At 58.0% G+C, this 57671-nt stretch carries 47 protein-coding genes and 3 pseudogenes (2 of these 50 cut by a window edge); 23 read left to right on the top strand and 27 right to left on the bottom strand.

What is annotated here, in order from left to right; genetic code table 11:
* The 3 genes in view from thrC to ABH944_RS05665 are tightly spaced (at most 26 nt apart) and all read right to left on the bottom strand, a layout consistent with a single transcriptional unit that may run on beyond the window.
* Positions 1-976, bottom strand: the 5' portion of a protein-coding gene (thrC, locus tag ABH944_RS05675; protein ID WP_404605226.1) for a threonine synthase. Its footprint begins 470 nt before the window's first position; 976 of the gene's 1446 nt are visible here — the first part of the coding sequence; the start codon lies at positions 974-976; its stop codon lies beyond the left edge, outside the window.
* 9 nt (positions 977-985) lie between these two features.
* Positions 986-2302 (bottom strand): homoserine dehydrogenase, encoded by a 1317-nt coding sequence (locus ABH944_RS05670; protein ID WP_404605227.1) that lies wholly within the window; start codon positions 2300-2302, stop codon positions 986-988.
* 26 nt (positions 2303-2328) lie between these two features.
* Positions 2329-3567 carry a pyridoxal phosphate-dependent aminotransferase gene (locus ABH944_RS05665; protein WP_197500393.1) on the bottom strand — a complete coding sequence of 413 codons (1239 nt, stop codon included), beginning with the start codon at positions 3565-3567 and terminating at the stop codon, positions 2329-2331.
* A 563-nt stretch (positions 3568-4130) separates the two neighbouring features.
* Between ABH944_RS05665 and ABH944_RS05660 the strand changes: the two genes are divergently transcribed.
* The 12 genes from ABH944_RS05660 to ABH944_RS05605 all read left to right on the top strand — a co-directional run bounded on the left by ABH944_RS05660 (position 4131) and on the right by ABH944_RS05605 (position 17994).
* Positions 4131-4505: an Mth938-like domain-containing protein gene (locus ABH944_RS05660; RefSeq protein ID WP_404605230.1), complete on the top strand. Its 375-nt coding sequence runs from the start codon at positions 4131-4133 to the stop codon at positions 4503-4505.
* Between the two features lie 407 nt (positions 4506-4912).
* Positions 4913-6586 (top strand): glycosyltransferase family 39 protein, encoded by a 1674-nt coding sequence (locus ABH944_RS05655; protein WP_404605376.1) that lies wholly within the window; start codon positions 4913-4915, stop codon positions 6584-6586.
* A gap of 117 nt (positions 6587-6703) precedes the next feature.
* Positions 6704-7075 carry an SMR family transporter gene (locus ABH944_RS05650; RefSeq protein WP_404605232.1) on the top strand — a complete coding sequence of 124 codons (372 nt, stop codon included), beginning with the start codon at positions 6704-6706 and terminating at the stop codon, positions 7073-7075.
* A 119-nt stretch (positions 7076-7194) separates the two neighbouring features.
* The gene (locus ABH944_RS05645; RefSeq protein WP_404605234.1) at positions 7195-8358 is read left to right on the top strand and encodes a DegT/DnrJ/EryC1/StrS family aminotransferase; all 1164 of its coding nucleotides are present in this window, start codon (positions 7195-7197) and stop codon (positions 8356-8358) included.
* A gap of 133 nt (positions 8359-8491) precedes the next feature.
* Positions 8492-9520: a glycosyltransferase gene (locus tag ABH944_RS05640; RefSeq protein WP_404605236.1), complete on the top strand. Its 1029-nt coding sequence runs from the start codon at positions 8492-8494 to the stop codon at positions 9518-9520.
* A 7-nt stretch (positions 9521-9527) separates the two neighbouring features.
* Complete coding sequence (locus ABH944_RS05635; protein ID WP_404605238.1) at positions 9528-10568, top strand: formyltransferase; 1041 nt, start codon at positions 9528-9530, stop codon at positions 10566-10568.
* Positions 10565-11614: a bifunctional UDP-4-keto-pentose/UDP-xylose synthase gene (locus ABH944_RS05630; protein WP_404605240.1), complete on the top strand. Its 1050-nt coding sequence runs from the start codon at positions 10565-10567 to the stop codon at positions 11612-11614. Before ABH944_RS05635 ends, ABH944_RS05630 begins: the two co-directional genes overlap by 4 nt.
* Positions 11615-11623: 9 nt before the next feature.
* Positions 11624-12520, top strand: coding sequence for a polysaccharide deacetylase family protein (locus tag ABH944_RS05625; RefSeq protein ID WP_404605241.1), 897 nt, complete (start codon positions 11624-11626; stop codon positions 12518-12520).
* A 296-nt stretch (positions 12521-12816) separates the two neighbouring features.
* A complete protein-coding gene (locus tag ABH944_RS05620) occupies positions 12817-13278 on the top strand; it encodes a peroxiredoxin (protein ID WP_404605242.1) in 462 nt (153 codons plus the stop codon).
* A gap of 473 nt (positions 13279-13751) precedes the next feature.
* Positions 13752-15623 (top strand): PhoH family protein, encoded by a 1872-nt coding sequence (locus ABH944_RS05615; RefSeq protein ID WP_404605244.1) that lies wholly within the window; start codon positions 13752-13754, stop codon positions 15621-15623.
* 212 nt (positions 15624-15835) lie between these two features.
* Positions 15836-17059 carry an NlpC/P60 family protein gene (locus ABH944_RS05610; RefSeq protein ID WP_404605245.1) on the top strand — a complete coding sequence of 408 codons (1224 nt, stop codon included), beginning with the start codon at positions 15836-15838 and terminating at the stop codon, positions 17057-17059.
* A 128-nt stretch (positions 17060-17187) separates the two neighbouring features.
* Entirely contained in the window at positions 17188-17994 is an 807-nt protein-coding gene (locus ABH944_RS05605) for an SDR family oxidoreductase (protein WP_404605247.1), read from the top strand.
* A 54-nt stretch (positions 17995-18048) separates the two neighbouring features.
* On the opposite strand, the gene ABH944_RS05600 is transcribed toward ABH944_RS05605, so the two are convergent.
* The 4 genes from ABH944_RS05600 to ABH944_RS05585 all read right to left on the bottom strand — a co-directional run bounded on the left by ABH944_RS05600 (position 18049) and on the right by ABH944_RS05585 (position 21683).
* Complete coding sequence (locus ABH944_RS05600) at positions 18049-19062, bottom strand: inorganic phosphate transporter (protein WP_404605249.1); 1014 nt, start codon at positions 19060-19062, stop codon at positions 18049-18051.
* 29 nt (positions 19063-19091) lie between these two features.
* Positions 19092-19718, bottom strand: coding sequence for a DUF47 domain-containing protein (locus ABH944_RS05595; protein WP_089159053.1), 627 nt, complete (start codon positions 19716-19718; stop codon positions 19092-19094).
* 424 nt (positions 19719-20142) lie between these two features.
* On the bottom strand, positions 20143-20775 hold the full coding sequence (locus ABH944_RS05590; protein WP_404605251.1) for an NAD-dependent epimerase/dehydratase family protein: 633 nt from the start codon (positions 20773-20775) through the stop codon (positions 20143-20145).
* A 77-nt stretch (positions 20776-20852) separates the two neighbouring features.
* Positions 20853-21683 carry an SDR family NAD(P)-dependent oxidoreductase gene (locus ABH944_RS05585; RefSeq protein WP_404605253.1) on the bottom strand — a complete coding sequence of 277 codons (831 nt, stop codon included), beginning with the start codon at positions 21681-21683 and terminating at the stop codon, positions 20853-20855.
* A gap of 90 nt (positions 21684-21773) precedes the next feature.
* On the opposite strand from ABH944_RS05585, the gene ABH944_RS05580 reads away from it, so the two are divergent.
* The 3 genes from ABH944_RS05580 (at position 21774) to ABH944_RS05570 (ending at position 24627) form a co-directional block, all read left to right on the top strand.
* Positions 21774-22406 (top strand): TetR/AcrR family transcriptional regulator, encoded by a 633-nt coding sequence (locus tag ABH944_RS05580; RefSeq protein WP_404605255.1) that lies wholly within the window; start codon positions 21774-21776, stop codon positions 22404-22406.
* A gap of 584 nt (positions 22407-22990) precedes the next feature.
* The gene (locus ABH944_RS05575; RefSeq protein ID WP_404605257.1) at positions 22991-23362 is read left to right on the top strand and encodes a YciI family protein; all 372 of its coding nucleotides are present in this window, start codon (positions 22991-22993) and stop codon (positions 23360-23362) included.
* Positions 23359-24627, top strand: a complete 1269-nt coding sequence (locus ABH944_RS05570; RefSeq protein WP_404605259.1) for an RNA polymerase sigma factor — start codon at positions 23359-23361, stop codon at positions 24625-24627. Before ABH944_RS05575 ends, ABH944_RS05570 begins: the two co-directional genes overlap by 4 nt.
* A 472-nt stretch (positions 24628-25099) precedes the next feature.
* Here ABH944_RS05570 and ABH944_RS05565 read toward each other — a convergent pair whose 3' ends face one another.
* Complete coding sequence (locus ABH944_RS05565) at positions 25100-26011, bottom strand: LysR family transcriptional regulator (RefSeq protein WP_404605260.1); 912 nt, start codon at positions 26009-26011, stop codon at positions 25100-25102.
* 128 nt (positions 26012-26139) lie between these two features.
* On the opposite strand from ABH944_RS05565, the gene ABH944_RS05560 reads away from it, so the two are divergent.
* Together ABH944_RS05560 and ABH944_RS05555 are read left to right on the top strand one after the other, a co-directional pair.
* Positions 26140-27456: an amidase gene (locus ABH944_RS05560; protein WP_404605261.1), complete on the top strand. Its 1317-nt coding sequence runs from the start codon at positions 26140-26142 to the stop codon at positions 27454-27456.
* 130 nt (positions 27457-27586) lie between these two features.
* Positions 27587-29020 carry an MFS transporter gene (locus tag ABH944_RS05555; protein WP_404605263.1) on the top strand — a complete coding sequence of 478 codons (1434 nt, stop codon included), beginning with the start codon at positions 27587-27589 and terminating at the stop codon, positions 29018-29020.
* Between the two features lie 786 nt (positions 29021-29806).
* On the opposite strand, the gene ABH944_RS05550 is transcribed toward ABH944_RS05555, so the two are convergent.
* From ABH944_RS05550 to ABH944_RS05515, 8 genes and pseudogenes are all read right to left on the bottom strand, one after another.
* A complete protein-coding gene (locus ABH944_RS05550; protein ID WP_404659314.1) occupies positions 29807-30520 on the bottom strand; it encodes a nuclear transport factor 2 family protein in 714 nt (237 codons plus the stop codon).
* Positions 30521-31752: 1232 nt separating this feature from the next.
* A pseudogene (locus ABH944_RS05545) lies at positions 31753-32771 on the bottom strand (chorismate-binding protein).
* 186 nt (positions 32772-32957) lie between these two features.
* Complete coding sequence (locus ABH944_RS05540; RefSeq protein WP_404605267.1) at positions 32958-34469, bottom strand: sodium:solute symporter family transporter; 1512 nt, start codon at positions 34467-34469, stop codon at positions 32958-32960.
* Positions 34470-34532: 63 nt separating this feature from the next.
* Entirely contained in the window at positions 34533-35915 is a 1383-nt protein-coding gene (locus tag ABH944_RS05535) for a chorismate-binding protein (RefSeq protein WP_404605269.1), read from the bottom strand.
* 254 nt (positions 35916-36169) lie between these two features.
* The gene (locus ABH944_RS05530; protein ID WP_404605271.1) at positions 36170-36940 is read right to left on the bottom strand and encodes an IclR family transcriptional regulator; all 771 of its coding nucleotides are present in this window, start codon (positions 36938-36940) and stop codon (positions 36170-36172) included.
* 128 nt (positions 36941-37068) lie between these two features.
* Entirely contained in the window at positions 37069-37791 is a 723-nt protein-coding gene (locus ABH944_RS05525; RefSeq protein WP_404605273.1) for a hypothetical protein, read from the bottom strand.
* A gap of 54 nt (positions 37792-37845) precedes the next feature.
* Entirely contained in the window at positions 37846-38805 is a 960-nt protein-coding gene (locus ABH944_RS05520; protein ID WP_404605274.1) for an aldo/keto reductase, read from the bottom strand.
* A 335-nt stretch (positions 38806-39140) separates the two neighbouring features.
* Positions 39141-39431, bottom strand: coding sequence for a hypothetical protein (locus ABH944_RS05515; protein WP_404605276.1), 291 nt, complete (start codon positions 39429-39431; stop codon positions 39141-39143).
* Positions 39432-40191: 760 nt separating this feature from the next.
* Between ABH944_RS05515 and ABH944_RS05510 the strand changes: the two genes are divergently transcribed.
* A complete protein-coding gene (locus tag ABH944_RS05510) occupies positions 40192-41130 on the top strand; it encodes an SMP-30/gluconolactonase/LRE family protein (RefSeq protein ID WP_404605277.1) in 939 nt (312 codons plus the stop codon).
* 41 nt (positions 41131-41171) lie between these two features.
* On the opposite strand, the gene ABH944_RS05505 is transcribed toward ABH944_RS05510, so the two are convergent.
* Positions 41172-42125 (bottom strand): SMP-30/gluconolactonase/LRE family protein, encoded by a 954-nt coding sequence (locus ABH944_RS05505; protein ID WP_404605279.1) that lies wholly within the window; start codon positions 42123-42125, stop codon positions 41172-41174.
* A gap of 205 nt (positions 42126-42330) precedes the next feature.
* Between ABH944_RS05505 and ABH944_RS05500 the strand changes: the two genes are divergently transcribed.
* Positions 42331-43221, top strand: coding sequence for an alpha/beta fold hydrolase (locus ABH944_RS05500; protein ID WP_404605281.1), 891 nt, complete (start codon positions 42331-42333; stop codon positions 43219-43221).
* A gap of 57 nt (positions 43222-43278) precedes the next feature.
* Here ABH944_RS05500 and ABH944_RS05495 read toward each other — a convergent pair whose 3' ends face one another.
* The 3 genes and pseudogenes from ABH944_RS05495 to ABH944_RS44625 all read right to left on the bottom strand — a co-directional run bounded on the left by ABH944_RS05495 (position 43279) and on the right by ABH944_RS44625 (position 46661).
* On the bottom strand, positions 43279-44415 hold the full coding sequence (locus ABH944_RS05495; protein ID WP_404605282.1) for a porin: 1137 nt from the start codon (positions 44413-44415) through the stop codon (positions 43279-43281).
* A gap of 152 nt (positions 44416-44567) precedes the next feature.
* Complete coding sequence (locus ABH944_RS05490) at positions 44568-45851, bottom strand: MFS transporter (protein ID WP_404605284.1); 1284 nt, start codon at positions 45849-45851, stop codon at positions 44568-44570.
* Positions 45852-45950: 99 nt separating this feature from the next.
* Positions 45951-46661: pseudogene (locus ABH944_RS44625) on the bottom strand (IS6 family transposase).
* Positions 46662-47116: 455 nt separating this feature from the next.
* On the opposite strand from ABH944_RS44625, the gene ABH944_RS05480 reads away from it, so the two are divergent.
* A complete protein-coding gene (locus ABH944_RS05480; protein ID WP_404605285.1) occupies positions 47117-48124 on the top strand; it encodes an alpha/beta fold hydrolase in 1008 nt (335 codons plus the stop codon).
* A gap of 174 nt (positions 48125-48298) precedes the next feature.
* Here ABH944_RS05480 and ABH944_RS05475 read toward each other — a convergent pair.
* Positions 48299-49045: pseudogene (locus tag ABH944_RS05475) on the bottom strand (transposase); the annotation flags it as partial.
* A gap of 316 nt (positions 49046-49361) precedes the next feature.
* On the opposite strand from ABH944_RS05475, the gene ABH944_RS05470 reads away from it, so the two are divergent.
* Both ABH944_RS05470 and ABH944_RS05465 read left to right on the top strand, forming a co-directional pair.
* Positions 49362-50867, top strand: a complete 1506-nt coding sequence (locus ABH944_RS05470) for a GGDEF domain-containing protein (protein WP_404605286.1) — start codon at positions 49362-49364, stop codon at positions 50865-50867.
* Between the two features lie 688 nt (positions 50868-51555).
* Positions 51556-51894, top strand: coding sequence for a hypothetical protein (locus ABH944_RS05465; RefSeq protein WP_404605288.1), 339 nt, complete (start codon positions 51556-51558; stop codon positions 51892-51894).
* A 942-nt stretch (positions 51895-52836) separates the two neighbouring features.
* Here ABH944_RS05465 and ABH944_RS05460 read toward each other — a convergent pair.
* The 6 genes from ABH944_RS05460 to ABH944_RS05435 all read right to left on the bottom strand — a co-directional run bounded on the left by ABH944_RS05460 (position 52837) and on the right by ABH944_RS05435 (position 56949).
* Complete coding sequence (locus ABH944_RS05460) at positions 52837-54225, bottom strand: replicative DNA helicase (protein WP_404605289.1); 1389 nt, start codon at positions 54223-54225, stop codon at positions 52837-52839.
* 142 nt (positions 54226-54367) lie between these two features.
* The gene (gene rplI / locus ABH944_RS05455) at positions 54368-54823 is read right to left on the bottom strand and encodes a 50S ribosomal protein L9 (protein WP_062090234.1); all 456 of its coding nucleotides are present in this window, start codon (positions 54821-54823) and stop codon (positions 54368-54370) included.
* A 28-nt stretch (positions 54824-54851) separates the two neighbouring features.
* Positions 54852-55127: a 30S ribosomal protein S18 gene (gene rpsR, locus ABH944_RS05450; RefSeq protein WP_047896822.1), complete on the bottom strand. Its 276-nt coding sequence runs from the start codon at positions 55125-55127 to the stop codon at positions 54852-54854.
* A 2-nt stretch (positions 55128-55129) separates the two neighbouring features.
* Complete coding sequence (priB, locus tag ABH944_RS05445) at positions 55130-55429, bottom strand: primosomal replication protein N (protein WP_062090233.1); 300 nt, start codon at positions 55427-55429, stop codon at positions 55130-55132.
* Between the two features lie 46 nt (positions 55430-55475).
* Positions 55476-55853 (bottom strand): 30S ribosomal protein S6, encoded by a 378-nt coding sequence (gene rpsF, locus ABH944_RS05440; RefSeq protein ID WP_404605290.1) that lies wholly within the window; start codon positions 55851-55853, stop codon positions 55476-55478.
* A gap of 184 nt (positions 55854-56037) precedes the next feature.
* On the bottom strand, positions 56038-56949 hold the full coding sequence (locus ABH944_RS05435; protein WP_404605291.1) for a LysR family transcriptional regulator: 912 nt from the start codon (positions 56947-56949) through the stop codon (positions 56038-56040).
* A 153-nt stretch (positions 56950-57102) separates the two neighbouring features.
* On the opposite strand from ABH944_RS05435, the gene gcl reads away from it, so the two are divergent.
* A protein-coding gene (gene gcl, locus ABH944_RS05430; RefSeq protein ID WP_062090230.1) for a glyoxylate carboligase crosses the window boundary here: on the top strand, positions 57103-57671 show its beginning. The gene runs 1207 nt beyond the window's last position; the window shows 569 of its 1776 coding nt (coding positions 1-569); it begins with the start codon at positions 57103-57105; its stop codon lies beyond the right edge, outside the window.

Below are 57671 nucleotides of genomic sequence, written 5' to 3'. Positions count from 1 at the left end.
TGCTCGGGCTGGTCGTGTGGTACGTCTCGGCGGCAGTGCGCACGCGATACACCCCGGTGCGGAAAAACTCGTCGAGCACGTCGTTTTCATTCGTGGCCACGACCAGTTGCTCGATCGGCAAACCCATCATCCGAGCGATATGCCCGGCGCAGACGTTGCCGAAATTTCCCGACGGCACCGTGAACGACACCCGCTCGGCGTTCGACTTGGTCGCAGCGAAATAGCCCTTGAAGTAATAGACGACCTGCGCCACCACGCGCGCCCAGTTGATCGAATTGACCGTGCCGATCTTGTTGGCCGCCTTGAACGCATGATCGTTCGACACCGCTTTGACGATGTCCTGGCAATTGTCGAAGTTGCCGATCACCGCCAGGTTGAAGATGTTCGGGTCCTGCAGCGAAAACATCTGCGCCGTCTGGAATGCGCTCATCTTCTGATGCGGGGACAGCATGAAAACACGCACGCCCTGCTTGCCGCGCATCGCGTATTCCGCCGCGCTGCCCGTGTCGCCTGAGGTTGCGCCAAGAATGTTCAGCGTCTGCCCCTGCTTGGCGAGCGTGTACTCGAACAGGTTGCCGAGCAACTGCATGGCCATGTCCTTGAAGGCGAGCGTCGGTCCGTTCGACAACTCCAGCAATGACACGGTCGTGCCGCCCTCTTCGCCCAGCGTTTTCAGCGGGGTGATCTGCACCGCGCTTTCGGAATCCCGAACATTGCTGTAGACGCCGGCCGTATAAGTGCGCCGTGTGAGCGAGAGCAGGTCTTCGGCGGGAATGTCGTCACTGAATTTGCGCAGGATTTCGTAGGCCAGATCCGCATAGGAAAGCGTACGCCAGGCGGTCAGTTCATCCGCCGTGACGCGCGGATATTCCGTGGGCAAATACAGGCCGCCGTCCTTCGCAAGACCGCCGAGCAGGATGTCGGAGAAAGTATGGCGCTCGCCGACACCGGCGCCGCGCGTGGAGATGTAGTTCATTTCAGAGCCCTAGTTCAACGCTTCCATGCGCAGCTTCGTTACCTTCGACACGACCGTGGAAAGCGCTTCGATCTCCTCGATCGCCGCGTTGACCTGTTTTTCCACCGTCACATGCGTGATGAGGATGATGTCAGTCTCGCCCTTGTCCTCGCCGTCGACGTGCTCCGATTCCTTCTGCAACAACGCGTCGATGGAAATGGCCTTGTCGGCGAGAATCCGCGTGATGTTGGCCAGCACGCCGGTCACATCCGCCACGCGCAGGCGCAGGTAATAACCGCTCGTCACTTCTTCGATCGGCAGGATCGGCGTGTTCGCGAGGCTGTCCGGCTGGAATGCCAGATGCGGCACGCGGTGCTCGGGGTCGGCCGTATGCAGGCGCGTGACGTCCACGAGATCGGCGACCACGGCCGACGCGGTCGGCTCGGCGCCCGCGCCCTTGCCGTAATAGAGCGTGGTGCCCACGGCGTCGCCATGCACGACCACCGCGTTCATCGCGCCCTCCACGTTCGCCAGCAAGCGTTTTTCCGGGATCAGCGTGGGATGCGTGCGCAATTCGATGCCCTTCTCCGTGCGGCGCGCAATGCCCAGCAGCTTGATCCGGTAGCCGAGATCTTCCGCATAGCGGATGTCGATGGCGTCGAGCTTGCTGATCCCTTCCACGTAAGCCCGGTCGAATTGCACAGGCACGCCGAACGCGATCGCGCTCATGATCGTGACCTTGTGCGCAGCGTCCACGCCTTCAATGTCGAAGGTCGGATCGGCTTCGGCATAACCCAGTTCCTGGGCCGCTTTCAGCGCGGTCGCGAAGTCGAGCCCGCGGTCGCGCATCTCCGAAAGAATGTAGTTCGTCGTGCCGTTGATAATGCCCGCGATGTACTGGATCCGGTTCGCCGTCAGTCCTTCACGCAGCGCCTTGATGATGGGAATGCCGCCCGCGACCGCCGCTTCGAACGCCACCATCACGCCCTTCTTGCTGGCCGCTTCGAAAATCTCGCTGCCGTGGACGGCCAGGAGCGCCTTGTTCGCCGTCACTACGTGCTTGCCGTTGGCGATGGCGCGCAGCACCAGTTCGCGCGCGACGCCCGTGCCGCCAATCATCTCGGCCACGATGTCGATGGAAGGATCGTCGACGACCGCGTTGAAGTCGGTCGTGACGTCAATGCCCGCCGCACCCTGCACCTTCGACGGCGTGCGCACCGCAATGCGCGTAATTTCGATGCCCCGTCCGGCGCGCCGTTTGATTTCTTCCTGATTACGGCGCAGCACCGTGAAGGTGCCGCTGCCGACGGTGCCGAAGCCCAGCAGGCCAACTTTGATCGGTTCCATTGCAGCGTGAGTCTTATAAGAGAGGTTTAGACAGAGTGACGTTTTCGATAACCATCGAGAAAACGCGCGATACGGTTGATCGAGTCGGCGAGATCATCCACGTTCGGCAGGAACACCACGCGGAAATGATCGGGTGTCGGCCAGTTGAAGCCGGTGCCCTGCACAAGCAGCGTGCGTTCTTCGAGCAACAGATCCGTAATGAACTGCTGGTCGTCGACGATCGGATACATCTTCGGGTCGAGCTTCGGGAACATGTACAGCGCCGCCTGCGGCTTCACGCAACTCACGCCGGGAATGGCGGTCAGCATGTCGTAAGCGAGTTCACGCTGCTTGAACAGGCGACCGCCTGGCACGATCAGGTCGTTGATGCTCTGGTAACCGCCGAGCGCCGTCTGGATGGCATATTGGCCCGGCACGTTCGCGCACAGGCGCATGGAGGCCAGGATGCCGAGCCCTTCCATATAGTCATGGGCGATGCGGCGGTTTTCACCCGTCAGCCCCGAGATGAACATCCAGCCCGCGCGATACCCGCAGGCCCGGTAACTTTTCGACAAGCTGTTGAACGTGACCGTCAGCACGTCTTCGGACAATGCCGCGACCGCCGTGTGCTTGCGGCCGTCGTAGACGATCTTGTCGTAGACCTCGTCGGCGAAAATGATCAGGCCGTGCTTGCGCGCGATCTCGATCATGTCCTTGAGCAACTCGTCCGAATACAGCGCGCCGGTCGGGTTGTTCGGGTTGATGATGACCAGCGCCTTCGTATTCGACGTGATCTTCGAGCGCAAGTCGTCCAGATCGGGCATCCAGCCGGCGGATTCGTCGCAAAGATAATGCACCGGCGTACCGGCCGACAAGCTTACCGCGGCAGTCCACAGCGGGTAGTCCGGCGCTGGCAGCAGCACTTCGTCGCCGTCGTTGAGCAGGCCCTGCATGGCCATCACGATCAGCTCGGACGCGCCGTTGCCAATATAGATGTCGTCCAGTTCCACGCCTGCCACGCCCTTTTGCTGGCTGTAATGCATGATCGCCTTGCGTGCGGCGAACACGCCCTTCGAGTCCGAATACCCCGACGACGTGGGCAGGTTGCGGATCATGTCCTGGATGATCTCGTCCGGCGCGTCAAAGCCGAACGACGCCAGATTGCCGATATTGAGCTTGATGATCCGGTGGCCCTCGTCCTCCAGCCGCTTCGCGTGCTCGAGCACGGGTCCGCGAATGTCATAACAGACATTCTGCAATTTATTGGATTTTAGAATCGGTTTCACGGCGGGAAAGCTCACTGGGTTACTGGAAATCAGGCTCTGGACCAGGAAAAATCGGTAAATAAAGTTGACACGTCAGATCCTCTGACTCGGCGCACCGCGGGCCACGCCGGTGTTTTCGCCCGGCGTTTAAGACGCAGAGCGCAAAACGAGTCGAACCGAGACGTCAAACGGACCGGACACCGCGCAGAAACCCTAAGTAGCGACGCGGAACAGGCAGTCTAGCGAAAATGCGCCGGATAGAGGCGGGTTTGGGCGGAATCGTGTGAGCTTATGGCCATCAGGCCAAGGCAAAACGCCGCGTTTTGCGTGTCGAGAAGCAGCTTGTGGCGGCACGCGATGCAATGCGCCACCCCGGGCTCGCAACCCGCTGGCGGCTGAAAAGTTATAATTTAGCGGATTATCCGTGACTTTCGCAATGCGCCACCGGTAGCCGCGTGCACATTGGCTTCATTCAGGTGCTCGCGCGAGCCCGTGAAAGCTGCATTGCGCGCCAGGGCGTCCCGTTGTTGCCGGCCCCTCGCGCAGTCACCTCTTGCCATCAACCCGCCTGTCGGAATATCGATTTGAAATTACATCAGGAAGCCAGCGGCGCGCTCAACACCATCACGAGTTACGGCGCCGATTACGTCGCGATCAATCTGCAACGCCACGAAGGCAGCATCATCGTGATGCCGGAAACGCCGGTGATCGCGTGGCCCGTGTCGTCGTTCGAGGCGCTGACGCCGGAAGATTTTGACGCGCTCATCGCGATCGCACCTGAAGTCGTCGTGTTCGGCAGCGGTACGCGCCTGCGTTTTCCGCACCCGCGACTCATCGCGAAGCTCTCCCAGCAGCGCATTGGGGTGGAAACAATGGATTTCGGCGCCGCATGCCGTACTTACAACATTCTCATGTCGGAAGGCCGCCGGGTGGCGGCTGCGCTGCTGATCGAGGCGTAATGAAGACGTAGCCAGGGCTTAGCGGCGAAAGTCGAGCGCATGCCGACACCAACGCCGCGCCAACGCGCGAGAACGGATTCGGCGCGCCAGTGCGATAAACTGCCGCCCGGCGTCGATGTCGGTACGGATATCGGCACTGGTAACGCCTGTTTTCTGCGCACCGACGGACGACGCACCGGCTCGCAATCGCCCGCCGTACCGGCGAAGCGCACAATGACTGGCCGTTTGGCTGGCTTGCGCGCCCGGTTATTGCAGAGGAACCTGCATGGGCTGGCCGGACACCGGGTACGCGGCGAGCTTGCCGCAAGCGTGCCTGTTAAGCCGCCCTTAAGCCCTGATGCGCCAAACTCGAGCCCCCCATGGATTTTGCTAGCGCCGCGAAAGCGGCATCGGACAGGTCGACACTCATGAACGATACGCCTTACCGGCTACCGCTCACCCGCCTCTCGCTTTTATTGCTGATCGCGGCACTCGCCGTGATCTGGTTCGCACCGCTGGGCTTGCGCCATCTCGTCCCAAGCGACGAAGGCCGTTACGCCGAAATGGCGCGCGAAATGTTCGTCACCGGCGACTGGATCACGCCGCGTTACAACGGCTACAAGTATTTCGAAAAACCCCCGCTGCAAACCTGGGCGAACGCGCTGACGTTCGCGTGGTTCGGTATCGGCGAGTGGCAAGCGCGCCTTTATACGGCGCTGACCGGCTTTGCCGGCGTGCTGCTGGTCGGCTACACCGGGGCGCGGGTGTTCAATGGCGTGACAGGGTTCTGCGCGGCCGTCGTGCTCGCGACTTCGCCATACTGGAACCTCATGGCCCATTTCGACACGCTCGACATGGGCTTGTCGTTCTGGATGCAACTTACGCTCTGCAGCTTGCTGCTCGCACAGCGTCCGAACCTGCCGGCGCGCGAGGTCAGGATCTGGATGTGGCTGTGCTGGGCCGGGATGGCGCTCGCGCTCTTGTCGAAGGGACTGATCGGCCTGATCCTGCCAGGTGCGGTGCTGGTGCTCTATACCCTGATCGCGCGTGACTGGGCGCTCTGGCGGCGCCTGTACATTGGCAGCGGGCTGATCCTGTTCCTCGTGATCGCCACACCGTGGTTCGTGCTGGTCCAGATGAAAAATCCGGAGTTCCTGAACTTCTTTTTCATCGTGCAGCAATTCCAGCGCTACCTGACCCCCGAACAGAACCGTCCGGGTGCGTTTTATTACTTCGTGCCCGTGCTGATTGTCGGATTCCTGCCTTGGCTCTCCGTGGTGTTCCAGAGCGTGCGGCATGCGCTGAAGGTACCGCGCCAGCCGAACGGCTTTGCACCGGTCACACTGCTCCTGGTCTGGTCGGTGTTCATCTTCCTGTTCTTCAGCGCGTCGCATTCGAAGCTGCTGTCGTACACCTTGCCAATCGCTCCCGCCATTGCATTACTGATTGCGATCTACCTGCCCTTGCTCACGCGCGCGCAGTGGCACCGGCATTTAACCGGATACGCTGTATTTCTCGTGGTGGCGGCATTTGGCGCGATCTTCCTCGGCCGGATGGGCGGCGGTCACACGCCCAACGAGCTCTACAGGGAGTTCCAGGTCTGGGTGTACGCCGCGCTCGCCGTGGCCTTTGTGGTGACGCTTGCCGCCATCTGGCTCAACCGGCGCAGTTCGATCGGCGGCGTGGTGCTGCTGGGAACGGCCTGGCTGCTGATGGGCACGATCGCCGGCACCGGCCACGAGGTGTTTGGCCGCGAAAGTTCGGGCGTGCAACTCGTGCCTGCGGTAAAGGCCGCCATGGCCAGATTGCCGGCTGACACGCCGTTCTATTCGGTCGCCAAGCTCGATCACACCATGCCGTTCTATCTCGGCCACACCATGATCATGGTCCAGGAACCCGACGAGCTGAAATTCGGGGTCACAACGGAACCCCAGAAATGGGTGCCGACCATTGATGAGTGGATTCAGCACTGGGATGCGCAACCGTACGGCCTTGCGCTGATACCGCCCGGCCGGTATGACGAATTGCTGGCGAAGCACGTGCCCATGCAGGTGATTGCTCGGGACGACCGAAGGGTGATTGTCGAGAAGCCGCAGCCTTGAAACAATGGCGCCGCGGGTTGACCGGAGCACCGCGCGCCAGCGGATATGGAAGCCGGAGACGCTGCGAAGCCCTACCGCTTCGCCGCTCCGCCCCAAAAAACCCTATTACGGCTCACGATGAACCCGATATCCTTCATTTGCATCATCACCGGCGTCATGCTGAACGCCGGTGCGCAGTTGCTGCTCAAAGCAGGCGTGAACGCCGTGGGTCATTTCGAGTTCACGCCGGCAAACATCGTACCGATCGGTTTCAAGATCGCGACGCAGTGGCCGATCATCGGTGGACTGACCTGCTACGTATTCAGCGTGGTGGTATGGATTGTGGGGTTGTCGCGGGTCGACGTCTCCATCGCCTATCCCATGCTCTCGCTTGGATACGTGGTGAACGCGTTCGCGGCGTGGTATTTATTCGGCGAAGTCCTGACATTGCAGCGACTGGTCGGCATCGGCATTATCCTGATCGGCGTCGTGGTTCTGACGCGCGGTTGAGGGCCCGCAAGCACTTGAGCGTCCCTGGGCGCGCCTGAACGAGGCTGGACCCGGCTGACACTGTGCTTCAAAGACTGTGTTTCAAAGATCTCACCGTTCCTTTCCTTCGCAGAGCTTCCATGACCCAGAACGTGCCTTCTAAAACGCTTCCCTTTCTGCCTTTCGTACGCGCCGAGATCGACGAAGAGACGATTCAGGGCGTCGTCGACGTTCTGCGTTCTGGCTGGATCACGACCGGCCCGCAAAACCAGCAGTTCGAGGCCGAACTGTCCGCCTACTGCGGCGGCCGCCCGGTGCGCACGTTCAACTCCGGCACGGCGACCATGGAAATCGGCTTGCGCATAGCCGGCGTGGGCGAAGGCGACGAAGTCATCACCACACCCATGACCTGGGTCTCGACCAGCAATGTGATCATTGAAACAGGTGCTACACCGGTGTTCGCGGATATTGACCCGGTCACGCACAATATCGACCTGGACCTGCTCGAAAAGGCCATTACGCCGCGTACCAAGGCAATCCTGCCGGTGTATCTGTCCGGCCTGCCTGTGGACATGGACCGGCTGTACGGCATTGCGCGCGAGCATGGCCTGCGCGTGATCGAAGACGCGGCACAGGCGTTCGGAGCATCGTGGCGCGGTCAGAAGATCGGCGCATTCGGCGACATTGTCTCGTTCAGCTTTCACGCGAACAAGAACGTCACGACGATCGAAGGCGGCGCGCTCGTCCTGAATAACGAGGAAGAAGCCGTGCTTGCGCAGAAGTACCGGCTGCAAGGCGTTACGCGCATCGGCTTTGACGGCATGGATTGCGATCTCCTCGGCGGCAAATACAATCTCACCGACGTCGCCGCCCGCGTTGGCCTGGGTCAGCTCAAGCACGTGGAGCGTTTCACGGAACAACGCCGGGAACTGGCGCGCGCATACTTTGAGAGTTTCGCGAACGGCGCAGCCGTGCGCATGGGCGTGCAATTGCCGGTGCCGAATTTCACCGACAGCAACTGGCACATGTTCCAGATCGCGCTGCCGCTCGAGCGCCTGTCGCTTACGCGCTCGGCGTTCATGGGACTGATGAAGGAACGCGGCATCGGTACGGGTGTGCATTACCCGGCGCTGCACCTGTTCACGCTGTATCGCGGACGCGGATTTCACGAAGGCATGTTCCCGCACGCCGAAAAATACGGCGCGTCAACGGTCACGCTGCCGCTCTTCACCCAGATGAACCAGGACGACGTGAAGCGCGTCGTGCATGCAGTCGATGAAATCTGCGCGGCGCACGCCATTTGAGGCGTGCGAGTCACGTAGGCAATACGGCACGTTCAGCACGCTAAAGTACATAAGTCATGCAACGTACGCGGATCGCACGGCAAAACAAGAACCACATTTTTCACCACGGACACCTAGCGGAACCATCGTCAACATGAGTCAAACGGATTTTCTGCCGACCGGCCCGGAATTAACGGTCGTGGTCCCGGTGTACAACGAAGAAGAAGGCCTCGCGGCACTCTTCTCCCGCCTGTATCCGGCGCTTGATGCACTCGGCGCGACGTATGAAGTGATCTTCATCAACGACGGCAGCCGCGACAAGTCGGCGGCATTGCTCGCCCAGCAGTTTCGCGCGCGGCCGGATACGACCCGCGTGATCCTGCTAAACGGCAACTATGGCCAGCACATGGCCATTCTCGCGGGCTTTGAACAGTCGCGCGGGGAATGCGTCATTACACTCGACGCCGACCTGCAGAATCCTCCCGAGGAAATCGCCAAGCTGCTCGAGAAGATGCGCGAGGGTTACGACTACGTCGGCACGATTCGCCAGCAACGCCAGGACAGCTTCTGGCGCAAGAAGGCCTCACGCCTCATGAACCGGCTGCGCGAACGCATCACGCGCATCAGGATGACCGACCAGGGCTGCATGCTGCGTGGTTACAGCCGGCACATCATTGACACCATCAACCGCTGCGGTGAGATCAACACCTTCATTCCGGCGCTGGCCTACACCTTCGCGCAGAACCCGATTGAAATCGACGTTGCGCACGAAGAGCGCTTCGCCGGGGAATCCAAGTACTCGCTGTACAGCCTGATCCGCCTCAACTTTGATCTGGTGACCGGTTTCTCCGTCGTGCCCCTACAGTGGTTGTCGTTCATCGGCGTGATTCTGTCCGTGGGGTCCGCGGGCCTGTTCCTGCTGCTGTTGGTTCGACGCTTCATGTTCGGCGCGGAAGTCGAAGGGGTGTTCACCCTGTTCGCTATCACCTTCTTCATGCTCGGCGTGATCATCTTCGCGCTTGGGCTGCTCGGCGAATATATCGGCCGGATCTATCAGCAAGTGCGTGCGCGGCCGCGTTACCTGGTGCAGACCATCCTGGAAGAGCGCGACGGCAAGCCGGCGCGGACCATGCCACGTCAGGAAGCGGTAGCCGCAATCAGCCGCGAGGTCGATCCTCTATGAGGTCGCTATGAAACCGGCGGTTAATTCCACAAGCGCGGCAAGCCCTGCAAACGCTCCACGCGCGAAACCTCGCGCGGTGGTGTTCGCGTATCACAACGTTGGCGTGCGATGCCTGCAGGTCCTGCTCGCGCGCGGCGTGGAGGTCGCGCTGGTTGTCACGCACGAAGACAATCCTGACGAGAACATCTGGTTCGGCAGCGTGAAGTCGGTGGCGGCGGATCATGGCATCGCGGTTATCACGCCGGCCGATCCCAAGTCGCCCGAACTGCATGAGGCAATCAGCGAACTCGCGCCGGATTTCATCTTCTCGTTCTACTATCGGCACATGCTGCCGGTCGGGCTGCTCGCGCTTGCGGCGCGCGGCGCGTACAACATGCACGGTTCACTGTTGCCGAAGTATCGCGGGCGCGTGCCCACCAATTGGGCCGTGCTGAACGGAGAAACGGAAACGGGTGCGACGCTGCACGAGATGGCAGCCAAACCGGACGCCGGAGCCATCCTCGGCCAGACACCCGTGCCCATTCTCCCCGACGACACCGCCGCGCAAGTCTTCGACAAAACCACCGTCGCCGCCGAGCAAACCTTGTGGCGCGTCTTGCCGGCCTTGATCGCAGGCGAAGCGCCGCATTTGCCGAACGACCTCGCCAAAGGAAGCTACTACGGCGGCCGGAAGCCGGAAGATGGCCGCATCGACTGGTCGCAAACGGCGCAGCGGGTCTACAACCTGATTCGCGCCGTCGCGCCGCCGTATCCGGGTGCTTTTACGGACATCGGACAGCAGCGGTTTATTGTCGCGCGTGCCCGTCTCGCGCCCGAAAACGGCCTGCCGGACGTCGCTGCCGAAACCCTGCGTGAGGTCTCGAATTTGCCCCCTGGCCTGCACGTGAAGGATAATGCGCTGTTTGGCGTATGCGGCGACGGCCGCGTCGTCGCCATCCGTGAATTACGGCAACCATTCGTGGACGAAAGCCAGACTCCCGCCGGCGGCGAACGCGTCGTCAGTCCCGCCGAATTCGGCCGACTCACTCAATCACTTCCTCATTCATGAAAAAAGTCCTGATCCTGGGTGTCAACGGCTTCATTGGCCACCACCTCTCCAAGCGCATTCTCGAGACGACCGACTGGGAAGTCTTCGGCATGGACATGCAACGCGACCGTCTCGGCGACCTAGCGAATCACGAGCGCATGCATTTCTTCGAAGGCGACATCACGATCAACAAGGAGTGGGTCGAATATCACATCAAGAAGTGCGATGTGATCCTGCCGCTGGTCGCTATCGCCACGCCGGCCACCTACGTGAAGCAGCCGCTGCGCGTGTTCGAACTCGACTTCGAGGCGAACCTGCCCATCGTTCGTTCGGCCGTGAAATACGGCAAGCACCTGGTGTTTCCGTCCACGTCCGAGGTGTACGGCATGTGCACCGACGAGCAATTCGATCCGGAAGAATCGCAACTGAGCTACGGCCCGATCAACAAACCGCGCTGGATCTACGCATGCTCGAAGCAGTTGATGGACCGCGTGATCTGGGGTTACGGCATGGAAGGCCTGAACTTCACGCTGTTCCGTCCGTTCAACTGGATCGGCCCGGGCCTCGACTCGATCTACACGCCGAAGGAAGGCAGCTCGCGCGTGGTCACGCAATTCCTGGGTCACATCGTGCGCGGTGAAAACATCAGTCTCGTCGACGGCGGCGCGCAAAAACGTGCGTTCACGGATATCGACGACGGCATCGGTGCGTTGATGAAGATCATCGAGAACAAGGACGGCGTGGCGACGGGCAAGATCTATAACATCGGCAATCCGAGCAACAACTTCTCGGTCCGTGAACTCGCCAACAAGATGCTGAAGCTCGCGAACGAGATCCCCGAGTACGCTGAAAGTGCGAAGACGGTCCAGCTCGTCGAGACGTCATCGGGCGACTACTACGGCGCGGGTTATCAGGACGTGCAGAACCGCGTGCCGAAGATCGACAACACGATCCAGGAGCTCGGCTGGAAACCGGTCGCGACCATGGACGACGCGTTGCGCAAGATTTTCGAAGCGTATCGCGGCGACGTGGGCACGGCGCGGCGCCTTGTAGAAGACCAGTCCTAAGGACGGCGCGTGGCTCGCATTGTTCTGAAAATCGACGTCGATACCCTGCGCGGCACGCGTGAAGGCGTGCCGAATCTCGCGCGCCTGCTCGACAAATACCACGCCCGCGCCACGTTCCTGTTCAGTCTCGGCCCCGATCACACCGGCTGGGCATTGCGCCGCGTGTTTCGCCCGGGGTTTCTCAAGAAGGTGTCGCGGACGTCGGTGGTCGAGCATTACGGCATCAAGACGCTCATGTATGGCGTGCTTCTGCCGGGGCCGGATATCGGCCGCCGTGCCGTTGCCGAGATGCGCGCGATTCATGAAGCTGGGTTCGAGTGCGGCATCCACACGTGGGATCACGTGTACTGGCAGGACAACGTCCGTGCCGGCAATCGTGAGTGGACAGCCAGCCAGATGCAGCGCAGCCACGCGCGTTTCGTCGAGATCTTCGGTACGCCGCCGGTCACGCACGGTGCAGCGGGCTGGCAGATGAACAGCTACGCGTTCGAACAGATCGATGCCTGGGGCATGAAATACGCGTCCGACGGACGCGGCCATACGCCCTACATTCCCGTGCTCGACGGCCGAACGCTGAATCACGTCCAGATGCCCACCACGCTGCCTACGCTGGATGAAATCCTCGGTGTGGATGGCGTGGACGTGAGCAATGTGGCTGCGCATTTGCTGGGTCTCACGTCGAAACAGGCGCACGACCAGGTCTTCACGCTGCATGCCGAACTGGAAGGACAAAAGCTGGCCACGGTATTCGAGCAATTGCTGGCCGGCTGGAGTGCACAAGGTCACAGCTTCTGCACGATGGGCGACTATCATGCGACGCTGGACCGCGCGACGCTGCCCACGTACCCTGTCGCGTGGGGCGAGATTCCAGGTCGCGCGGGCGAGCTGATACTGCAGCCAGACTGACGCACTGCCGGCCTGTTTTCGCGCCTGGTATCTGCGCGGGCCCGGCCGGACGGCTGCAGCCCTTCCCGGATCCGCACTACCGTTCCAACGTGCCCGCTCTCCAGAAACTGGCGCACGGGCACGCGTCTACCGATAACAGCACCATGTTACATGGGACCGGAGTAAGCGCTATGGGACCAGAGTTAGCACTAAAGTGCCAACTCTGGTCGACACGCCAACTCCGGCCGACCGCAAACACCGCATGGGACCGGAGTGAGCGCTAAAGCGCCAACTCCGGCCGACAGAGGAGAAACTTCGTGCCGATCGCAGTCGATCAACCCGTTCCCGATTTCACCGCGCCCGCAACCGGCGGCGACTTTACGCTGTCGTCCCTGCGAGGCAAGAAAGTCGTGCTGTTTTTTTATCCGAAAGACAATACGCCGGGCTGTACAACGGAAAGCCTGCAGTTCCGTGATCTCTACGCGAAATTCAAGAAGGCGGGTGCTGAAGTGATCGGCATCTCGCGTGACAGCGTGAAGTCGCACGACAACTTCAAGGCCAAGCTGGAGCTGCCATACACGCTGGTATCGGATTCCGACGAAGCTATCTGCACGCTCTTCGGTGTCATCAAAATGAAGAAAATGTATGGCAAGGAAGTACGCGGAATCGAGCGTTCGACCTTCCTGCTGGACGCGAAAGGGGTGCTGCGCCAGGAGTTCCGTGGCGTAAAGGTTCCAGGCCACGTGGAGCAGATCGTGGAAGCTGTACAAGCGCTTTGAGGCACGTTATATTGATTCGCAATGAGCGCTTGCCCTTCCCTCCATTTCTCTTTGCGTAGCGTCCGGTGTTTCGCGGTTTTCCCCGCGACCGGCACGGGTACCCGCTACACGCCACGCCTGGAATCCAGGGGCGTGGCGGAAGTTGAAAGGCGCTTTGAAGCAGGCGCTGTCGAGCCGCTGGTCCCATCGTCCGGGACGGCGGCTTTTTTGTTTGCGGACGCTCCCTTACCGCCAGCGTGTGCGCCCTGGGCGTCTCGCGCCGTCCGTGCGTTTCATCTCCGTTTTCTTCAGGACGCAACTTCCAAGGAGCCGATCGAAATCTAGGCGAACCGGCGTTTTCGAAACCGAAGCGCGTCTCCGGGCGCAAACTGCATCGACGTCCGGCCTTCTGGCCTGAAGACCTGACCGTCGGCATCACGCAGGATGCGACAGGCGACGCACGACATACGATCCGAATCCTATCGAGGAAAACCATGCCTTTGCCTACCGCACCCGTCAAGCTCGGCAACCTCCTGCCGTCTGAAGAATACAAAGCCAAAGCCCGGCCTGCCCGATCAACAAAAAAGCAGGCAAGCGATGGCGATCTGGTTGAAACCGAAACCGAATTTGGCGCGAGCGTCGGCGCTTCACGGCCTGCCGCCGCGAACACCGCCAATACCTTGCGCGCCATAGCAAGCGAGACGCTTGCGAACGCGGCCAAAGGCTCAGCGGTGGAAGCCTCTGATGCAGCGCCCGCCGCGCGCACCCGCCGCACGAAACAAACTGCGGCGTTGCTGCAACCCGCCGCTGCACCGGCCGAACAGGTCGAAACCACGCCAGCAGTCGCACGCACGCCGGTCGAGGCGCGTGAACGCGCGCCTTCGCGCTCCGAAGCACCGGCCGCGCCCGTGGCCAATGGCGTTCAGGCGCGTGGCCAGCAGAAGCGCCGCACGCGTGGCCAGCCGGACAACGAGATCGGCAAGCTGTTCGTACTCGACACGAACGTGCTGATGCACGATCCGTCATCGCTGTTCCGGTTCGAGGAACACGACGTCTATCTGCCCATGATGACGCTCGAGGAACTCGACAACCACAAGAAGGGCATGTCGGAAGTGGCGCGTAATGCGCGTCAGGTGAGCCGCACGCTGGATGCGCTGGTGGCGCACGTCGGCGAGATGGCCGCCGGGTTGCCGTTGTCTGCACTGGGCAATCGCGATGCAACCGGCCGCCTGTACTTCCAGACCACGCTGACCGACATTGAACCGGTCGAGGGCCTGCCGGTCGGCAAGGCCGACAACCAGATTCTCGGCGTGGTTCGCGCGCTGCAGAAGGAGCGCACGGATCGCCAGGTCGTGCTGGTGTCGAAAGACATCAACATGCGCATCAAGGCCCACGCGCTCGGCCTGCCCGCTGAAGATTATTTCAACGACCAGGTGCTGGAAGACAAGGACCTGCTCTATTCCGGTGTGCGTGCATTGCCTTCGGACTTCTGGACGAAGCACGCGAAGGGCATGGAAAGCTGGCAGGACACCAAGACGGGCACGACGTATTACCGCGTGACCGGTCCGCAGTGCGCGTCCATGCTGGTGAACGAGTTCGTTTATTTCGAACCGCAGAACGGCGAGCCGTCGTTCTACGGCATCGTGCGCGAGCTGAACGGCAAGACAGCGCTGCTGCAAACGCTACGCGATTACAGCCACCACAAGAACAACGTGTGGGGTATTACGTCACGCAATCGCGAGCAGAATTTTGCGTTGAACCTGCTGATGAACCCGGACGTGGATTTCGTCACGCTGCTGGGTCAGGCCGGTACCGGCAAGACCTTGATGGCCTTGGCCGCCGGCCTCGCGCAAGTGCTCGACGACAAGCGCTATAACGAGATCATCGTGACGCGTGCAACGGTTCCGGTTGGCGAAGACATCGGCTTCCTGCCGGGTACGGAAGAGGAAAAAATGCAGCCGTGGATGGGCGCATTCGACGACAACCTCGAAGTCCTCCAAAAGACCGACGACGCCGCCGGCGAATGGGGCCGTGCCGCCACGCAGGAACTGATCCGATCGCGCCTGAAGGTAAAGAGCATGAACTTCATGCGCGGGCGGACCTTCGTGGACAAATACGTGATCATCGACGAAGCGCAAAACCTGACGCCCAAGCAGATGAAAACGCTCGTCACGCGCGCCGGTCCGGGCACGAAGATCGTGTGTCTGGGTAATATCGCCCAGATCGACACACCGTATCTGACGGAAGGCAGTTCGGGCCTGACGTACGTAGTCGACCGCTTCAAGGGCTGGACGCATAGCGGTCACGTCACGCTTGCACGTGGCGAACGGTCGCGATTGGCAGATTACGCGTCCGAGATTCTTTAACTATCGGCACGATTTGAAAGCCCGGCAAGCATCGCTTGCCGGGCTTTTTTGCGTCTTTTTAGCGTGTTTTGAACCCCAGAACACGTTTCCCCAAAGCAACACTTACAGCGTAAACCTCAAGTGACTTATCAAGAAAACTTGCCCGGGCCCCGTCTGACGGGCTAGTATCGCGAGACCGCCATGACGGCGAGCGCCTCCGCTCGCCCCGCCGAATGCGTCGACTCTGGTCACTGCTGCTGCTCACCCTCCTCGTTGCCGCCTGCTCCAGCGCGCCGACGCGGGTGTCGCGTGCACCGGCCGCATCGAACGCTACCGCGTCTAATCGCACCTTCGCCGCCCCCTCCGGTTTCCCGAATTTCGTGGACCACAGCGTTGGGCGCGAGGAAATTTCCATCCAGGCAATGTCGCTCGTGGGCGTGCCGTATCGATGGGGAGGCAATACGCCAGAAGCGGGTTTCGATTGCAGCGGGTTGGTGCGCTACGTGGTGGATCGAGCGGCATCGGTGAACCTGCCGCGCACGACCGCGGACATGAGCGTGCGCGGCGAATCGATTGAACCCGACGAAGTTGCCCCCGGCGACCTGATTTTCTTCAACACGACGGGCAGGCCGCATTCGCACGTCGGCATCTACGTGGGTAAGCTGCGCTTCGTGAACGCGCCGTCAACGGGCGGCACGGTACGGCTCGATTACCTCACCAATCCGTATTGGGCCAAGCGTTTCGATGGCATCCGGCGCGTCGCGCCGCCAAAAGCCGCTCCGGCTCCATTCGATGCACCGACGTATCTGGCGTCGCCCGTCCCTGTTCCCGCACCGGCGGATGGAGCGTCAAGCCGTTCACCAACACAAGTTGCCGCTCAGGCCAGCGATCGTTATGAACCTCCGCCTGCCGCAGCCATGGCCGCGCCTGTTACGCAGCAACAACCTGCACAGGCTATGACGCCACCACCCGCAGGCTCTTACCGTACGGCCGCCGCGGATCAGTTCGAACCGCCGCCGTCCTCGGTGTCGTCCGCACAACGACAGGCGCAATCGGCGGGGGCTGTATCGCCGGCCATGACGACCGCTCGCTCCGGTGCCGATCCGTTCGAGCCGCCGCCATCTTCGTTGTCCGCGGCGCAGCGTCAATCGCAAGCCGCAAATGCAATTTCGCCGCCGCGCGAGTCACAGGCTGAATCGAACGCCGTTGCCGCCGCATCGAATGCGCCCGATCCCATCACCGCCGCCGCTGATGCCTTCGAACCGCCGCCACCCACTGCCCGGCTGGCGGCGCAGCAGGTGCGTTCGGTGCAAGAGCAACAGTCGTCATTGGTTGGCCGGATTCCCGCCTCCGACCCTGCCGCCCACGTGATGCGCGCCTCAACGAATTCGCTCACGCCCACGCGCCCCGCCGCTACCGACGACCCCATCGCGAAGTTCGCTAACGGCAGCTATTAGGCTGTCATCCTGCGAGCGCTTCGAGCGCGTTTCTCCGGGCCGCACACATTCCCAGCGTCTGCTATCGTGTCTCGATAACGATTCCACGCATCATCGAATCGACCATCGGCCTCGACAGGAGTGAACTCATGGACTTGGGACTCGCCGGCAAGATCGTGCTCATCACGGGCGGCAGCAAAGGTATCGGCTTCGCGTGCGCGCGGGCATTTGCAGCGGAAGGGGCGCGCGTGGCGATTGTTTCGCGCGATCCGGCAAACCTCGCGCGCGCGCGCGAAGAACTCGCGAAAGATGGCTTTCACGTGCATCTGGCGCGTGCCGATCTTCACGAAGCGCACAGCGCGCAAGACGTGGTGGAAGAAGCGACGGGCGCGCTCGGCCCGATCGATATTCTCGTGAATTGCGCGGGCGCCGCTAAACGCTACGACCCGGATCTCCTCGATGCCGCCGGCTACAAGGCCGCGATGGAAGCGAAATATTTCCCCTGCATCTACCCTCAGCAAGCCGTGCTGAAGCAAATGGCTGAACGGCTAAAGGCGAACCCCAAGGCCGAACCGGGCGCGGTGGTAAATATCATCGGAATGGGTGGGAAGATTGCGAGCGATATCCATATCGCGGGCGGCGCGGCGAACGCGGCGCTGATGCTGGCAACGGTTGGTCTCGCACATCATTACGCGAAGCTGGGCATTCGCATCAACGCGATCAATCCGGGCTCGACGTTGACCGAACGCGTGGAGGAATCGCTGGCGCTTGAGGCGCAAAGACTGGGTGTGACGCGCGATGAAGCGCTGGCGCAAAGCCAGGCAAAGGTGCCTCTCGGCCGATACGCAAAACCCGAGGAAATCGCGGACGTCGCGCTATTTCTGGCAAGCCGCCGGGCCAGTTACGTATCGGGTGCGATCATTCCAATGGACGGTGTCAGCGCGCCGTTGATCTGACGTCCGAAACGCGGGTGACTTATCCAAAAGTCGCCCGCGAACTGCTCGTTCCGTTCAGGGAAGAAAGCGATGTCCGAGCCACCAAGCGGCGGCGGCCATCACGGCAGAGGCAGGAATGGTCAGGATCCAGGCCCAGACAATATTCCCCGCCACACCCCAGCGCACCGCGCTGAACTTCTGCGTCGCGCCAACACCGACAATTGCGCCGGTGATCGTATGCGTGGTCGACACGGGGATACCCAGGAACGACGCAACGAACAGCGTAATCGCCCCGCCCGACTCCGCGCAGAACCCGCCGACCGGCTTGAGCTTCGTGATCTTCTGGCCCATCGTGCGCACGATGCGCCAGCCGCCGAACAGCGTTCCGAGCCCCATCGACAGATAACATCCGCCGATCACCCAGATCGGCGGCGCGTTCGCCGCCGCTGACCAATATCCCGCCGCAATCAGCAGCATCCAGATAATGCCGATAGTCTTCTGAGCGTCGTTGCCGCCATGCCCGAGGCTGTACAGCCCCGCCGATATAAGCTGCAAGCGTCTGAACCGCCGGTCCACCTTGGAAGGCGGCGTGCGGAAATACATCCACGACACGATCAGCATGAACAGCGACCCAAGCACGAAACCCAGCAGCGGCGAGATGAAAATGAACGAGACGGTCTTGAGCAGGCCGTCCATATTCAGCGAGCCCCACCCCGACTTCGCCCACGCCGAGCCGACCAGGCCGCCAATCAGCGCATGCGACGAACTCGACGGAATGCCGTAGTGCCACGTGATGATGTTCCAGCCGATCGCCCCGACAAGCGCACCGAAGATCACGTATTGATCGACGATAGCCGGGTCGATCGTCCCTTTGCCGACGGTGGCGGCAACCTTCAAATGGAAGATGAAATACGCAATGACGTTGAACGCGGCAGCGAACGCCACGGCCTGCTGAGGTTTCAGCACGCCGGTGGATACGACTGTTGCAATGGAGTTGGCGGCGTCGTGGAAGCCGTTCATGAAGTCGAACACGAGTGCGACCACGACGAGCGTAATGACAGCCCAGAGGGCGAGTTGAATCGAATGCATCGTTTATCGAGTGAGTGGCGCGGCTGAAATCAGGCGTTTTCCAGCACGATGCCTTCGATGATGTTCGCAACATCCTCGCATTTGTCGGTAATCGTCTCGAGCAACTCGTAGATTGCCTTGAGCTTGATCAACGTCTTGACGTTGTCCTCTTCGCGGAAGAGCTTCGACATGGCCGAGCGAAGCACACGGTCGGCGTCCGATTCCAGACGGTCGATTTCTTCGCAGATCTTGAGGATTTCGCTGGCGCGTTTCATGTCGGCCAGCAGCTTGACGGCTTGCTGCACTCGTTCAGAGGTCGCCGTGCAGATATGGGCGAGCTGACTCATTTCCGCGGTCGATTCGCGCACATCGTAAAGCGAGATGGCGGTGGCGACGTCTTCCATCAGGTCGAGGATGTCGTCCATCGTCGTGATGAGCTTGTGGATTTCGTCGCGATCGAGCGGCGTAATAAAGGTCTTGTGCAGCAGATCGATGGTTTCGTGCGTGAGCTTGTCCGCACGTTTTTCGTTGGTCTGGACGTTCTGCTTATGGACCTCCATCTGGTCCATGTTGTCGATCAGCAGTTCGAGTTCGTGACTTGCGTCAACGATGCACTTCGCGTGCGCATTGAAGATTTCGAAAAATTTGCCCTCGGTGGGCATGAATCGACCGAACATTGAAGCTCCGAAAGGCTAATTTTCTCGTTTAATATCAACAAGTTACAATGATTTTCGAAAAACCCGAATGGTCGATATGAAATCCGTACGAAAATTTCATTTCAAACGATCTATGGTGATCCGAGAATGACAAACTGATGACAAGCCGCGATTCTATCGGAAACCATCGGATCTCTGGCGCATTGCATCTTTCGCTCGAGCGTTCCATGGCTCTGCATTTCTTGGACGGTATGAGGAATTGCGAGATCGTCCAGTGAGTTGACTTGCCCAGATTAATGAGGGGTAGGTCAGGCAACCTCCTCCCCCAAAAAAGTTGCCCGGACAAACGCAGGAGCGGACGATCGCCCTCCGCACCTCGTAGCCTCAGCTTGAGCGCCGACGTGCCCTCCATCACGAGTTGCGCACGGGCAGCCGCTCCTGAATCTCAGTTCATTTCTTCCGCATAGATCCAACGGCACCCTGGTTTTGCAACGATGGCTGCGTCGAGCAACGCAGCAGCAATGACGTCCGCTGGATTGACATGAAATTTCTTCGGAAGGATCGGAGCCAAGAGTCGAGCCAGCGCCAGCGCCGCTCCCTCTGCGCGCCTTACTTCACCTCGCTCTCCGCCAATGAGGCTGGGTCTGCAGATCGTCAGGGATCGGAACCCGATTTCCCGGACGTCCCTTTCCACCTCTCCTTTGGTCCTTGCGTAGAAGAAGCTGGACTCTGTTGATGCGCCGATGGCAGTCACGATTGCGAACGTCTCTACGCCTGCGGCGTGTGCCGCTTTGCCGAATGCAATGGGCAGTTCATAGTCAACGTGGTGGAACGCCTCCTTCGAGCCGGCTTTTGCCTGCGTCGTTCCCAATGCGCAGATGACCGCGTGAGGCTTGTACGAGCCTAGAACCGGCGCCAGCTCCTCGAGACGTGACCCGAGAGGGTTCACCAGTTTGTTGCTGGGCGCCAGCGGCTTCCGCGTTGGTGCGATCACCTCGGAAAATGCGCTACTGGAGAGCGCGAGCTTCAATGTTCTGCTTCCCACCAACCCTGTAGCACCCAGCAGTAGCAGTTTCATCTTCAGGATCTCCTGTCCAAGCGCTCGTTCCGACGGATATGGCACTGTGTTTCTTTGGCGGCCGAGGCCGCGCCGCTTCAAACGTGCTGCCGACCTTGAGCTGCGTTCGAGACAGCTTCCCATTTGTCCCAGTTGCTCAAACGCGCCGCATAGGTCGCCCGAAACTTCGCGATCGTCGTCGAACCGAGCACCAGACGAAGGGGCGGCTCCTTGGCCTCCACGGCTTCGAAGATCGCTGCGGCAGTCCCGGCCGGATCTCCAAAATCACCGGGTTTGAATGACGAACGAATGGCCTGACGTATCGGATCATAGGCCTCGATGACCGGCGGGGATTGCACCGACGAACGAAACTCGGTCGCGAAGTGGCCCGGTTCGATGATCGTGACTTTGATCCCGAACGCAGCCACTTCGCCCGCGAGTGCTTCCGACATGGCTTCGATGACGAATTTGCTGGCGGTGTAACTCCCACCGGTCGGAAAACCGATGATGCCTCCGATGCTCGACATCGTCAGGACGTGACCGCTGCCCTGCGCCCGCAGGATCGGCAGCGCTGCTTGAACGACCGAGAGCGTTCCGAACACATTGGTGTCGAAGTTGGCTTTGACTTGTTCATGCTCTAGCTCCTCGATCGCTCCCATGTAGCCATAGCCGGCGTTACATAAGACGACGTCGAGGCGCTTGAAATGCCGATGTGCTTGATTGACGGCTTCGAACACGGCGTCGCGATCCGTTACATCGAGCGGCAGTACCAGCACCGCATCGCTATGAGTCTTGGCGAGCTCATCGAGTGCCCTCGGGTCTCTCGCCGTGGCCACAACCCTGTCGCCGCGTTTCAGCGCGGCCTCTGTCCAGGCACGGCCGAACCCGCGCGATGCACCAGTGATGAACCAGACCTTTGACGACGACATAGTTGAGCTCCGTCCGCAAGTAATTTACACTGAGTGCAATCTATCGCACTCAGTGTAAATTTGTCAAGGAACTCGCCAGCCGTCAAACTGATGACTATGGTTAATTTTGAGAAGACCCCAAACGACTTGCGCGAACGCAAACGCCAGTTGACGCTTGACCGGATCGCCGAAGCAGGCTTGAAACTCTTCATCGAAAATGGCTACGAGGCGACGACGCTCGATGCGATCGCGGCGGCCTCGGGAATATCGCGGCGCACTTTCTTCTACTATCTGAAGTCGAAGGAAGATGTCCTGTTGGCGCACGAGAGCGGCAAATTCCCGCAATCTCTGCGTCCCACCTTCCTGAAGCAGTCGCCCGAGCAATCGCCGATCACCGCAGCTCGGAAGACTTTCCTGGCTCTTGCCTCGATGTACGAGACCAAGGAATCAATCCTCGCGGATCGGATCCTGCGATCGATAGAAGCGCTTCGGCTACGCAAAGAGGCGCTTCTTGTTCAGATGGAGGAGGTCCTCGCTGAGGCGATGTACGAACTGTGGCCAGACCCGGCTCGGCGGCCTGCCTTGCGTCTGGACGCCATGGTGGCCATGGGTACGCTTCGGGTCGCCAAGGAGAACTGGCGACAGGAAGAAGCGGCTTATCCGTTGACGCGTTATATCGACGAGGCCTTCGATCTTCTCGATCAGCATCGAAGCGATTATCGGAGCTCATCCAGGCGGCAATAGGCCCCAGTTCGATTGGGATGACCTTCGATATCAGGCTGTTGCGGACACTCAGGCATCGTCGCCGGTGAGGCCGCTTTAGATTCCTCTCCTGACGTTCGCACAGGAACAGCGCGAATGTAAGCTCTCGTCGCCAGCGTGTGCGAAGTTTCGCCCCCTGAACGGACCGTGGGCCGGGTGCCCCTAATCGACAATTTCAGGGCGTAGTCATTTACTCTTTAGAGTCGCTGGGCAGGTCATCGGCAGAGTGATCGCTCGAGAAATCGAGTACTTCTTCTCGAACCTTTGTGGGTGTCAAGACCGGGACAGTTGAAAGCAGATATCCTCACCGAGATTGTCTCGATACCTGCTGGAACGAGGCTTTAATGCGATCGGCATTGGTGCGGTGCAATTGATAGCCGCACAAAGGGCTGGCGGGCTCGCCCGAAGTGGCCACGCGCAGAGTTCTCGACGGAGGCGGACGATTAAGGTCGGTGCGTCATTCTCGATTTTTTCGACGCTGCCTGTCCATCAGGTCGCGGCCCGAGCGTCATTGTGATGGCGGCCCGATGTAATTCAGCCGCCTTAACCCCATGACGGAGACTCATATGCAATACCTATTGATGATCTACTCGGAAGAAAACGGCTGGAACCAGATGACCGACAGCGAGCGGCAGCAAGGGGTTGCCGCCTATCAGGCGTATACCGAATCGTTGAAAAAAGCCGAGGTGCTGGTGGGCGCCAACCGGCTGCAGCACACGAGCACGGCCACCACGGTGCGGCTCGTCGACGGCAAGCCGCAGGTGCTTGACGGACCGTATTCCGATTCGAAAGAGCAACTCGCCGGCTACTACCTGATCGACGTGCCCAACCTGGACGCGGCGATCGCGTGGGCGTCGCGTTGTCCCGGCGCGGCGCACGGCCTCATGGAAGTGCGCCCGGCCTGGACTGCTCCGTACGACGCGCCATCTGTTGCATGAGTCCGTCCGGCGGCGACCCTGATGCTGGCACCGTCGCGCATTCGATCGCCGATGCGGTCGCTCGCCGCAGTTATGGCAAGCTCGTCGCGCTGCTGGCGATGCGTACGCGCGACGTCGCCGCGGCCGAGGACGCGCTGGCCGACGCGTTTGCGGCCGCGCTCGCGGACTGGCCGAAGCGAGGCTGCCCCGCGAATCCCGAAGCGTGGCTGATGACGGTTGCGCGCCGCCGGGCGCTTGATGGTGTGCGTCATCGACGTGTCGGGGACGAAGTGGTGAACCAGCTCGCGATCCTCGCCGACGAGATCGACGAGCATGAAGCAGGCCTGTTGCCCGACCGGCGGCTTGCGCTACTGTTCGCGTGCACGCACCCTGCCCTCGAGGCCGCGATTCGCACGCCGCTGATGCTACAGGTGGTGCTGGGGCTCGAAGCGAAGACGATTGCGTCCGCGTTCCTGATGTCGCCGGCCGCGATGAGCAAGCGCCTCGTGCGGGCGAAGAACAAGATCCGCGAAGCGGGTATTCCATTTAGCGTCCCCGAGCGCGAGGAGTTGCCCGGCCGGCTCGCTGCGGTGCTGGAAGCGGTCTATGCGGCGTATGCGGAAGGGTGGACCGATCCGGTCGGCGGCGATACCGAGCGGCGCGATCTCGCCGGCGAGGCGCTGTTTCTTGCACACCTGCTCGTCGAACTGCTGCCCGAGGAGCCAGAGACGCTGGGGCTGCTCGCGCTGATGCTGTATGCGCAGGCGCGGCGCGATGCACGGCGCGATGCGGCCGGCGACTACGTGCCACTGTCTGCTCAGGATCCGGCGACATGGGATGCGCCAATGATCGACGCAGCCAACGCACTGCTGCGGCGCGCGAGCGCATTCAAGGCAATCGGACGCTTTCAGCTCGAGGCCGCTCTGCAGTCGGCGCACGTCTACCGCTGCCGGACGCATCGCCCGAACTGGGACGAGATCGTGCAACTCTACGATGCGCTGCTCGCGATTGCAGCGTCGCCGGTGGTCGCGGTAAACCGCGCGCTCGCGCTGGCGGAACGGGACGGCCCGCAGGCGGCGCTCGACGCGCTCGAGCCATACGCGGACGATCCGCGGCTGGTCGACTACCAGCCGTACTGGGCCGCGCGTGCAGATCTGCTCGCGCGTGCCGGCGCGACGGACGAAGCGCTCGGCGCATATGATCTCGCGATCGGACTCGAGCGCGATCCGGCCGTGCGCCGGTTCCTGCAGCGCAAGCGCGGCGAGCTGTTATCGGCAAAAAGTTAGATTGGCGCGTCGCGTTTGCCACGCGAGGTCGCAAGCCTCGCGCTGACGTGGCTCAGACCCCGCGCCGCGCGGTCCGGACTGTTCCGTTCTCATTGGAGTTGTGTGTCGAGTCCGTATGATTCCAAAGTCCGCTTTGTAGAACGTTCGTGGAACTGGCGCTACCGGCCAACAAGCGACACTCGACGAAGTGGCGCGAGAGACCGAAGACCAACTTAAAGCGGTCGTTCTCATCGGGGTAATCCCGGTTTGAGGGTGTCTGGAAAATAGGCTCGACGTAGCGGGATGAAGATCTGAACCCGTCGACGAAGGCGCGCGCGAGTCGCCATTTCTTGGCAACCTCAAATGCGTGACGTTTGGGTAACGCACACTGGAATAGTCGAGCCGCGCCCGACGGACGAATCGCAAGGCGAGTTCCAACCCTGCCGACCGCGACACTGAAAATTCGTTTGAAATCGGCGCAACACCTAATTATTCAACTCGCGCGTTCTTCCTGGATGTCGCCTTGTAGTGTCGGATTTGCAATGGAAAGGATGAACGGTCGTACTGCCGGATTCAGATTCGCCTGGCATTCGGTCACCACGATCTTTGCGGTCAATTCTTCGCGCTGCGGCAACTTGCGATAGACCAGATTGCCGCCGCGCGCGCTGATGATCGACTCCGGTACGACGCCAAGGCCGACACCTGCTTCGACTAGCGTCAGCAACGTCGGCAATACGCTATCCTGAAGAAACGACGGGACTACGCGGGCAATCGAAAAGGCCGAGTTAATGAGACGCCGGAAGTAAGGCGAGGCATCGGCTCGGTAGCCGACGAGCGGATAGTTACCGATATCTGCCAAATCGACGCTGGATTTTGTCGTCAACGGATGATCAGATCGCATCGCCACATACATCGGCTCACGATAGATCACTTCGACACGCATGTCTGCGTCCAATGCGGTGGGCCGCATCAACGCGACGTCGATCGTTCTCAGTCTCAATGCACCCTGCATCTCGACGGAGTTCAGTTCATGCAGGTCTAGTTCAATTCCTGGGTTCGCCAGCCGATACCGATGTAGCGCCTCCGCGAGCGGAGAGCATGCCGCTGTAGGTGTCAGTCCGACCGATAGCGTACCCGTTTCTCCGCGCGCCGCTTGCCCGACACGGCGCACCATGCGCTCCATGTCCCTCAGAAGCTCCCGCGCGTGTTCGAGCATCACGACGCCTGCCGGAGTGAGTTGAACAGAACGCGTGGTGCGGATGAACAACTCCGCATCGACTGCTTCCTCGAGCCGCCTGATCTGGTGGCTCAGTGCCGGCTGGCTCATGAAAAGGCGCTCTGCCGCCCGAGCGAAATGCAATTCCTCGGCCACTACGCAGAATGTTGCGACCAGTTTCGCGTCCACGCGAGTCCCTATTAATTCAGATTGTGACATAAACGTCTGTTAATTATGAATTGGACTATGAATAATGCGTTATATACGCTCCGAGACAGCATCACAAGAGGTGGTGCGACATAACCTAGGAACGGAACATGGAAGGTGAAATCCGACGGCCAGACGTGAGCGAGATAGTCGGACAGATTCGACGAAAAGAGAGACCGAGAGACTCCTTTGTTCGCCAGTCGTTGTCGTCGATCGACGCACTGGATTCGCAAATACGCGCGTGGGTTTGCGTCGCACCACGTCCAAACATAATTGAAGCAGCAAGTGCAGTAGATACAACCGCACCGCTCGCCGGGGTGCCCATCGGTGTCAAGGACGTGCTACATGTTGCCGGCATGCCAACCGCGTTTGGTGCGCGACTTTCCGCGCGGCGCGCCGAGGAGTTCGATGCTGCATGCGTAGGCATGTTGCGTGGCGCGGGAGCCGTGCCGATCGGTAAGACCGTCACGGCCGAATTTGCCTATAAACACCCGGGACCGACCCGTAATCCCCACGACCTCCGGCGTACGCCGGGTGGCTCTTCCAGCGGCTCGGCTGCAGCGGTCGCCGCCGGCATGGTGCCCGTGGCTATCGGCACGCAGACAGGCGGTTCCATCATCCGGCCAGCGGCATTCTGCGGCGTGACGGGTTTCAAACCTTCGTTCGGCGCTGTGCCGCGAGACGGCATGAAGGTGTCGTGTGAATCGCTGGATGTGATCGGATGGTACGGGACGTCTGTCACCGACATTGGTGCTATTGCTGACGTGCTGCTGTCCGACGAGCGCGTGTTGCAAGCGCCGACGAGACGTCCGCGGGTCGCGGTGATATGCGGCACGTCGCTGCATGCTCTGGATGCGGACGCGAGAGAGGTACTTGTGGTGGCCGAACGTGCGCTGACAGATCACGGCGCAACCTGCACCCAGACTGCCTTTCCACGTGAATTCACAATGCTGGCGGAAGCACATCGAACCATCATGGAGTACGAGTTCGCACGCAGCCTGGCGCCAGTCGTGAGCGTGGCACACAGCGGGCTCAGTGAGGAATTGCTGACTTGTGTCCGGCGCGGCCTTGCGATCTCACGCAGCCAATATCGTGGGATGAAGGACCTCCAGTCCTCGCTCAGAGATGCGTGGAACATGCACTTTGGCGATGCCGATCTGATTCTCACGCCCAGCGTGCCGGGTGAAGCACCGCTGGGACTTGCAACTACGGGTTCCGCCGCATTCAACGTGGCCTGGTCGGTACTCGGCTGGCCATGTCTGCATATTCCCTTCGGGCGGTCCAGTCATGGTTTGCCACTCGGTATCCAGTTGGTAGGCAAGTGGAATGGAGATGCTGAACTGCTTGGCTGGGGGGGGTGGATCGAAAGCCTCGGTCCGGATCAGGGCGCAGCGATAAACAGCGAATCGCGCATCGCTCCAGCGTAATCCGACGAATCGTTAAAGCAGAAGCCGGCTCGACGCGTTGCCGTCGTCGCGCGACTGTACTTACAAAACCAGATCCGGGTGACGATCACCCTGAACTCGGCGCCATGTCAAAGCGCCAGGAGGAGCATTGATGCATGCAATATCGTCTCAGACAGTGGCGGACGCTCAGGTGAGCTCCGGTCATGCGTCCGAATCTGCTTCGCAGATCAACCAGCGTCTCGATCAGCTTCCTGCCACGCGGCCCGTATGGATGCTGGTGCTGCTGGTTTCGATCGGAGGCTGGTTCGAGTTTTACGACCTTTTCATGACCGCATACGTCGGACCGGGTCTGGTCAAGAGTGGGATGTATTCCGTGACCACGGCGTCATTTTTCGGTTTCAGCGGGCTGGGCGCGTTCGTCGCGGCATCGTTTGCAGGCTTGTTCATCGGCACATTTCTATTGACCGGTCTTGCCGATCGGTTCGGACGCAGGACTGTATTTACAGCTTCATTGCTGTGGTATTCGGTGGCGACGCTTGTCATGGCGTTTCAGGATTCCGCGCAGGCGATCAACCTCTGGCGGCTCATCGCGGGAATCGGTGTTGGCGTTGAACTCGTTGTGATCGATACCTATGTAAGTGAGTTGGTCCCGGCGCACTTTCGTGGAAGGGCATTCGCGTTCGTCCACCTCGTGCAGTACACGGCCGTTCCCTCGGTCGCGTTTTTCGCGTGGTGGTTCGAACAGCATCCCGTTGGCGGCATCGAGAGCTGGCGTTTGACCGCTGCACTCGGCGCGTTGGGTGCGATCGCCGTCTGGGCGATTCGTCGTCGGGTTCCGGAAAGTCCCCGTTGGCTCGCGCAGCATGGGAGGTATGCCGAGGCTGGACAGATTCTCGATGTGCTCGAAGCGAAAATTGGCGTACAGATGAACGACTACGGAAACGCGTTTGGCGCCCACATCGAATCCGTGCAGAAACCGGCCCGTTTCTGCGAGATCTGGCAGCCGCCATACCTTAGAAGAACACTTGTCCTGCTGACGTTTCACCTGATCCAGTCAATCGGCTTCTATGGCTTCGCTTCGTGGGTGCCGACATTGCTGGTAGCGAAGGGCATCACGGTGACACACAGTCTGCTGTACTCGTTCATCATTGCATTCGCCAATCCTGTCGGACCACTGATTGGTCTCGCCATTGCGGACCGGATAGAACGCAAGACCTTGATTGTGTTGTCGGCTGCGGGCGTTGCACTGTTCGGCGGGTTGTGTGCGGTCGTTCAGTCCGGTGTGCTTCTGATCACGCTCGGCGTGCTGCTGACGCTCTGCAATACGCTGCTGTCCGCGGGCTATCACGCGTATCAGGCCGAACTCTATCCCACCCGTATCCGAGCTCGCGCAGTAGGCTTTGTCTATTCTTTGTCGAGGTTGTCCGCGATGTTTTCCGGCTTTTTCATCGCTTTCACGCTTCGCAGTTTTGGCACGTCCGGCGTCTTCACGCTGATCACGGCCGTCATGATCATCGTGATGGTGACCATCGGCGTGTTTGGTCCGAAGACCAACCGACGAAGCCTCGACTTGGTGTCTCGCTGAGGTGACCTTCTCGTCTATCGCGGTCCCACGACAGAATTGAACTCCGCTGAACGATATGCAACTGGACACCGGCTGGCGACGACTCGCCATCGCTGAAAGGTTCGTCGAATGCAAGGATGGAGTGGTGTCGGATCCGCGATATCGAATTGTGTCCAACCCGCAAAATTGACTCAGAACGACTGCTTTCCATCACGGTTGTGACATTCGGTAGCTCCGGTTGAAGAACCGGAACGGGTCGGGACGACGCATTCGCTGAAAGTGAGACCTGACATTCGCGGCTATCGGTGTGTGAACGGCAGGAAAGCGACCTGTAGCCGCCTCACCGATGTCGTCACCCAATGCCGGCTAAGGCAGACAAGCAGCCCCGCCCTCTTCCGTTGGGGTGGCTTTCAGAGAAGCACCAAGGTCTCGTCTGAGTTCGGCCATTCCGACCGCATCCTTGTACCTCCATCGTTGCAACGGATCGGGATTTACCGCGGCATTGCGAAGCGCTTCGATCATCCTCTTCCTTGTACTAGTCCAGTCGCCTACGACGATGGTTTCATTCTGGGGTTCTCAGGCTTCGATGACCTGAGAATGGCTGCGCATCGCCCGGGTAAGCGCGCACGCGAGGTTGTGCGTGAGAACGATCGGTCTACTGAGACGTATGCGCCTCTTGCCGCGAGGCTCAGGCTGGCTATATGACTTCCGATGCCGCCTGGTTTCCTCTGGAGCGTGTGCGAAACGTTCCGAACTAAAACGATGCGTGCCGCCGTGCTGCTATAGATGAAGTTTTCCCTGGCGCCATCAACGGATGAGCGCATCACCGTTAAGCCATGCGCGACCCATCTCATACAGCGCTTCAACTTCCGGACCCTTGAGGCCTGGCATGTCACGCTTCACGGTGTATCCAATCTTCGTCTGCGCGTATGCGAGATGGCGGTAACCCTGGGGGAACAAGCCGAGAATTTCCGGGTCCAGCTCTGGCCCCTTACCAGGTACAACCGCGTCGATGCGGTCTTTCTCGTAAATTGGCTGACGATGAACTACCTTCCAGCCCCTTTCGCACTTCTCGAAGAAGTCATAGAAGCGGCCAGTGCAGATGATATCGCACACAACCCCATCGACTGCCGCACGCTGCGAGATAGTCATCTTCGTTTGCGCAATAGCGCGCTTCCCGGTCAGGTCTATGGACGTCCCTCCCAAGAAGTGCAGGATGCTGACGCCACGGTTCCAGCCTTCTTTGCTAACGCGGATGAACTCGTCAGCGGTTCCTTGAAACCAGGTTGCGATCATCATGCCATCGTCGCTCCAGACGCTGCGAAATCGCTCCCAGTCGCCAGCATCGCGCCAAACAACCCAATTTTCTACTGCTTCGCGGATCGAAAGGCGATCGATTATTTCAATGTCCACTTTGTTCCCCTGATGATGATCACTTGTAGGTGCAAGACGGATTTCTCGACACACATCGTCGCGATCGCACTGAGAAGCGTGCGACAGTGGGCGCACGGTAATCACCATGCCGTGTCACGAGGAGCAATCCCGCCAGTAAGTCAATGTGTAGGTCACTCGTATGTTTCATAAGATAAATGTTGCATCCACAATGCTACGCCAGTGTCATGAGTTTGTTAGTTATGCATACATAATCGCCCCTCCATATCTACAGCGTCCAGGCCGAGATTGTTGCGGCCGAGCGGCAGAAGGTGATCTGCGTGCGTGCCACATGTGTTGATTCATGGCAGTCTTGCAGTCCTAGACTGCTAAGCGAAAAATCCAGCTATTCGTCCAAAGTGTGACGGGACAGGTCGTTTGACGTCACTATCCTCGATTTCTGCTGCACCGGCTTCACACGCAGCAAGCGCAATATGAATACAGATCCCCGTAAACCTGCGAGGTTCGAATCGCGGTGCAACGACCAACTCGGCGAAACCAAAACGAGCGAGCTATTTCTCGTAAGCCTAGCGTCGATTTCATGTTCCTAATTATGAACTAAATCTCGTATAGAAACTATAGTATAAACCCCAATGCGACGCACACACAAAACAGGCTGCTCAAGTTAGGTTGTGGTTGTCGTTTCCAATCAGCACTGCGAACGGAAGAACGGCAACGGCGACGCGGTCGATCAGGGGATCCGAGCATCTTGAAGCTAAGCCGGATTGCCGAGGGATGCGTGGCCGTTCGACTCGAGCGAGGGGGCGGAATCTGTGGTCCAAGTACCTGTCAACGGGGGACCTTCGGCGCTCCACATGTTCCCGGGAAAGCTTCAACGAACATACGTTGTGGCGAAAATGGGCAGCAAAGGATGCGCTAAAGCCATCTTAAGCCGTAGATACTGGAAGGTCAGTAGAGTATGCCCTTCGGGTAAAACGAAAGATCCAGGCACCCGCCTTTCGAAAGGAGCATGCCAATGGGTGCATCTATCACGGCCTTGCAAGAGCAAGATACGATGACCATCGGCCAGATGTAAGTCACCTTCGAATTTCGGGAGAAGCGCTGGAATCCTCTTAGATCGTGGCGCGCACGTGCCGTGCCGGTGTACAGCGGCGGCCGATATACAGGCGGTGCTGTATCGGATGGCGACGGGCCTGACTGGGCGGGCGATTCAGATCCAGTTACCAGTGGTCGACGCGATGAGCGAAGCTGTGCCCAGACCTTTCCACCAGTTACAAGCGGTGACAGATCCCGTTATTGATCGTACATTGCTGAGATTTGTTGCCGTAAAGGCGCGTGGCACGGCTGCCTCCGCATGCACACTAAGCCACCCGGACTGCCGTATCCAACGCGTCAACGATCCGGGCCTTCCATTTGCATTCTTCCCATTCTTCGTTTGCGTCGGAGTCTATGACGATGCCCCCCGCCGACGCCGTAGATCCCGCATCCGCTACGATCAATAGCAAGCGTTCTTATCGCGACGTTCAGTTCAAAATCTCCCGAAGGCGCTAACCAGCCCACACTGCCGGAGTAGATCCCTCTTCGCGCAACTTCGAAGTCTTTGATATGACGCATCGCCGCCAGTTTTGGAGCACCGGTAATGGATCCGCACGGAACCGGTTGTTGCGATGATCCCGAGATCGTTCCGTAGTAGATCAACAATCATCAGATTTTCGGCCCGATCTTTTTCGCTACGGCGTAATCGCTGCGCATAGCGCGCATCAATCTCGGGATCCACGTGGCGCGGTGCGGTACCCTTCATCGGTCGAGTCGTCAGAATGTTGCCCTTTCGCCTTAGAAACAATTCCGGGGAAAAGGACAGGATATATCGATTCTCGTCCTGGACAAATGCGGAATACGACGTGCGATGTCGGGTAGAAAGGAAACGATAGATATCCTTAGGGTGTCCATCAACGTGGAAATCAATGGGGAAAGTGTAGTTTACCTGGTAGAAGTTGCCTGCCTTGATGTCTCGTTGGATGCGCCATACATTATCAACATAGTCGCCAAGCTCGATTGGCAGCTTGATGGCGGATGCAGTAAAGCGAGATTCAGACTGACCTTCCCATGCCTTTTCCCTTGTACATTTACCGAAGGCAAGTGCATTTAGCCGTGGTTTTGACGCCACTGTTTCGGCGGTGGAGGGAAAGCCGGGGACAAGCCACTCGCCTAATTCGTACTCGAGCATCAATGCTACCCAGAGGCCGCGTGCCCGGCACTCCTCGATTGCCGCGAATGCGCCTGGTAGATCCTCACGTCTATCAACGCTCACGCGTTCGCGAAGATCGGAAAGTGCTATAGCAGTTCCATTTAGATTGTTTTCAAAACGACAGGTGTACAAAAGCGGCCCTCCGGTCCAGCAGGTGAAATCGAAGTGGAATGAACGCGGTGGGGTGATTCAGGTACCCAAAATGGTGAAGCGTGCAAGGTCTTTCGACTCACGACACGGACTAGCCTATACCCACGCAGACAATACGAAATGGCGGCATCCTGTCGGCAAGAACGCGGTAGTCACATCGTCCTCAAGCTAGGCCCGAGCGTCACCAATACTGGTATTCTCGCTATGCTCCACTGTCACCTCTGATAAAAGGTCGAACAGGAAAGCTTTTGCCGCCGCATCCACGCTTGGAAAGATTAGCCCATGAATAACGTAAATAATGGCGGTCACGAGCACGGGTGTTGCCACTATCCAAGCGACTGGTTGCGGGATAACGTATTTGACCGCTACAAAAGCGACTATACCGGTGGCACACGATAGAGTCGCAGAAGCTGAACCGCTGCGGCGGAATGCCGGCAGCAAACCGAACAAAAGTGGAACTGCGATTGTTCCAATGAGCGCTTCGAACCACACCACAATCAACCCTAGAACGCCTCCGAAAGATCGCGCATTGATCGCAATCAGAATGCTCAAGGCCGTATATATAAAGGTCACAAAGCGGGCAGTCTGGACATGATCCGCTAAAGCCTTTTTCGATTCCGGCAACAGAGGCGGAAGAATATCTCTGGTGATCACCGCAGAAATAGCGTTCGCATCGGAGGCTGTGAAGGCCATCGTGTGCGCAAGGAAACTCGCAATAACCAGCCCGAGGAACCCGTGAGGTAGTAGCTTCACTGTCAATGCCGCATAGGCCTTTTGCGGGTCCCCCAGACTCGGAACAATCAGCGGAGCCACGACCATCGGGAAGAAAAGGACAACAGGCCAGAAGGCGTACAACGTCGAGGAAAGCAGTCCCGCTCTACGCGACGAACGTACAGATGGTGTCGACATGAACCGCTGTGCCAGATCCCAATTTCCGCCACCGCTGTAGTTAAGCGTGTTGATCAACAGATAGCTGACAAAAAAGATTGCGCTATATGGACCGACAAAAGGTTCGAAGTGCGACCGCGGCAATGTCCCGATCACGGCGAGCGGCGACCCATGGCGCGAAAGGTATGCGAACACGAAGACGGCCATCGCGAGACCGGCAATGAGTTGGACTAAGAATTGCCAGAGCCCTGTTAATGAATCTGCCCACAAGCCACCGATCGTGCAGTAGAGCAGCGTAACGCAGCCTACGATCAGGATGACGTAGACTTCTGAGAAACCAGTGTAGAAGTGAAAGAGACTGCCAATCGCTGCCCATTTTGCTCCGGTTCCGAATATTTTCAGGATTGCGCCGACCCAACCAAATAGTTGTTGCGTTTGGATGTTGTACCGGATGCGAACAAACTCAAGAGGAGAGACAAATCGACGGCGCAGTACGAGATTCGCCCACTTGGGAGCAAACAGCATCGCGCCCACGGCTGTACCAAAAGCGACAGTTAGTGCCCACCAAAAATAAATGGCCACACCGTATTGATACGCAACAGCGGCATACGCCACGAATACAACTGCGCTGTATCCCGCCATGTGGTGAGACACACCTGCGAGCCACCACGGAATGCGACTTCCGCCAGTGAAATAGTCGGAGACGTTCCGAACACGTAGCATCGCGCACCATCCTATAAGGCAGACGGCCAAAAGGTATACACCGATAATCGTCCAATCGAACAGACTCATTTGTCTCCCCCATCACCGGCCCGTGTTTGGTCCCCGCCTAGCAGCAGTGGATCGTGCCTTCTGTCAATTTGCGAGTTGCGTCGTGCCATCAACGAGCGCCAGACGTGCGCAGTCGCGTAGCGCTTTCGTTTTCAAAATACATTCACGATACTCGGCTGCGGGATCGGAGGCCGAGACAACCTTTGCACCGGCGTGAACAAACGAAGCGTCGCCGGTATTCCACATGGACCGAGTGACCGTCGATGATTCAAGCGATCCATCGAAGCCAAAGAAACCCATCGAGCCACTAAAAGGTCCGCGTGCGACCGGTTCGAATTCCCGAATAGTCTCAAGGGCGCGTTTCCTCGTGAACCCGACCGCTGCTCCGTGGGGGCTGAGCGCGCGCATGACGTCCACGGGTCCGACATCATGTTTGACTTCTGCTTCGGCTTCAGCAAACAGATGCAGAAGGTCGAAGAATCGTCGCTGTTCGAGTTCAGCCGTAAAGTGGAGACTGTCTGCGTCAACGATTGGTCTCAGATCGTCGACTAGGGCGTTCAAGACGACCTCGTACTCGTCGACTTCCTTGACGTTTGGTATCCAGACAAACGGTGACCCGTCCGCTGTTTTCTCTATTGGCCGGGTAGCGCCATCGGTCTCAACAGTCAACTTACCACCCTTCAGACGGGCCAGAGTAAGCGAGGTCGCGCCCCAGACCGAGAACCCAGTAGAGGTAGCGAGGAACATATATGTCGATGGATTTATGCGTCGTAGCCACCGATAGCTTGCAACAGGAGGAATATCGGTGGTCGTCTTACACTGTACCGACAACACCACGCCGTCCAGTTCCGGCTCGTGGTTCATGCGCTCAATGGCTCTCGCAGCAAATTTTCCGAACTCAGCTTCAGTTACCGTGGGTGTCCAGATAGGCTCTTCCAAACCACCTTTTTCCTGACCGGTGCTTTGCGAAAAACACATCGACTTGAGCCGCTCGACGATTTCGTCTGCCCCCTGTTCACTCGTTTGCGATGCGTCAACGATCACCGCGTACGCTTTCAACCTTTTATGATCGAAAACCAGCATATGCATAGGCTGCATCAACATCGCTCGTGGTCCCGCCCCTTCATTTGACGCTTTGGTCAGGCTCTCATACGAGTAGAAAGCAAATACTCCTCCTGACAAACCGGCCGTGCCGCTTTGAGCTTCGATGCGCTTGCTGTCGAGGATCTTCCGGAGCATATCGAACTCGTCCAGATCACTGTCACGCGTGCTGCTTTTCTCGACCTTTTCGATTTTATTCGCGAAGCCAATATACGAAACGTCTGGACGTCGAGACTTTGGGTCCCACCGTTCGACGACGAAAACTTCGTCTGCTGGATCGACCGAACTCAACACCCGGTCAACTGGGTCTCCCGAGAAGGAAAATTCGACAACACGCGCAGTTTCAATCGATCTTCCGAGATTCATATCGTTCTCCTAAATTACATCTCGTTAGCAAAAACGTAACCTGTAGGCCTCTCTTGCGGCCGCAGTTGTTGCGCGTGCCAAGAGGTATTTTCATCTGTTCACAAATATACTCTAATTCGTCCTGCGGAACAATAACAGACAATCCCTAACGCCGTCCTGATGCATCGAACTGAGCCCTGTAGATGTCTCACATCTATCTGTGCATATGCACTATTTAAAATAAAACAGACCCTGTAGCTTGCTGCGAACGTGCATTATGATGACGAGAACTGTCGACGGATGCGCTCGGCCGAAGACTGCAGGATCGCTACTGCCTTCGAATAGACTGATGGTCCGTATCTGACCGTCGGAATCGCGACATTGAGCGACCCCAAAGGGAAGCCTGCGGCTGACAGGATGGGTACGCCGACACCAACAATCCCCGCCGTGTACTCTTCAAATGAAGTCGCTGCTCCCGTACGACGAACCTCTTCTAACTCGGCCGCTAGAGCCTTTTTACTGGTAATCGTACGCGGGGTGAACTTTTCCAGCTTCACGTTCGAGAGATACTCCTGCCGCATCGAATCGGGCATAAAGGCCAGGATACATTTCCCTCCCGACACGGCGTATAGCGGTGCCAGATCACCGAGGCGAAGATGAGAAACCAGTATTTGCGGACTGGTTATGGTCGCCACCACCTCCGTCTTGTCGCCTCTTAACTGGTTGAGCGCACATGATTCCAGCGTCTGAGCGGTGATTTCATCAAGCACGGGTTGCGCGCATTCCACCAAACTACGCAACTGGTTCGACTGTTGCGCAAGTTTGAGGATCGCGTCTCCCAACCGGTAGCCCTTCGTCTCCGGCACAAACCTTACGTATTCCCTCACCGTTAGATTCCTGAGCAATTTAGTCAGACTGCTCTTGGGGATGCTCAGCGATTCGGCAATCTCGGTATGAGACATTTCCCGCCCCCAGGACGCAAGCAACTCGATGAGATCAAGTGTTCGATCGGCAGATTTAACGACCTCGCTAGCATTTTCTTCCATGATTTCGCACCCCGTGTTCACATATGGGAACATGGTATCGGGCTACTCGTAAGACTGTCAAGAAGATCCGTGGGCAGTTGCCCATCCTCGCGACACCAGCGCTCAAATGCGCCACACCCTTAGTCAAATCATCCCGCAAACTGCTTCATCAGGTCCAGCCTCGGTGGCGGTCGGTTCTCCGCTTTCACCGACATATGGTCGATCTGCGTCAGAAACTCAAAGACTCCGACGTAATGGATACGAGCATCAACACCAGCCTGCTTGCCAGCCTCCTCAAATCCGACTTCCAGATCCGCCGAAGCCGATTCCACGCTTTCGATCGCCCAGAGATATTCGATTCCCTCTGCGATCATTGCGTGATTTACAAGTGCTTGCGGACCTCTCGATGTTACTTGGCCGACCCGAACGCGCACCACACATTGGTCGCTCGGGCGTGCCAAAAGGTTATCCGCAAATGAGCGCAATGCCGCCGGACTCAGCGACGTTGCGCAATTCGTCCTTATTACTGCCAGCTTGCCACCGTTCCCAACACCACTATCAGCCAGGATCTCGCACGGCTGACGCTGAAAATTCGAAAACGATGGGCGCATCGAAGCGGACCATGGCGTTGGCCTGACGACAAGGTCTACGTATTCTGCCCTCTCTAGAACGTCGAGCGCCTCGAGTTCATACAGGGTGAGGTACCGTGGCACGCTTTGTCCCACCGCTCGGTATCGGCGGCCGCAAACCATTCCTGGCACCCACACGCGCTCTGGAACGTGCTCAAGCGTGTGCCAATGCTCATACTCAAGCAAGCGGCCCGGATCGAAATCATTCCAGATTGCCAACAGTCCCTTTGGAGGGTTGCTCATTGTTTTTCCTTTCACAAACATCATCTACAGAAAAATCAAAAAGAAGTCGGAAATCTAAGCTGCCACGGGAATCAGGCCCGCCGCCTTCAAATCACGCCAGTACCCGTCGGGTATTGTTGTCTCCATGCATCTCAAGTTCCGACGGAGTTCCTCTGCACTTTGATGTCCCGCGACGACAGAAACGACAGCACTGCAACGGAGAGGAAATTGCAGTGCAGCGACCGCAAGCGGCACATCATGGATCCGGCCAATTTCCTCGAGCTGACGCACACGCTCAACAATCCCGGGAGTCTCCTCTGCAGGGCGATATTCATAGCGGGCTCCTTCACACACGCCGGTCGCAAGAATGCCAGTATTGAAAGGAGATGCGACGATGACGGAGATGTGGCGCTCAACGCATAGCGGTAGGAACGACGACATGGCGCCGTGTTGCAGTAGTGTGTGCCCGCCCGCCAACATGAAACAGTCGAAGTTCCCCTCTCTGGCGAACCGTTCACACACATCCGGTTCGCGTAACGCTGCCCCGATCGCCCTGACCACCTTTTGCTGCTTCAGTTCTTCGAGAGCGCGATACGCACCTGACATGGCCTCACCAAAACGAGATTCGAACGCCTCACCGTGCAGAGCCGGAATGACATCGTGAATGCACACCACATCAATGTAGTCCATATGCAAGCGAGCCAGACTCTCCTCGACTGATCGCATCGTGCCTTCGTAGCTATAATCGAAGTGATTGCCGCCGTCGCTGTTCCAGCGACCCGTTTTGCTCGACAGCACAAACTCCGTACGGCTGCGCGCCACGAGCGCCTCTCCGAATCGTTGCTCGCTCAAACCATTCGCATACAGGGGCGCCGTATCAAAGTATCGCAATCCTTGCTTCCACGCCTCGTCCACCACTTCTCGAAACCCACCATCGCCGATGGCATTGGAAAGGCTACCGCCGCCGATACCGAGTGAGGAAACACGGACATCTGTTCTTCCAAGCTGGCTTCTATTACCTACGGGGGAATTCATTTCTTTCCTGGGTTCATGAGTTGAAAATTCAGTACATTATTTAGCTCGTTGTTTGTCTTTCGCAAAGTAGGGTGTGCTCGAACAACGATACGATAAGGCAGCGCCTTTTCATTGTTTTCGCCCGAAGCATGCTTCAGTGGCTTCCGCAGGCAACAGCCCGGCGTGGAAGTAGTCTTGAAGGCGTTTTACGGTCGTGGCGTCGGGGTGGTACGGCGATCGGATAAAGTCCCTTGCGACGGCTGCGTCGTAGCAAGCACATGTCCACGCGTCCAGATCTCGCTCGTACTCGCAAGGTCGTTGGTTTGATTCGTTAAACACAGCGAACCCCTTCTTAGTCATAGACGCGACCGGCGGTCGGTCACATGCGCAAATATCCCAATCGCGCCGCACATCAACATACTCATTGCCGGGCGTTCGGCATCAGGCGGGAACACATCCCATGTACCGTCGCCATGACGGAATAAATAGATTGCAAAGCTGTCTGCCAGTTGCAATGCCTCGACGTAGACATAGCGCCTCTGATTCGAGCGTGCGCGACTTCCCCGTTTCACCCGAACCGACTGTGAAGGAACCGTCATCAGCCATTTTTCCACCATGAATCGCAGGGACCTTTTAACCTTTTCCATTGCCTCCTCCTGTAAGCTCGGCTCTGCCTATCGGTCGGTCGACGTTCCCTTTTCCACTTCGTAGGTAGTACCCAAGGAGTTCCGCTCCTTCGCACAATCCGTGAAGGGTTATCCCGATAACGTGTGCGTAGTTCCTAGGGCGTAAATTTAGTATGCGGATTTACAACTCATGACACCAGAGGCCGAAGTTGTTCTCAGGGTCGACAGGCCTACGCAGACAGCCGATCCGAACGATGTTCCTGCGTGAAAAAAGGCGAACGAACAACTGGATCACGTCGACGCCAGAACGTGCGCATTGACGTAATACTCGATGCCTGCGTCACGACGGTCGCTGGATCCTCCTCCAGATTCATTCAATCGGGCATAACACCACCGTCGCCGCCTCGCGGTCCGCTTGTCCGTATGGTCTCACGCACCGACCGAAGAACGAGTTGGCGATGAACCCGACCCAAACGCGCTGGAGAACGTTTACCCGGATGCATTCCAATGTTTGCGCCCTCGCTCTTCCAAGTGTCAGTCGAATTAAGGCTCATTCACCCCAGAACCTTCCTGCAGAGCGCATGAGGCATCGATAGCAATCTTGACGTTAGCGTGGCATCTGTTCATTATATAGATCTTGTTCCCAAATGGAACCGTAATTTCCATAAAATTTGGATGCGTCGCCGTGGCTGGGCAAGACCAAACCGCGCCGAACAGGCGGTGCCGTATCCGGGCTTGCCGACCTCAAATGGATGTGTTGACACAGACAGGAGTACTTCCCTTGCGCACAAACGAGATTTTTCCAGATGGCGTGAACCTTGAGAGGGTTTTCGCTGACGGCTACAACACGGAGGGCCCGGCTGAAGGGCCGGATGGCAGGATATTCTTCTGCGACATCACAGTTTCGTACCGTACGTCGATGACAGCTGGGATCATATGGGTCTTTGACCCTATGAGCCGGGTCACGTCTGTCTTCAGGTCACCAAGCGGCATGGCGTCGGGAATCGACTTCGATAAAAACGGGAACATGTTGGTTGCGGGGGGCGCCGATTTCGGAATGCGCAGCGTCATACGAACAGATATGGCTACCGGAAAAAGTACGATCGTGGCTGGCCTCTATGGCGGCCGACCGTTCAATTCACCTAACGACCTCGTCGTCGACCGTGCGGGGGGAATCTACTTCACTGATCCCCGCTACCTCGGTCATGAACCCGTTGAGCAACCGGTATTTGGCGTCTACTACATTAGCTCGTCCGGCGACATAAAGCTTGTACTGGCCGATGTTTCAAAACCCAATGGCATAGCTCTGTCGCCAGATCAGCGCATTCTATACGTCGTCGAACATGATATTCGCATCCTCGATCGACGATTCGATGAGGTCCCCCTTCGAGATATCGGTGATATGCGCATACTGGCGTACGACATCGAGAAACCGGGGAAGGTAAATGGACAACGTCTATTCGTCGACTACGGCCGCGAGAAAGGGGCCGACGGCATTACTGTCGATAGTGCTGGCAATGTCTACGCTGCGGTACAGTCACCAACACGCCCAGGGATCCGAGTCTACGACCCAAGCGGAACACAGATTGCCGAGGTGCCGACTCTGGAACGTCCGTCCAACGTGATACTTACCAGGCACAGCCAAACTCCATTCATGTATGTAGCAGCCACGAAGAGTCTCTATCGCCTACGATGTTCTCTCAAGGGCGCCCCTTCTTAATTCATAGGAGACCTGCAACGGGACGCTTGCGTGAACTCGAATCACCGACGCGCTCCTTTTAATCTGCCTCGAGCCTTGAAGAGCGTTTTCCCTGCGGTGATATAGAGATCACGCATATCGTTGCCACCAAAGGTCACGTTGGTGACAGAGTCCTCAAAGACCGGGATGAAATCAATTTTTTCGCCGAGCGGAGAAAAAACGTGAATACCGGCGGGCGTTGCCAATGTCTCCGCAGTACCGCGCAAGCGGTTCAATCCCGCGGCAACATAGAGGTTGCCATCAACGTCTACCGCAAGACCATCGGCACTTCTCCCGGGCGAGAACTCGACCAGTATTTCTCTGTCGAGCGGCAAACCTTCTTCAGTGAGTGTGAACGACCGCAACTGTCTCGTGCCCGCTTCTGAAATGTCGTTTTCGACTACATAGAGTGTACGCTCATCAGGCGATAGCGCTACCCCGTTGGGTTGCAAGACATCTCCGTCGCCAAGTATGCGCTTCAATACACCACGGCTGTTGAGCCTGAAAACGCTAGGACTACGCATCACCGTTGCAGGCACTCGAGACGACGCGCTAGTAAACGGTGCGAGGAAGAACGGGCGAACGCCGTCCGAGAAATAGATGTTCCCTTTTCTGTCGATCGCGACATCGCTTGGGCCGAAAAAGCGTTGACCTTCGAAGTTGTCAGCGAGCACTTCTACCGCTTTTGTCTCCAAGTCCGTTCGCGTCAGCCTTGGCGGAGTATTCGTCTCAGGATCGCCTTCCTCGCACGTAACAAGTCGCCCTTGGGGATCGAGCGCCTGCCCGTTTGGATAGTTTGCTGCCTGCGGCCCGCGAAATACTGTTAGTTGACCATCCCGATCCTGCCTGAGAATGCGGTTCCCACGCACGTCAGTGAAATATATGTTCTGAAGGGCATCGCAAACAGGCCCCTCCAGCCAGCATGTAGTCGAAACAGGGGTGGCTTCTGTCAGCAGCCGTTCGCTCTTCTCATCCATCTGAGACTCCAAGTTGAAATTTTTCTCTGACAATAGAACTATATTGGGAACGTGTTCTCATACAGGAATTATAAATTATCCTTGCGGATCACGCCTATCCTGCCGCCGGCGACAGGCTTCTTGCCTATTTTTCGCGAGAGCCCGATAAAAGTCCGACTAGCATTTCTACCGGCGATTTCGCCACAACCTTGAGAGTCCGTGCAACATGAGCCAGATTCCCTCGCAACAGCCGACAGCAGGCGCCATTTCTGTCGCTATCAAGTCAGTTTCCCGACGCGTAAATGGACTACGCATCCATGCCAGAGCGGCCGGGCAAGGCAGCCCAGTGGTCCTGCTGCACGGGTGGCCCCAGACGTCCTATGCATGGCGTAAACTTATCCCGCTTCTGGCGCAGCGCCATACCGTGATTGCGCCGGATCTGCGTGGATTTGGCGATTCCGGCAAGCCCTTCAGTGGCTACGACAAAAAGACGATTGCCGGCGACCTCTTTGCTCTGCTCCAGTCCCTCGGTCTCGAGAACGCCTGCATTGTCGGCCACGACATGGGCGGCCAAGTGGGTTATGCATTCGCAGCGCTCTATCCGCAACTTACGAGAAAGTTTGTCTTCATCGAAAGCGGACTTCCTGGCTTCGGCCAGGAGAACGCAATGAATGTTGCCACAGGCGGCAGTTGGCATTTTGGCTTTAACATGGCGGGGGACATCTCCGAAGAACTCGTCCGCGGTCGCGAAGCTCTGTTCGTCCGTCATTTCATCCGGCGCGACACCGTGGGAACCGTTGATCCTAGCTCCATCAGCGGAGCTGACATTGATGTCTATGCGCGGTCGCTCGCACAACCTGGCGCGCTACGCGCCAGCTTCTCGTACTACCGGACTCTTTTTGATGACAGGAAGCACAATGAGCAATTCGGCCAGACGAAGCTTGAGATGCCGGTTCTCGCCATTGGCTGCGAGTTTGGCTACGGACAGGGAGCGAAAACAACGATGGAAAAAGTAGCGACTAACGTCAGCAGTGCGATAATCGAGTCCTCCGGCCACTACCCAGCGGAAGAGCAACCCGAACGACTAGCATCGGTGCTGCTCGACTTCTTCACCTGAACTCCCTACGGCAGGCACTGCGCAACATTGTTCCCCGCAGGTGCCTGCGACATATGCTTAGAAGCGAGTTCGCAGTCCAATGCGCACGCCAACCTGATTACGATTGCTCGAAGGGTTGACGTTGGTAATATCGGCCACAGCCGCATGCCCGGTTGAATCGATTCCGTTCGCCCTCATCCACGTGCCGAGAAGGTACACCAGCGTGCGTTTTGAGAGAAGATAGTTAACCCCCGCCACGGGTTGCAGATAGTTCGCACCCGTCGCACTTGTGTACATGACGCCAGCCGAAGCAACGATGTCGGGTCGAAGGTAGTAAGTGCCGTTGATTTCGTATGTGTTGAAACCGGCCTGCGTACGTTGGTTGCCGCCCACGGTCGGTGCAATCTCACGGAATCTTGTGTTCGTGTACAGAGCATCCAACGTAAGGCCGTTGATGCTCAACGAGGCACCCGCGCCAGCAATCTGCAGATTCTGGGCGGAAAGGTAGCCATTGTAGATCGGGCTATTAAAAGGGGCGCCGAATGTCTGGCTTGCAATCGGAGCCGATGTACCCTGATAGATGGATACGGCGGGGTTGTTGACATTCATGTATGCACCACCGAGCGAGAAAACACCGGCAGCAAAGTTAAATCCCGCGCCGTAGATCCGGTCTTTTGCCGTACTCCCTGGTTGCCCACCGAAGCTGTAAATACCTTCAGCCGTCAATCCACCAAATACAGGGCTCACGTACTTCACAGAATTGTTCACGTGCCAGTCACCCCACACATTGTCCACATCACCAGCCCGTGCACCGTAGGATCCTCCGAAATACACTGCGGAACTATAGGCCTGGAGGTCGTCCACCATCGTGTCATATTGGTTACCTAGCGTCAGCGCGCCGAACTTGCCCTTCAGCCCAACCTGAGCTTGCCGTCCGAACAGCGCTCCGTTTTGCCCCAAGACACCGTTAGCAGCAGTGAACCCGTTCTCGAGCCAGAACGTGGCCTGAAGCCCCTCACCAAGGTCTTCTGCACCCTTGAAACCGAAGAAGCTGCCACCGCGTCCATTGATCATCTGGACCGCACTGCCCCCCTTCTGATTATTGGTATATCCAATCCCCGCGTCAATGTTCCCATAGAGGGTCACGCTCGACTGGGCCCGACAGAGGATGGGAACGGACACAATCGCAATCGCTGCGAAAATCGTTGGCTTCAAGATTAATCTCCGATCTGGTGTTTATAATTTGTACTACTTATTATTTTTAGTAATTTATCTACGGTTTCCGTACAACCAATGACTCCTGCCACCGTCGAGAAGCTGGGCCTGTTACGCCGTGACTATTTGATCGACACGATTGCCGCTCAGAGTCATTTTGTCGGCGCCATCACACCCGACCTTTCTCGATTTGGCGCCTCCTCTATTAGATTCGCTGCGAGCCCTTCCCTGACGGCGAGGACTGCAACGCCGCCCACAATCGGTCCGATAGCCAATGTCATAAACGCCAGATTAAAGGAGTGTGTCGACTGAAAGACCATCCCGACGGCCAGAGGAACGAGCACTGACCCAACCTGAAACGCCGCATTACTCACGCCGATGGCACTCGCTGCAAGTCTGACTCCCACGATCTCGGTAATGATCGAAGCGATCAATGCGCCCCATCCGAACGTCATTACTCCAAGAAGAGCTGCAGCAATTTCGAGTGCCTGAAGAGACTTAAGGTGTCCGAAGACAGATAATCCGCACCCCATCGCTAGCAGGACGAACGCCGTCAGCCACTTGCGAGGTCCGCCAATCCAGTCAGAGAGCATCCCGACCATGGGCGCACCAATCAGAGAGACTGCACCGAACACCGTGCTGACGGTCCCGGATTCGACGCTGCTAAGCCCAAGACCTTTTTGCATCAGCACGTTTGCCCAGAAGACAAATCCGATGCTGCCCCAGCACGCCCCAAAACCCGCGATAGTTGTTAGCCAGAGATTCTTGTTACGGAAAAGCGCTAGAACCTCCTTTGCGGTGGTTCTCTTTTGCAGCACCGCTTTGCCGGCAGGTGCGTTCCGCAACATAAGTGCGCAAAGGACTGCAACCAAAGCCGTAGAGATGCCTAGAGCATGGTAAATCATGCTCCATTGCGCGAACCGAAGCGCCCTGGGAATCGAGGTGTTCGCCACAACGACGCCAGCGGACATCGAAGTCAGGATGATGCCGACCGCCCGCGCGCGGTGCCTGACATCGAACCACCCAGCAACCAGTTTGACCGCGCCCGCGTAGTCGACACCAGCAGCAAGTCCCATGAGACACTGAATCACGACACCGTACGTTACCGAATTGGCATAGCCAAACGAGAAGGTCAAGGCACCAAGCGGGAACAAGGCTAGCGGTAAGGAGAGACGAGCGCCGATCCTGTCGGTCAGAAATCCCGTGACCGCGTTAGCAGCGACGTACCCGATATAGAAGGACGTCACAAAGCAGCCCAACGCAGCCACGGGCAACCCGAACGTCGCGCTTGCCGACGGCGCCACGTTCGCCCACGCCAGACGATCGATAAAGGTCACGAATGTCGCCAGCCAGGCCAAAGCAAGAATCACCCAGCGATAGCTGGAAGGTGGCGAATTGTCAGTCCGAAGACTGACTCGAGAATGGCTAGCATTCATATTGCGTCCCTATGTCGCTGGTTATACTGAGTAACGGTGTTTCTGATTGTGTTCCAGTTCCTCCCAGAGAACAACATCGGGTTTTCCTTGAGTTTCCCACTAGCGGAGCGAGCCGTGGATCCAAGAGATTCTCGTGATAGCAACTACATAATTGAGCTTTCCCACGTCTCGAGGAGCTTGGGTGCATAGCGCGCGTTTTCGCCGCGCGTTCGCGTGGTAGCGGCAATGCATGAACAGATTGCCCACCTGATCATGAATCGAAGCGAAACGTTGCAGTTGACGCGCTGATTTGAAGCGGCGCATGACCTTCTCGCATATCCGTGTTGGCTGGTGCGAATTTTCCGCTCGGTTGTTCAGCCCCTTGTGCTGGCGGTGTTTGACGTTAATCCTCAGATCCCTGCTCGCCGCCGCCTGGCACTAAAGCTTATCGGTGTCAGCATACGTGCCGCCACCCATACTTCTTTAGCGGCTTGCGCATGAGCGTCCTGGCCGCGTGCCTGTCGCCGGCATTGCGCCAGCAAATCGAGTACCACGCCATGCTTGTCTACCGCGCCACAGCCAGCGCCTCTTGCTGTTAATCGTGACGACCACTTCATCCAGGTGCCACTTGCCGCTCCGGCCCAAAGTTGTAGAGTGGATGCGCCGGGCAATGCTCAGCCCAAACTTCACCGTCCAGCGCCGCATCGTCTCGTATGTAAGCTCAATGCACGCGCTGCCAGCAGTTCCCACGACCATGCGCTCGTTGAGCGGGAGACAGTAGTACAACCACACCGCATAGCTCATCACATCTGGCGGAAAGCGATAGCCCAAGACTGCGGGTTAGCGGTGACAGGCATGTATTGCTGGGTCGCTGGTTTCATAGCCGACGTTATCGCCGCATCCACTGCAAGCTCCCCGAAAGTTGACAGCACTCGGCGCCGTGCTCCTAGTACCTTACGTATGTTGATCCGAGTGTCAACGAGCTCGATCCTTGTTTCCGCTTTTTCTGCTCAAACCGACTTCAGGCCCCCTCCTTCAGGAAAGATTGAAGATAAGCTTGTTCTTATTTATGATTATGTTCATATTTGGAAACATTGAATACTGAAGCGGCAAAACTGCTCTAACCGTGATCCATCGATGAACTTGTGGACTAAGGTGTTCCAGGATTCGTCGCAGGTTATGAAACATCGTTGCCCCCCGCAAAAGCGGTCAACCCCGCGGGGTCGCGCAATCCAACACAAGATCAGAGTGATATGTCAATCTGTCAACGCACGCGGTGCCTTTGCATGAAAACCATATGGATTTGGGTAACGCTAATGCTGGCGGTAGGTAGTGCATCAGCGCTACCACCGTCAGGGGACGCGATGAACGGCCTCGGGAGCAGCGATGAGCTGCCGCCTCCGCTCGTTGTTCACCATGAGCGGCGTTGGGTAAATGGCGTCCGAATTCACTTCGTCACTGCCGGGAGCGGCCAACCGGTATTGCTCATTCACGGATGGCCCGAGACTTGGTACGCGTGGCGTAAAGTCATTCCACGATTGGCCGGGAGGTATTTCGTCATAGCACCTGATATGCGAGGGATGGGAGACTCCTCGAAGCCCCTTGAGGGCTACGATAAAAAATCAGTTGCCACAGATCTTCATGAGTTGGTCCGGTCACTCGGCTTTGATCGCGTTCTTTTGGTAGGCCACGATATGGGTGGTCAGGTTGCGTACACGTATGCGGCGCAGTGGCCACAGGAGGTTCGAAAGTTTGCATTTATCGAAAGTGGGTTACCTGCATTCGGCCAAGAAGCATCAATGGACGTTGCTAAAGGGGGAAGTTGGCATTTTGGCTTTAATATGCAGGGCGATTTGGCTGAGGCATTGGTGCGTGGGCGAGAACGCCTGTTTCTCGAATACTTGTTTAAACGAGATAGGATAGGTCTAGTTGATCCAACCGCGGTTTCGGATGCGGACTTGGAGATTTACGCGGACGCATGGAGGCAGCCTGGCGCGCTTCGCGCATCCTTCGCCTACTATCAGCAGTTGCTCGGGCAGGACACTGCCGATAACAAAAGATTCGGTGCAACGAAATTGCCGATGCCAGTGCTGGCAATAGGCGCGGAGTATGGCTACAAGGATAGTGCTGAAAGAACGATGCAGGCGGTAGCCCTAAATGTTCAGGGGGCGATAATCTCGAACAGCGGCCATTACATCCCCGAGGAGCAGCCTCTAGCATTGGTGAGGCTCCTTCTCGATTTTTTTGCCAATGATGTCAATCGAAATGCTAAAAAGCAAGGCGCCAGCCAATGAGGGGTGGCCTCAAAATTCGAACGGTTACGTATGACGGGCGGGTAGGACTGGAGACAGTCCCGAGGCTCTGCCTTTGCTGGGTGAACTGGAACCTGTCAGGCTGGCTGCCGACAAGGCCCACGATTCGAACGCGATCCCGCACCATCTGGAATCGGCAGGCATTCAAGCCTTCATCCCCAGTCGCGTCCTGGAGCACGCGTCGGGATCAGTCATCGAGAGTTGGCCATCAGGCTGGGTCTTGAGTTGTTCCCTGATCTGATCGAGAGTTCGCATCTTCTCGCGTAAGCGCGCGATCTTTTCTTGCAATCCAGTCATCTTCGCTTCCAGCTTGGAGGGTTGCGTACGATCGGCAGTCTCCAGTGCGTTCAGATACCGCTGGATGCTCTCCTCGATCTGCTTCTGGCGCTTGTCGACCGTACCTTCGGTAAAATTGCGATCGCGTGTATTGACTGGCTTGAATTTGCTGCCGTCAATGGCGACCAGTGCTTGCGAGAACAGCTTCAGCTCACGGCACAGCATCACGAAGCGGCGACACACGTTGCGAATGCCGACGTTGTCACGACGAAAGTCAGCTATGGTCTTGAAGTCCGAGGCCAGTCGGCCCGTGAGCCACATCAACTCAACATTGCGCTGGCATTCGCGCTCAAGACGCCGGCTCGATTGAACCCGGTCCAGATAGCCGTAGATATAGATCTTCAGCAGCACGCCCGGATGATAGGACGGGCGAACTGTAGTCGACGGCTTCGCTCTATCAAAGCCCAACGATCCAAGATCAAGCTCTTCACCGACCGCCTCGATAATCCTGACTGGGTTGTCCTCTGCGACGAAGTCATCAAGGCACTCTGGAAGCAGCGTCACCTGTTTGCAATCTTCACCTTCTATGAATCGCTTCGTCCGGTCACCTAAGCTGAATGAGTTAATCCAGTTTAGGCGATCAGCATGTTTTCACACAATCTCGACCCGCAACAGTCGGTCGCATTGCTCCATAGCAGACGCCCAATGGACAGTTCGAGTGATATCGTGACTGATGCGCAGCTTGCTGGCGGTCGAGTACCGCCGACCGCCAGTTGAAGGCCGTTACGCCACTCTGCGTTCAAAAGAGCCTCAAGTTTTCGCCATGCGCGCCGTAGGTCAGAATATGTAGAATTCCTGCATAAACAAAGCAACGAAGGCATATGCCTTTCTTAATTTTTCCATTTGCCGTTCTGAACTCCGGGGTCAAACTGTGCGCCGCCCGGTGAAACTGACACATCTCGTGCTGGTCGCTGTTTCGCTCGTATGCCTGCACGTGATATGTCTGCTGGTATTTCGCGCGCAGGCAACGGTCGTCACCTATCCGTTCCTGGTGCTGGCGCCGTTGCTTGCCTGCGCCAGTTGCTGTTGGCAGGCCGCAACTGAGGAACCCGCGTCGCGTTCCCCCTGGGTTCTGCTGAGCGCCGGGACGTTTTTGTGGACGTTCGGTATTTCCCTGAGTGCATGGGAGGATATCTTCCGGCACAGTCCGCAGAGCGCCGCGTGGTTTTCCGATTTCTCATTCTTCCTGTATGGCGTGCCGGTTTTGCTCGCCATTTCGTCGGCGTCGGCGAAACAGCGTATCCCCTTCTTCATCTGGATGGACGCGGCCCAGGCTCTGCTAACCGGCTTCCTCGCATACGTCAGTATTTTTTCGGTCGTACCGTTTTCGGACACCCCGTTGGCGCCGGTCTCGGCTTCAACCCTGGTGCTGACTTACAACACCGAGAACTTCATTCTTGCCGTCGCTGCGACCTTGCGTCTCTTTGCCCAGCCGCGCGGACAGGAGCGCCGGTTTTATGTGGTCCTGTTCTGGTTCCTGTGGTTCTACGCGGTCATAGCCTATGTGTATAACAGTTGGGCGGCCGTGATGGACCTGCATTCCGTGATGGATGTGCTGGTCGATCTGCCGTTCCTGTTCCTCGCCGTGGCAACCATGGCGCCGCGCACGTTGCGCGTTGAAGCCGAGCCAGCGCCGCAAAAGCAAACGCTCGCGATCTTCGTCGAGAACGTCTGTCCGATCTTCTATACGGTGGCCCTACTCGCGCTCAGCATCTCGCTGATGCGCCAGCATTTCTATGCGGGAACGGCGGGAACTTTCACTGCCATCGTCGTCTATGCAACCCGCTCGACCCTGCTGCAGGGCCGGTACATCCGCATACAACGCGAGCTGCACGAGGCGCGCGACCGCCTCGAACAGATGGCGCTCACGGACGCCCTGACAGATACCGCAAATCGCCGTCGCTTCGACGAAGCGCTGGTACTTGAATGGAGTCGCGCTACCCGTAACCGGCATCCGCTTGCGCTGCTGCTGGTCGATATCGACTACTTCAAGATGCTCAACGACCGCTACGGCCATCCTGGAGGGGACCGCTGCCTGGTTTCCGTCGCTCGCGCGCTGCAATCCGCGTTGCCGCACAGCGGCGATCTGCTCGCGCGCTATGGCGGCGAGGAGTTCGCGGAAATCCTGCCTTCAACCGATGAAGCAGGAGCACGCCTGGTAGCTCTAACGATGCAGGAAGCGGTTCGCATGCTCAATATCCGCAATGAAACCTCGACGGGACCCTTTATGACGGTAAGCGTCGGCATTGCCGTGTTCGAACCGCCGCAAGGCGCCCCGTCAGACATCATCGAGGCCGCCGATCGGGCGCTCTACCGGGCAAAACAGCGCGGCCGCAACCGCATCGAAGCGACAGGGCAGCTCGATTTTCTGCGCAATAACACGCAGTAGCACCGATCCGCGTGTGTCGTTTCTCCAGCGCTGGACACGTTCCGGCATCACCGTTCCGTTTCGCCTCGTAGTACGCTTTGAAGTCGGCATTTTGTTGAAAGCGATTTAGCCATTCCAGAATCATGAGCGTATGTATCGCCCGTTCCAGCAGCGTAGCGAGATCAAACTGGCTATCGGAATCACTGGTTTTCACGATGTGCGAGGTCGCGGGTCGCAATTGTTGCTGGTTAACGCGAACACTAACAGTGTCAAGGTGCTGTGCTCTGCGTTCTATCGCCTTTAAGTGGGACCTCTCGTCGACGCACGAGGGCGCAAGTTGACACCGCCACTCTGTGCCAAACCGGCAGGAAACTATCGACAGGGAGGGTGTAAAGATTTCTCCAATCCTTGTCGATATACTGCCTGAAGTACCCCCACCGTGTGACAGGCTCCTCGTTCACCCCTAATGGGACTTGTCTTCCGTCCTATACAGGCGGTATCGGGTTCGCTAGCTCGACCGAAGACAGCAAATTTGATCGAACCATTGCTAAATGCGGCCGACAAGGTGCGCTGCTACACCAAGGAGCGGGCTGAAATCAGGTGGTCGCATATTCCCGCGATGATTCAGGAGTCCGGTTGATGGTAAGCAACGCTGACAATTAATGGCTGAACTGAAAGCAGGCCGAATGCGAACGCAATCCGGAAGACTATGATTCGAATCACGAGTTCCCTTCTGGCAAAACCGGCCCTGTTCATTTTCGCTGGGATTGGTATCACTCTTGCCACCACCGGCGTCACGACAGTCTCGCTGTACGAAATGAGGCTGGACGCAATGGCGCAGGCCTGCGATGCCGCAACGAACCTCGTGCTCTCCCTGCAAAAGGAGACCGAACGTAATCTCGACATCTACCAACTTGCAATGCGCGATGTCGTGACAAGTTTGGAGACCCCCAGCATCCTCCAACTCACTCCCGATGCCCGGCAAACGTTTGCGGAACGCACGGTTTTGTTTCTCTCGTCCGTATATCCCGCCATGTCCGTGGATTGAAAAGTACTTCAGACAAATATTAATGCAGTGGGACGGGTTGATCGTTCCCACTCACTCGAGACGTGTCGAACCAAGATCTTTAACTTCAAGGAAACAGCATGAAAAGGGAAGGTTCTTATGATCCTCACGAGAACCGTTTTCCCGAACCGCCGTCGTGGTCATCTCCAACGACAGTCTCATCCCGGCAAGCCAGTCCGCTCGCATCGAAACCCGAAACCGCGCAAGGAAGAGCCAACCGTCATTGCAGCGTCGCCGCACGGCCTGCGAGGTTCCCAACTAGCATTGGGTTTAATGCTCAGATTTTCTGCCGCCGGCTTGTGCCTGACTGGAACCTATGCACAGTAGTTCGTCTCAACAAGTATCCAGTTTGCGATGTGATCGATAAAGGTTCGTCCGACCGTTCGTACGCATTTCTCGCCAAGGATCCTGAAACGGTCTCTCAAGTCCATATTTCATAGCGTGCTGGAAGATGTAAATATTCTGATACCCCCCACGTACCCTCGAACTTGCAGACGCACGGGAACGATACGACGCGCCTCCCTAGGGGTTCCAGAATAACCTGCGGCCCATTCTGGCACGCCAGCATTGAACAGCGATCACGACGCACGATCTGAACCAATCAAGCGCGTTGAAGTAGCAATAGTTCGGGTCTTCTCTTGGCACCAAACAGTATCTCAGTAGATCCAAAGAAGTCCGGAAAACCCCGCAAAGCCTGAAGCTTGCGGGGTTTTTTGTCTTCTAACGTCCGATACGTTGCCCGGTGATCCGATCGCAAATGAGTACATTTTTGAGTACATCGAAAGTTCGAGTTAGGAAAATGTACTTATCATGCTCCTCACCGCGCGACAAACCCAAGCAATCAAAGCTCGCCCCAAGGCCTACGGGGTGCCCGATGGTGGTGGCCTGCGGGGTCAAATAGAACGCAAACGGGAGATAAGTTCCTTAGTCCCCGTAGAAATTCTGCGCACCGGCAAAGTTCTCGAACTTCGTGTATTGCCCCTGGAACGTGAGCCGAACAGGGCCGATCGGGCCGTTACGCTGCTTACCGATAATGATCTCGGCCGTGCCCTTGTCCGGGCTGTCGGGGTTGTACACCTCGTCGCGGTAAATGAAAAGAATCACGTCGGCATCCTGTTCGATAGCGCCGGATTCTCGCAGGTCGGACATGATCGGGCGTTTGTTCGGACGCTGCTCCAGTCCTCGATTCAGCTGCGAGAGCGCGACCACGGGGACATCCAGTTCCTTGGCGAGACTCTTGAGCGAACGCGAGATTTCGGAAATTTCCGTCGCGCGGTTTTCGCCGCCCGAACCGGAACCGGACATGAGCTGCAGATAGTCCACGATGATCAGGCCCAGCTTGCCGCATTGCCGCGCCAGACGGCGCGAGCGCGAACGCAATTCCATCGGGTTCAGACCACCCGTTTCATCAATAAAGATCTGCGCCTCGCTCATTTTCTGCACTGCGTGCGTGAGCTTCGGCCAGTCTTCGTCTGTGAGACGGCCAGTACGCATCCTGTGCTGATCGAGACGGCCCACCGAGCCCAGCATGCGCATGGTGAGCTGCGTGCCCGGCATTTCCATGGAAAACACCGCTACCGGCAGGCCATATTCCACGGCCACGTATTCGCCGATATTCATCGAGAACGCGGTTTTACCCATCGACGGGCGGCCCGCCACAATGATCAGTTCGCCGCCATGCATGCCCGAGGTCATACGGTCCAGATCGACGAAACCCGTTGGCGTACCGGTCACATCGCTGGGATTCGCGGTGTGATACAACGTGTCGATCCGCTCGACCACTTGCGTGAGCAACGGTCCGATCTCGAGAAACCCCTGCGTGCCGCGCGCGCCGCTTTCCGCGATCGAGAACACCTTCGCCTCGGCTTCGTCCAGCAACTGACGCACTTCCTTGCCTTGAGGATTAAATGCGTCGGCGGAAATTTCATCGGCAACCGAAACCAGGCGGCGCAACACCGCCCGATCCCGCACGATTTCCGCATAACGGCGAATGTTCGCGGCGCTCGGCGTGTTCTGCGCGAGCGCGTTCAGGTATGCCAGACCGCCCACCTCCTCGGCCTTGCCGGTGTTCGTCAACGCCTCGTAGACGGTGATCACGTCAGCCGGACGCGTGGTGGCGATCAGCTTGCCGATCGCCTCATAAATGATCCGATGGTCGTAGCGGTAGAAATCGCCGTGCGACATCACGTCCGCAATACGGTCCCATGCGGCGTTGTCCAGCAGCAAGCCGCCAATGACGGACTGCTCGGCTTCGATGGAGTGCGGCGGGACCTTCAGCGCATCCAGTTGGGGATCTTTCGACGGTGCGTTCATGGGGAGGAATTATCGGCGAAATGACGGGCGGCGGCGAGGCCGGAAAAACAAAAAGGCGAGAACCGCTCGCGGTTCCCGCCTTTCTTTTACTACGGCTTTACTTTTGCTTCGTTGGCAGGGCTAAGCCCGGCCGGCAAAACACTTAAGCGTGTTCGCCGAGCACCGACACCGTGACGTCAACAACCACGTCGGTGTGCAGTGCAACCTGGACGGCGTGATCGCCAACCAGCTTCAGCGGGCCGTCGGCCAGACGCACTTGCGACTTTTCGACTTCAGCCAGGCCTTGCTTCTTCAGCGCTTCGGCGATGTCCGCGTTCGTCACCGAACCGAACAGACGGCCGTCGACGCCAGCCTTTTGCGAGATCTGAACGGTCGCGCCGCTCAGCTTTTCGCCCAGAGCCGTTGCAGCTGCCAGCTTTTCAGCGGCAACCTTTTCCAGGTCAGCACGGCGCACTTCGAATTCGGCGATTGCGTCCTTCGTTGCACGGCGAGCCTTCTTGCCCGGGATCAGGAAGTTACGTGCGTAACCGTCCTTGACACGAACGATGTCGCCCAGGTTACCCAGGTTGACGACTTTTTCCAAAAGAATGATTTGCATTTGGCTTTTTCCTTATTGCGTCGTCTGATTAGGCCTTGTGCAGGTCGGTGTACGGCAGCAGCGCGAGAAAACGAGCGCGCTTGATAGCCGTATCGAGCTGACGTTGGTAGTGAGCCTTCGTTCCTGTCAGACGAGCCGGCGTGATCTTGCCGTTCTCACCAACGAAGTCCTTCAGCGTTTCCGTGTCCTTGTAGTCGATGTACTCGACATTAGCCGCGGTGAAACGGCAGAACTTCTTGCGCTTGAAGAGCGGGTTTTGTTGCTGACGACGTTTGTCGAATTTCTTACCAGTCGGGCGGGGCATGTTCAGTCCTTTCCAATATCCTGCAATTCTGTGATGTGAAACACCAGGGTTCGCGCGTTGCGGCTTTTCTTGGCCATGAAGCCCGTAAAGAGCGTTTCTACGCCCATTGTCAGGCCTTCCAGCTTGCCGCTCGCAGCACCGGCCGCAACCGCCGGGAGTGTCAATTCGATCTGGCGGGGAATGCCCGCTTCGACGACTTCCGTACGGTGATGCAACGTGCAGCTTGCTATGGGGACGCCGGCGGGGGTGTACCGCACCGGTTCGCGTTCCACGACGCTTGCTGTCAGTTGCAGCCGGTTCACTTGATTCCTGGTGGCTTGACGACTTTCAGAGTCGCCCTAGCTAAAATTAGCTTGCCTGCGCTTCAGTCGACGGCTGGCTGGCCGCCTTCTTGGCTTCTTCGCGGTGCACTTCCTTCATCATCGGCGACGCGCCGGTTTCGGCCTTCTTCATCTTGACAATAAGGTGACGCAGCACGGCGTCGTTGAACTTGAACGCGTGTTCCAGTTCTTCGAGCGTTTCCTGGCTGCATTCAATGTTCATGCACACGTAGTGAGCCTTCGCGAGTTTCTCGATCATGTAAGCCAGCTGACGGCGGCCCCAGTCTTCGATGCGATGGACCGAACCACCGTGAGTCGTGATCGTGGTTTTGTACCGTTCGATCATGGCGGGCACTTGCTCGCTTTGATCCGGATGCACGATAAATACGATTTCGTAATGACGCATTGTTACTCCTTGAGGATATAAAGCCACCCGGGCGTCGGACCGGTGCGGCAAGAGAGAAGCCAGCCATTATAGCGAGATTCAGTCAGCCACACAACTGATTTACGCATTTCGCGTATTACTTCCGCTGTGTTTTCAAGGGCTTAGCGCCTATAGGCGGCAGACCTCCCCGGACAGGCCGGGAAACTTATCTTTCGCGGCTCCAATAGTCCGGCTGCGCGTAGATTTTCTTCAAATAATCAATGAAGTAGCGCACTTTCGCGGGCACGTAGCGCTGCTGCGGATAGACCGCGAGGATGTCGTAGTCGGGCAGCGCGAACTCGTCCAGGACTGTTTCCAGTTCGCCATTTGCCAATTGCCGCTGGATTTCCCAGGTCGAGCGCCAGCCAAGCCCGTGCCCCTCCGACACCCACCGGTGCAGCAGTTCGCCGTCGTTGCAATCCAGGTTGCCCGAGACACGCACCGTAACGAGTTTCCCGTTGCGGCGGAAATACCAGCCGCGGTTCTGCCCGCCCTGCAAATTGAACGCGAGGCAGTTGTGGCGCGGCAGGTCATCGAGTGATTTCGGCTTGCCGTGTTTCTTGAAATACGCCGGCGTGCCGCAGACCACCCGGCGGTTATCGGCGAGTTTCACCGCAACGAAATTCTGATCAACCGCCCCGCCGATACGGATCGACAGGTCGTAACCCTCGCGGATCAGGTCGGCCACGCGGTCGTTCAGGTTGAACGACATCTGCAACGCGGGTTTATCGACGAGAAAACCGGGCGCGTGCGGCGCCACGTGCATTCGGCCGAACGCCGCCGGCGCCGAGACAATCAGATGGCCGTCGACCGTGCGCTGGCCATCGGCGAGTTCGTCTTCAGCCTGGTTCCAGTCAGCGAGCAGTCCACGGCAGCGTTCGAGGAACGCCGCGCCCTCCTCGCTTACCACTAGACGGCGCGTCGACCGGTACATCAGCTTGACGCCCAGACGCTTCTCCAGCGCGTCAATACGCCGCCCCAAAATGACCGGCGACACCCCTTCCTCGAGCGCCGCCGCAGCCAGACTGCCGGCCTCGGCGACTTTCACGAACGTCTCAATCTGCCTGAACCGGTCCATTTGGCTGTCTCCATTGTTCATCCGTTCCATACTTTTTGTATCGGATCAAACGACTCTGGCTGATCTTATCAACACTCCGGCATACGCATAAAGTCCCCTCAACGACATTGCGCAAGGGCGTGATGCAGCAGAACACAATGGAAGGAGACACTCATGACAAAAATGCGAGCAGTCGACGCAGCCGTTCTCGTGCTGGAAAAAGAAGGGATCGAAATGGCGTTCGGCGTTCCGGGCGCGGCGATCAACCCGTTTTACTCCGCCTTGCAGCGGGCCGGCAGCATCGGCCACGTGCTGGCACGCCATGTGGAAGGCGCGTCGCATATGGCCGAAGGTTATACGCGGGCGGCGCCGGGCAATATCGGTGTGTGTATTGGCACGTCGGGACCGGCGGGAACGGACATGATCACCGGCTTGTATTCCGCCCAGGCCGACTCCATCCCTATTTTGGCGATCACCGGCCAGGCGCCGCGTGCGCGTCTCTATAAAGAAGACTTCCAAGCCGTCGATATTGAATCGATCGCCAAGCCCGTGACCAAGTGGGCAGTGACCGTGCGCGAACCGGCGCTCGTGCCGCGCGTGTTCCAGCAGGCATTCCACCTGATGCGCTCGGGCCGTCCCGGTCCGGTACTGGTCGACCTCCCGATCGACGTGCAACTCGCGGAAATCGAGTTCGATATCGACACGTACGAACCCCTGCCCGTCTACAAGCCGAAAGCAACGCG

This window comes from Caballeronia udeis, from assembly GCF_044909315.1.
GTDB classification, from domain to species: Bacteria; Pseudomonadota; Gammaproteobacteria; order Burkholderiales; family Burkholderiaceae; genus Caballeronia; species Caballeronia udeis_A.
The sequence above is the reverse complement of the archived record's forward strand: the minus strand, read 5'-3'. Positions and strand labels throughout refer to the sequence as shown.

Excerpts from the sequence above, each read along its gene's own strand:
- ABH944_RS05595 (WP_089159053.1), bottom strand. The coding sequence starts at position 19,718 with ATGTTCGGTCGATTCATGCCCACCGAGGGCAAATTTTTCGAAATCTTC.
- ABH944_RS05540 (WP_404605267.1), bottom strand. The coding sequence starts at position 34,469 with ATGAGTCTGTTCGATTGGACGATTATCGGTGTATACCTTTTGGCCGTC.
- ABH944_RS05525 (WP_404605273.1), bottom strand. The coding sequence starts at position 37,791 with ATGAGCAACCCTCCAAAGGGACTGTTGGCAATCTGGAATGATTTCGAT.
- rplI (WP_062090234.1), bottom strand. The coding sequence starts at position 54,823 with ATGCAAATCATTCTTTTGGAAAAAGTCGTCAACCTGGGTAACCTGGGC.
- ABH944_RS05640 (WP_404605236.1), top strand. The coding sequence starts at position 8,492 with ATGAGTCAAACGGATTTTCTGCCGACCGGCCCGGAATTAACGGTCGTG.
- ABH944_RS05500 (WP_404605281.1), top strand. The coding sequence starts at position 42,331 with ATGAGCCAGATTCCCTCGCAACAGCCGACAGCAGGCGCCATTTCTGTC.
- ABH944_RS05580 (WP_404605255.1), top strand. The coding sequence starts at position 21,774 with ATGACTATGGTTAATTTTGAGAAGACCCCAAACGACTTGCGCGAACGC.
- ABH944_RS05670 (WP_404605227.1), bottom strand. The coding sequence starts at position 2,302 with ATGGAACCGATCAAAGTTGGCCTGCTGGGCTTCGGCACCGTCGGCAGC.
- ABH944_RS05435 (WP_404605291.1), bottom strand. The coding sequence starts at position 56,949 with ATGGACCGGTTCAGGCAGATTGAGACGTTCGTGAAAGTCGCCGAGGCC.
- ABH944_RS05465 (WP_404605288.1), top strand. The coding sequence starts at position 51,556 with ATGATTCGAATCACGAGTTCCCTTCTGGCAAAACCGGCCCTGTTCATT.
- ABH944_RS05520 (WP_404605274.1), bottom strand. The coding sequence starts at position 38,805 with ATGAATTCCCCCGTAGGTAATAGAAGCCAGCTTGGAAGAACAGATGTC.
- ABH944_RS05480 (WP_404605285.1), top strand. The coding sequence starts at position 47,117 with ATGAAAACCATATGGATTTGGGTAACGCTAATGCTGGCGGTAGGTAGT.
- ABH944_RS05535 (WP_404605269.1), bottom strand. The coding sequence starts at position 35,915 with ATGAATCTCGGAAGATCGATTGAAACTGCGCGTGTTGTCGAATTTTCC.
- ABH944_RS05605 (WP_404605247.1), top strand. The coding sequence starts at position 17,188 with ATGGACTTGGGACTCGCCGGCAAGATCGTGCTCATCACGGGCGGCAGC.
- ABH944_RS05635 (WP_404605238.1), top strand. The coding sequence starts at position 9,528 with ATGAAACCGGCGGTTAATTCCACAAGCGCGGCAAGCCCTGCAAACGCT.
- ABH944_RS05585 (WP_404605253.1), bottom strand. The coding sequence starts at position 21,683 with ATGTCGTCGTCAAAGGTCTGGTTCATCACTGGTGCATCGCGCGGGTTC.
- ABH944_RS05610 (WP_404605245.1), top strand. The coding sequence starts at position 15,836 with ATGCGTCGACTCTGGTCACTGCTGCTGCTCACCCTCCTCGTTGCCGCC.
- ABH944_RS05615 (WP_404605244.1), top strand. The coding sequence starts at position 13,752 with ATGCCTTTGCCTACCGCACCCGTCAAGCTCGGCAACCTCCTGCCGTCT.
- rpsF (WP_404605290.1), bottom strand. The coding sequence starts at position 55,853 with ATGCGTCATTACGAAATCGTATTTATCGTGCATCCGGATCAAAGCGAG.
- ABH944_RS05650 (WP_404605232.1), top strand. The coding sequence starts at position 6,704 with ATGAACCCGATATCCTTCATTTGCATCATCACCGGCGTCATGCTGAAC.
- ABH944_RS05505 (WP_404605279.1), bottom strand. The coding sequence starts at position 42,125 with ATGGATGAGAAGAGCGAACGGCTGCTGACAGAAGCCACCCCTGTTTCG.
- ABH944_RS05555 (WP_404605263.1), top strand. The coding sequence starts at position 27,587 with ATGCATGCAATATCGTCTCAGACAGTGGCGGACGCTCAGGTGAGCTCC.
- ABH944_RS05645 (WP_404605234.1), top strand. The coding sequence starts at position 7,195 with ATGACCCAGAACGTGCCTTCTAAAACGCTTCCCTTTCTGCCTTTCGTA.
- ABH944_RS05655 (WP_404605376.1), top strand. The coding sequence starts at position 4,913 with ATGAACGATACGCCTTACCGGCTACCGCTCACCCGCCTCTCGCTTTTA.
- ABH944_RS05590 (WP_404605251.1), bottom strand. The coding sequence starts at position 20,775 with ATGAAACTGCTACTGCTGGGTGCTACAGGGTTGGTGGGAAGCAGAACA.
- ABH944_RS05530 (WP_404605271.1), bottom strand. The coding sequence starts at position 36,940 with ATGGAAGAAAATGCTAGCGAGGTCGTTAAATCTGCCGATCGAACACTT.
- ABH944_RS05460 (WP_404605289.1), bottom strand. The coding sequence starts at position 54,225 with ATGAACGCACCGTCGAAAGATCCCCAACTGGATGCGCTGAAGGTCCCG.
- ABH944_RS05570 (WP_404605259.1), top strand. The coding sequence starts at position 23,359 with ATGAGTCCGTCCGGCGGCGACCCTGATGCTGGCACCGTCGCGCATTCG.
- ABH944_RS05490 (WP_404605284.1), bottom strand. The coding sequence starts at position 45,851 with ATGAATGCTAGCCATTCTCGAGTCAGTCTTCGGACTGACAATTCGCCA.
- ABH944_RS05550 (WP_404659314.1), bottom strand. The coding sequence starts at position 30,520 with ATGGTGATTACCGTGCGCCCACTGTCGCACGCTTCTCAGTGCGATCGC.
- ABH944_RS05630 (WP_404605240.1), top strand. The coding sequence starts at position 10,565 with ATGAAAAAAGTCCTGATCCTGGGTGTCAACGGCTTCATTGGCCACCAC.
- ABH944_RS05575 (WP_404605257.1), top strand. The coding sequence starts at position 22,991 with ATGCAATACCTATTGATGATCTACTCGGAAGAAAACGGCTGGAACCAG.
- ABH944_RS05600 (WP_404605249.1), bottom strand. The coding sequence starts at position 19,062 with ATGCATTCGATTCAACTCGCCCTCTGGGCTGTCATTACGCTCGTCGTG.
- rpsR (WP_047896822.1), bottom strand. The coding sequence starts at position 55,127 with ATGCCCCGCCCGACTGGTAAGAAATTCGACAAACGTCGTCAGCAACAA.
- ABH944_RS05560 (WP_404605261.1), top strand. The coding sequence starts at position 26,140 with ATGGAAGGTGAAATCCGACGGCCAGACGTGAGCGAGATAGTCGGACAG.
- ABH944_RS05515 (WP_404605276.1), bottom strand. The coding sequence starts at position 39,431 with ATGGAAAAGGTTAAAAGGTCCCTGCGATTCATGGTGGAAAAATGGCTG.